Source organism: Steroidobacter flavus (assembly GCF_042651805.1).
Classification (GTDB): Bacteria; Pseudomonadota; Gammaproteobacteria; order Steroidobacterales; family Steroidobacteraceae; genus Steroidobacter; species Steroidobacter flavus.
Window position 1 is genome coordinate 1,382,595 of the sequence record NZ_JBHSDU010000003.1, and the last position, 57,671, is coordinate 1,440,265.

A 57,671-nucleotide genomic window follows, 5' to 3' on the forward strand; every position below is an offset into this window, starting at 1 on the left:
CTTGCCCGAGCCGGACGGCCCCATCAGCGCCAGGAACTCGCCGGGCTCGATCGTCAGATCGACCCCGTGCAGGACCTCGACCTTTTGCTTGCCGCGAACATAGCTCTTGGTGACATTGCGCAGGGTCACGAGTGCAGTCATGGCACGGATCCGCTCGGCTATTGAAGGCGCGGCAGTGTAACCACTCGAGCGGCGAGACGTCAGGGGTGTGCCGGCGAATTGCGGCTAGCTGCCGGCGGTGCCGTGGCTTTTCAAGCTGTGGCCGGCTGCGCCTGCAATCTCTGCTCGCGAATCGGCAAATTCGCAATTGCCGCCAACAGCGCCAGCCCGATGTCGGCGTACCACATCCATTGATATGAGTTGGTCTGCGACAGCACCACGCCGCCGAGCCACGCACCAAGGAAGCCGCCGATCTGATGCGACAACAGCGTGAGCCCGAACAGCGTCGCCAGATAGCGCGTACCAAACAACTTGCCGACCAACCCCGCGGTCGGCGGCACGGTCGCCAGCCATGTCACGCCCAACGCAGCGGCGAATATGTAGATGTTCAGGGCCGTCTTCGGCATCACCAGATAAATCGCGATCATCAAGGCGCGGCTCGCATACACCCACGCCAGCAGATATTTCATGCGGTAACGCTGACCCAGCCAGCCGATGCCGAGGCTGCCGACGACGTTGAACAAGCCGATCAAGGCGAGCGAGTTCGCCGCGACATTCGGCGTCAACCCACAGAGCTGCAAGTCGCTGGGGAAATGCGTGACCAGGAACGCGATGTGAAATCCGCAAGTGAAGAAGCCGGCGTGCAGATACAAGTAGCTCGGATTGCGCATCGCTTCGCGCAACTGATTGCTCAATGTAATGTGACCGGCGGCGACCGCATGGGTCGCGCTGCTCGCAGCGCTCGAAGCCGAGCGAACCAACGGCAGCACCAATGGAATCGTCAGCAGAGCCGCGAATGCCGTAGCAAACATCGCGCTCGCCCACCCCGCTACGCCGATGATGAATTGCACGAGCGGTGCGAACACAAACTGACCGATCGAGCCGCCGGCATTGATGATGCCCGCCGCCATCGAGCGCTTTTCCGCCGGCAGGCGTTGCGAGGCGATGCCGATCAGGATCGAAAAGCTGCCCGCCGCCGCACCCGCCGCTGCGATCACGCCCATGGAGAGCAGGAATCCCGAACTGGTCGTCATGAACGGCGTGATCGCCGCTCCGAACGCCAACAGCAATGCGCCGGCGATGATGACTTTCGGCGCGCCGTATTTATCGGCGATGGCACCGAACACCGGCTGGGCCGCGCCGAACACGAACTGACCGATGGCGAGCGCGAAGCTGAAGGCGACGATGGAAATGCCGGTGCTCTGCGTGATCGGCAACAGAAACAAACCGGTCGTTTGCCGCACGCCCATGGTGATGAGCAGAATGGCCGCTGCCGCGAGAATGAGTCCAAACGTGCCGGCGGAGACGTTGGACTGAGAGGCGGTGGATGTGCTCATAAGGCGCGGAAGTATTGCGCGTTCCGTGTGCATCTCACCAGTCGCTTTTAGACGTGATGCAGTCATCACTCTGATGATCGAATTTCCGGTAATGCTGCAATCGATGCCACGCTCCCTTATGATCGCGCGCTTTTATTTAAGGATGGCTGGCAGATCATGAAGATCTCTTCAATCATGGTGGTGCGCGTCGCGGTCGCGGCCATGTTCGTCATTCACGGCGTCATGCGAATCGTCGAGAACGCCGTGGGCCCGTTCGGCCCGTTTCTGGAATCGCAAGGCTTACCGTTCGGGCTCGCCTGGGCATGGGCGGTCACGCTCATCGAGATCGTCGGCGGCGTCATGCTCGCGTTAGGCCGCTACACCGCGCCGCTCGCGGCTTATTTTATTTTTCAGACCGCGCTCGGCATCTGGTGGGTGCACTGGAAGGCGGGCTGGTTCGTGGTCGGGCTCGGCCGCAACGGCATGGAATACAGCGTGCTGATCATCGCGTGCCTGATCGCGGTGCTGTTGGGGAAGAAATAGTTCAGGCCGTGGCCGCCACCACTCGCTTGGCTTGATTGCGCAGCTTACGACGCAGTTCGGTGGGCTTGACGATATCGGCCTCGAACACCAGGTCGAACAGGATGCGCAGCGCCGCTTCTTCACGCTCGAAATCCAGCGTCACTGGTTTGCGGCCCTTGTAGTTCTCGCCTAGCGGCTCGAGCCGCGAGCGAAACCAGTTACCGAAACTGTCGAGCAGTTGCTGCTTGCCCTTGGCCGAGATGTTCAGATCCACCGGAAACGTCACCGGTGGATTTTTCTCGAACTTCTCGCACCAGACGTTCCAGAATTTATGCAGATCGAAATCGGCATCGCGCGTGAACGTCGTGCCTGTCGTCTGCAGCGACAACATGCGCGAGATCCTGAACACGCGCGTCTCGCGCTTCACCCGGCCGATCAGGTACCAGGTGTCGACTTTGACGACCAGCGCGTAGGGCTCGACCAGATATTCTTTTTCTTCGCCGTTACTGCGGCGGTAGTTGATGTTGATGCATTCGTCCTTCCAGATCGCGGCACGCAGCGTATCCAGGTAAGGCGAAACGGAATACGAGCGGAACCAGGGCTTGGTATCGAACAGCAACCGGCCGCGAGCATGCTGAGCGCGCAGTTGATGCATCGTCGGCACGGCGGCCGCGAGCTTGTCGAGCGCGGTCCGAGTGGGAGCTGCTAGATCTTGAACGCCGATGCCGGCCGGACTCGCAATGAGCGCGAGCGCTTCAGCTTCGCCTGAGGAAAGACCGGTGAGGTCGGAGGTATAACCTTCGACGAGTCGAATCCCCCCGCCGCGCCCCTGCTCGGTATACACCGGCACGCCCATGGTCGAGAGGGCGTCGATATCACGAAAGATCGTGCGAACCGAAACGCTCAACCGTTGAGCGAGCTCACCCGCGGTGAGTGCCTGAGCCCTCTGCAGGGCCATGAGAATGGCAATGAGTCGTTCGGCGCGCATGTCGGGATTACAACCTCAAACGCTGACATAGTATGTCAACGTAGACGTCAACCAAGACGCAAAACGCTTACATCGCAACCCTCGCCCAAGGCAGGGCGACCGCGCGCGTCTTGCTCGTGCCGCCCGCGCCAGCGAGCAAATTTATTTCTTAAGCCCCCTCGCCCTTGAGGGCGAGGGGGTTGGGGGTGTGGTGTTGTTTAACGAACGCCCATGAACGCCGACGTATAGTCCGCCTGGCTGCGTCGAATCGCTTCGTACGCATCCTCGCGGCCATACACATGCGTAATCTCGACTGCATGATCCGGCGAGCCCGGGGCGTGCTTGTATGTGAGGAAGTAGTGACGAACTCGCTCGATCACCGACTTCGGACACTGGGAAATGTCGGTCAGGTGACCGTACAGCGCGTCGTCGCGCATCACCGCGATGATTTTGTCGTCAGCTTCGTTGTCATCGATCATGCGGAGGCCGCCGATCGGAATGGCCTGCACCAGCACGTCGCCGTGGCCGATCGACTTCTCGGTCAGCACGCAGATATCCATCGGGTCGCCGTCGCCCTTGATACCGGTCTTGCCAGTGCGCTCTTCGCAATAAGCAGCGACCCGCTCGGCGCACAGCGTGCGCGGCAGGAAACCGTACAGCGACGGGCAGATGTTCGAGAAGCGCTGGGGTCGGTCGACCTTGAGCAGGCCGGTGGCCTTGTCGAGCTCATACTTCACCGTGTCGGTGGGCACGATCTCGATGTACGCGGTCACGCGGGACGGGGCGTCGGCGCCGATTTCGACGCCATGCCAGGGGTGGGCACGGAAAGCGGAAGGAAACATGGTCGACATGGATTACAACTAGTGGACTGTGAAAATGAATGGGCAGACCCGCCGGGTCTGCAGCGAAAAACTGTGGGTTCGGAGACAATGGGTGGTGCGGAGTTTACCTGAAGCGTGCCCTCAACCGATCTCCACCTCATGACCGATCTGAAGCAATTCATCCGCGATGTCGCCGATTTCCCGCAGCCTGGGATCGTTTTTCGCGACATTGCCCCATTACTGCGCAGTCACTTCGAGCCCACCATCGACGCGATGAGCGGGCTGCTGACCGCCGGGGAATGGGGGCGGATCGACGCCGTCGCCGGCATCGAGTCCCGCGGCTTCATGCTGGGCGCGGCCCTGGCGCTCAAGCACGGCAAGGGGTTCGTCCCGATCCGCAAAAAGGGCAAGCTGCCCCCGCCGGTCGTCAGCATCCCTTACCAGCTCGAGTACGGCGAAGGGGTGCTGGAAATGCAGCAAGGAAGCGGCCGGCTGCTGTTGATCGACGACGTGCTCGCCACGGGTGGCACCCTGGCCGCGGCGGCCGATCTGTGCCTGGCGGCGGGCTACCAGGTCGACGCCCTCGGAGTGCTCATTGACCTCAATCTGATCAAGGACTTCCGTTGGGAAAGCCAGCCGGCGCGGACCGTGATCCGATACTGATCGGACACAAGAACTGACAATTCTTCACCCCGGGCCAGAGTGCCTGGCGCCGCGCCCTCGCTGACAATGTTGTCCATAGCAAGGGCTCGGCGGTGCCTTCAGCGAAGCACCGCTTCGCTCCGCCGAGCGGGTGTACATGGATGTACGCCCTGGGCTTGCGCGAAGCAGGATTGCACAGCGCAATGTCGTTTGGGGGTTGCCATGAAGAACTCAGCGAAGCGGACTCTGGCCGCACTGGCGGTCACGTTCGGTGTAGCCACTCATGCCCTGGCCATCGAGCCCGGCCAGGTCGTCGACAATTTCCGCCTGCTCGATCAGCAGGGCAAATCGCACGAGCTCTATTACCTCTCGGACATGAAAGCCGTGGTGCTGATGGTCCAGGGCAATGGCTGCCCCATCGTACGCCAGGCGCTGCCGGCGCTCGCCGAGGTGCGCGCGAAGTATCGGGCTCAGGGCGTCGAGTTCCTGTTGCTCAATTCGAATCTCCAGGACACGCGCGACCTGGTCGCCAAGGAAGCGACCGACTTCAAGATCGACTTCCCCATCCTGCTGGATGAATCTCAGCTCATCGGCGAAGCGCTCGGCGTGGTGCGCACTTCCGAAGTGTTCGTCATCGACCCCAAGGGCTGGAAGCTGAAGTATCGCGGCCCGATGGACGACCGGCTCTCCTACGAGCGCCAACGCCCGGCGAAGAATCATTATCTGACCGACGCGCTCGACGCCGTGCTGGCCGGCAAGCCCGTGGCGATACCGCACGCCGATGGCGTCGGCTGCCTGGTCAATTTTCCTGAAGCCGATCGCAGGACCAGTCACAACCAGATCTCTTATTCAAAAGAGATCGCGCCGCTGCTGAAAGATCGCTGCGTCGTGTGTCATCAAGTCGGCGGCGTCGGGCCGTGGGCCATGACGAGTTACGACATGGTGAAAGGCTTCGCGCCGATGATTCGCGAAGTCCTGCGCACTCAACGCATGCCGCCGTGGCACGCCGATCCTCACTACGGAACATTCGAGAACGCACGCGGCATCACCAGCGATCAGCGCAAGCTGCTGGTGCATTGGATCGAAGCAGGCGCGCCGCGCGGTACGGGTGACGATCCACTGCTCGCCATCAAGCCTGAAATCAAAGAATGGAAACATGGTAAACTGGATCTGATCGTTGAAGTGCCGGCGTACGACATTCCAGCCACAGGCGTCATCGAATATCAGTATCCGCGCGTGAAGAATCCGCTCGGCCGCGATGTATGGATCACGGCGGTGGAAATTCATCCGGGCGCGAAGCAAGCAATTCATCACATCATCGCCAACGACCCTGTCGTCGCCGGCTCCACCGGCGAGCGCAGCGGCGGCAACCTCGCGGGCTTCGCACCGGGCATGGAACCGATCGTGTATCCGCGAGACACGGGCGTGCTATTTCCGAAGGACGCGGACTTTGTGTTCCAGATGCACTACACGCCGAACGGCCAAGCCGTCACGGATCACAGCAAGGTCGGCTTCTATTTCCGTGAAGCAAACAATCCGCCGAAGTACCCGCTGCATCTCACAGCGCTGACCGATTTCAAATTCGAGATTCCGCCCGGCGCGAAGGAGCACACGACGGTGGTCACTCGCCCCGTCCAGCGCGACATGCTGATCTACAACATCATGCCGCACTCACATCTGCGCGGCCGCGCCGGCACGATGACCGCGATCTATCCGGACGGTCGCGAAGAAATCCTGCTCAACGTGCCCAAGTACGATTTCAATTGGCAGACGGTGTACGAATACCAGCAGCCCAAGACCATTCCCGCCGGCTCGAAGCTGGTGTGGACTTTCAGCTGGGACAACTCAACACAGAATCCCGCGAACCCCGATCCGACCAAGCCCGTGCACTGGGGCGATCAGACCTTCGAAGAAATGGGCATCGGCTTCGTGCGCTTCCGCTATCTCGACGAGACCACCGCGGCCGCGAAGACAGCGGCACGCGACGATTAAATTTTCGTCAGCTCCTGCGCGTCCATCGCCCGCTGCATTCGGGCGTCCTGCCCAGCATCAGCTCATCGCGCCAGCAAACCTTACAAGCGGCTCCATGAGCCGCTTTTTCATTTTGTGTGCGTGATTTTCGTGCTGTAGAAATACTTACCGCGATAGTTGTCGCCATTTTGCGAACTTGTTCATCCGGGGCCGTTATCGGCGTTAAGTTTCGCTATAGTGCGCGTCTGCCGACAGATCGGCAGCAACTAGACCTATAAGGATTCGTGCTGATGTTGAGAAAGGTGCTGCTAGCGCTGCTGCTGGTGCTAGGACCGGTGTCCGCCTTCGCCGCGACGATGTATATCTCCGATGAGCTGACTGTCCCCCTGCGTCGCGGTCCATCGAATGGACACAAAATCATCAACGCCGCGCTGCCGAGCGGGCTGGCGTTGGAAGTGCTCGGCGAAGACAACGCCGCCGGCTTCACGCAGGTGCGCACGCCCAATGGCATCGAGGGATGGTTACCCACTCAGTACCTGGTGAGTCAACCCGTCGCGAAGGACCGACTGGCCGCCGCGACCAAGCGCGTCGAGACGCTCGAAGCTCAGCTGAAATCGACACGCGAGAATTATCAGGACGTGCGCGGTGCGCGCACCGAGATCGAAGGCAAAGCGACCGAGCTCTCGAAAGAAAATCAGAAGCTGCAGAACGAGCTCGCGGAAATCCGCCGCGTCTCGGCCACGGCCATCACGCAGTTCGAAGAAAACAAACAACTCAAGACCAGCAATGCATCGTTGCAAACTCAGGTCACGCAGTTGACCGAGGAAGTGCACGACTTGAAGCGCAATGTGATGTTGCGCTGGCTGTTGTCGGGCGGCGCGTTGGTGCTGATTGGATTGATTCTCGGCGCGTGGATCAAGTCGCGACCGAAGCGCAGCACCTGGGCGTAAGGACCAGGCCTTAAGGGGCTCCGCTTAGGAGCCCTGAAGAGAAGCCTGTGAACGATCGCGGCGCCAGCATTGAGAGATCGTTGTGCCGTGGCCTGCAGGAGGACACCGATGGCCTAGACAACAACGGGCCAACTCGCAAAACCTTACTCGCCTCGACCGCTCACAGGCAGGCTCACAGATTGATATGAGACCAGCACGATCACATCGGACCCGGGAGCGGACTCGCAGTTTCGAATGAGCTGCTTGATGGTATAGATCTGGCTGCCTCCGGGAATGAACCCCCGGCACCTGAAAAAAAATCTAAGAAGTAACGGCAACTGCGCCGCGAGAGGGCAGTTGCATCAAGGGCGGGGCAACAATTCGCTGGTGCCGTCGACGCGGGCACGGAACATCTGGCCGTCCTTGCGAATGGACAGAGCTTCCATCACCGGCGCATGCGTCTGCTCATCCCGATGCGGATACACCTGCACGGCAATCACTTGGCCGCCATATAGAGAAGTCACGGTCGGCACCATCGTATGACCGACCAGAATCGCCTGGACGCCGAAACGCTCGCGAATCCGCTCGATGTCGCTTTGCTCGGCGACCTTGAAGCCACCCTTGAGTGCCGCCTCTCTGAAATAGCCCCGATACCACAGCGGACCTTCTTGTCCCATCACGAACTCGGTCTGCTCGCCGCGCGGCGCGCTTTGTTCCGTCAGCGCAGCTCGTACCGTTTGATTGACCGCCGACAAAGTCAGTCCGCGATCGATCAGCTCGCGCGAGATGCCGCCGTGCAGACATAAATACTGCCCCAGCCGAAACACCGCGGCTTTGCTACGCAGCCATTGGCCCAGTAACGCTTGCTCGCTCCACAACGATGCGTGCCGGTCGACACCGAGCAGCGACGCGACGCGTGGATACTTTGGATTGAGATATCGATCGTCGCCGGTCATCACCATCGCTTCGTGATTGCCAAGCGCGAGATGCACGCCGCCGCCCGCCCGCGCAGCTTCCGCTTCGAGCTTGTAAATCAGCCAGAGCAATTCGGTGTGATTCGGACCGCGATCGAAAACGTCGCCGAGCACGGCCAGATGTCCTTTGCCGAATGACCAGCGCAACCGCTCGTCGATCACTCCATGCCGCTGCAAGAGCTGCACGGCGATCTCGAATTCTCCGTGCGTGTCGGCCATCACGAACAACGGCGTGCGTGCGTTGAGTTGAATTTCATCGCGCGCCGGTTGAGCCGGACTGCGCAGCTTGACCTCGAATGACGGCAACGTTCCTACGGCCGCGACAGTAACGACATCGCCGATCTCGAGGGCCCGATCCCGGACTTGCGGCCCTTCACTCCGGTCCTCGATCCGCAGTGAATGCCAACTGCCATCGGCAGCACGCAGCACATACGGCCCGTCCTGCAATGTCTCGGCCCGAGTCAGGCCGCTGACGAGCAGCAGAAGGGTCGCGAGCGACAGTGCCCGCAGGCTCGAAAACTTGGCGAGATGCGACATGGATCGCATCATAGAGCAAATATTTCTTGATCCGCCGCGGCCCGGGTCACGACGCCGAAACCGCACCCCCACCTGAACGCGAACTCCGTCAGGAACCTCCAATTGAGAGCGGCGGCTGGTTTCAGCCGCGCCGGATTTGGTTACTATCGACGCCGATGAGCACGATCACCCTTGGTCCAGCGCGTATGGGCGATGCACCTGCCATTGCCCACCTGTCGCGCGATTTGATCGAAGCCGACCTGCCCTGGAGCTGGACGCCCCGACGCGTTGCCGGCCTGATGCGCCAGCGTGAAAGCGCCGCTGTGATCGCGCGCGATCAGAATCGTCTCGCCGGCTTCATCCTCGCCCAGTACGGCGACGAGTCGGCGCACATCGCATTGCTCGGCATCGCGAACGAATATCGCCGGCAAGGTATCGGCCGGCGCCTGGTGCAATGGGTGGAGGAGACGGCGATGGTGGCCGGCCTGTTCCTGGTGCGCCTGGAAGTGCGCGCCGGCAAGCGGGAAGCGCGCCATTTCTACGCCAGGCTGGGCTATCGCGAGACCGATCGCGTCGACGGCTACTACAGCGGGCTCGAAGACGCGATCAAGATGTCGAGAGACCTGCGCGCCCTGTCTACATCCAAATAGGCCACCTCAAAATAAATCGCCCGCCGGTCCCGGCATCATCTGCGAGCGCACCAGCGGAATCGGCGGGCCGCCGTACGACAGGAACTCGTCGTTGAACAGCTTCCATGCCTCGCGGCCGCCGCGACTGCTGGACCAGTCATCGCGCAGCTTGCGGATCATCAGCTTGCCCAGCGTGTAGTTCAGATAGCCGGGATCGTACGTGCCGCGCGCCGCCTGCTGTCGAGCATTGCCTGCATCCTGAAACGCCTTCTCCTTGAACATCTGCTCGCACTGAGCAACGGTCATGCCCTGCGTGTGCAGGCCGATGGCGCACATATAACGAACGTTCCGTAGTAGCGCGTTCAGCAATTGGCCGATGTGCTGTTCCGGCTCGGTAGCCGCGATGCCGTGCTCGATCATCAGCTCCTCGCCGTAGTGGGCCCAGCCTTCAGCAAAGGCATAACCGACGAACAGCTGGCCGAAGCGCCACGGCGAACGATTGGAATGCAGGAACTGCAGGAAATGGCCCGGCCACACTTCATGAACGGAAGTGAATAGCAGATCGGCCTTGCCGGGCACGTACGCGTCCTGTTCGGCCTTGGACCATTTCGGATCCGGCGGCGCGATGTAGTAGACCGACGGCAGCTCTTTTTCGAACGGCCCGGGAATATTGATGTAAGCGAAATTCTGGCGCCGATACGCGGGCGCTTCTTCCACCTTCGCTTCCTCGGTCCCGGGAATGCTGACGATGTCGTGATCCAGAATAAATTTCCTGAGCGTCTCGAGCTGGGCACGCGCCCCCGCCACCGCCCCGCCTTCGGGCTTGTCCGCATTCATGCGGGCGACGCACTCCTCGATCTTCGCGCCCGGCGCGAAGGCCTTGCATGCTTCATTGAGTGCGGACAGATTGCGCTCCAGATCGGCGCGCCCGATGGCCTCGAGCTTCTGCAGCGGCACATCGACGTTCTCCGTCATTCGCAACATGGCGGAGAAACGCTCGGCACCGATCGCGTAGTTGTCGTTGGCGGTGGCACGCTGCGACTCCAGCCACTTGCTGAAGTCCTCCATCGCCACTGCCGCCGGCTCGATCGCCGCCGTCAGCTCTTTCTTCAGATCGTCGGGAATTCCCGCGAATGCCTGCGGCACATCGTTGCGATAAAAGTCCACGAAGCCGCCGAAGCTCGCGACACCATAATCGATGAAGGTCCGCGGCAGCGGCAGTTGCAGGTTCGCTTTGATCTGACCTAACGCCGCCGGCACCTGCTTCACGTAGGTAATGAATGCGCGGGCCCGCTGATCCACCGGCGCATAGGGCGTCGTTACATACGTGCTCGGATCCAGGCCATTGTCGAAATACCAGGACGGATTGGTGAACGGCTGCCGGGCATCGCGCAGCTGGAACAGATCGTTGTCGATGCGGCTCACCACGTAGTCGCGCTGGAACCGCTCCTCCGGCATCAATCCGTCATCTTTGAAGCCGATCGCCCGGGCGCGCATCTGTTCCAGGCGCCCAATTTCTTTCTTGAGACCGTCGGCACTCCAGTCCGGCATCTGACCGTCGAACTCGTGTTTGCCGCTGGTCACTGCGAAGCCGGGATGAGTGCGGAAGTAACCGTCGATGAACTCGTCGACGTACTTCGACCACTCGACATTGACGACCGGCTCGGGCGTCGCCGTGGCACGTCCGGTTTTTTCATCGACCGGCGGCGACGAACGATCGCATCCGGCCAGGACCGCCAGCACCGCGATGACGCACAGAGTGCGACCTAAACCTGCCATTCCCAATCCTCGGCAAAAGATGAGCGGGGATGATAACCGCTCATCCTAATCTTCAGGCTGGGCAATTTTTACGCTGGGCTCAGAAATTCATCCGCAGCGACACACCATAGTTCCGTGGCAGGTTGGTGAGATAACCGACGCGGGCACGAAAACCACGCTCACGGTCCAGTGACAGGAAGGCCCGCTCGTCCCAAAGATTGTTCACGTACAAGGCCGCCTCCCACACATCGGACTTCACGCCGAAGCGCAGATTGCCCAGATCGTAGCTGGGCAGTTCCGGCTCGAACGTGAATTGCGAGATGGTGGGTGCGCCAAAGGCGAAGAAGCCCGGCGCGCCGGCGCAACCCACACAACCGGTCGGCGGTTCCTGATCGGCCAGCTGCGTGTAGGACGAGCCCACGTGTTGAAACGTGAAGTTCACAAAGCCATCCAGAGAAGTCGAGAACGGCCAGTTATAGGTGGCGCTGGCCGCGGCCTGGAACTCCGGCGAGGTCGGCAGCCGGTTGCCGTCGCGAATGCCCGCGATCGGCGCGCCGCTGGCGTTCAGCCGGGACTCGGTGATCTCCGCCTGTACATAGGTCGCCGACACTCCGAGATCCCAATGTTCGTCAGGCCGCGCGAACAGCTCCACTTCCGCACCGATGGCCTCGGCCTTCGCGTTCAGCACGATGCGCGATGAGCACGAGCCCGCGTCGGCGATCACTTGCAGATCGTCGATGTCTGAATAGAACACCGAGGCGTTCAACGTGACGCGCCGGTCGGCCAGCAAGGTCTTCGCGCCCAACTCGTAGTTCAGCACCTTCTCATCCTGGAACGTCGGTTGTCCGCCATACGTCACGCGATCCTCGGCGGTGCAGAGCGTGACGTTGAGCGGATCGTTGATGCCGCCGAGACGAAAGCCTCGCGCCACCTGCGCCGTGAGCAGCACATCGCTATCCGGCTTGAAAGACAGAATCACCCGCGGCGAAAAGCCATCCGAGTCGGTCGAGCCGGGCACATTCGTATAGCCCACGTCGGCGAACACGCCGGCGAACGTCAGGTGCCGATCCTCTTTGAAATCGTAATAGCGCAGGCCACCGGTCAAGCTCCACTGCTCGTTGAAATGCATCGTGCCTTCGCCGAAGGCCGCGTACTGCTGGAAGCTGTACGGCACCTTCGAGTAGTACGGCGTATCGGGCGGGGCGTTGAAGCCCGCGCTGGTCGGGAATCCCAAGCGCACGAGCAACGCATCGTAGCCCGGCGTCGGCAGATCCTGGCCGTAGTCGCGATCGATATCCTGATAGAACGCACCGATCAACCATTCGAACGTGCCGCCGCCGTCGGAGGCCAGGCGCAACTCCTGGCTGAATGCCTTGAGCGACGTCCGGTCGTACAGCGGCGAATTCAGACGCACATCCGCCGAGGTCGCGATTCCAGTGGTGCCACTCAATGACAATGTGACGCTGCCGGTCAGCTGGCTCGCATCGCGCAGCACGGTCAGATCGCGGTCGGTGTAGGAACTGACGGAAGTCAGCGTGACGCCGCCGAAACCGAATTCCATTTTCAGATCGGCCAGCGTGAGCTCGTCGTCGATGCCTTCGCGGAGCTGTGTGACCTGACCGCGCTCGCCCGGATTCACCGGCGGCTCGGTGGTCGTATAGGGATTACCCAGAATGTTGTAAGCATCGATGCGCGGATAGCCGTCAGTCTTCAGCTTCTGATAAACGACGCGCGGCGTGATGGAAATGCGCTCGTTGGGCTGAATGAGCAATGCCACGCGGCCGCCGGTCTTGTCACCGCCGTTGACATCTTCTTTTACGGCACGACCGGGATAATATGAATCGATGAAGCCGGCCAGCTCGTTGTAATAACCGACCACGCGTAACGCCGTGGTCTGGCCCATCGGCAAGTTGATCATGCCTTTGATATCGCCGCCCCAATCGGTGTCGGTGCCGGTGTAGCCGCCGACCTCGACCGCGCCTTCGAACTCAGTCAACTTCGGCTGCCGTGTGATGTATCGCACCGTGCCCGCCGAAGACCCTGCGCCAAACAACGTTCCCTGCGGACCCCGCAGGACTTCGAAACGTTCCAGATCGAACAAATCCAGATCGGGCGTGAACAACGCCACCGAGATCGCCGACTCGTCCAGATACACGCCCACCGACTCCTTCACGCCGGGCTGATCGCGCACCACTTGTCCGGCACTGATGCCGCGAATCGCGACCTGGCTCTGACCCGGCCCGAGGTCGGTGATAGTCAAACCGGCGAAATTGCGCGACAGCTCGACGATGTTGTCGGCCCCCGAATTGCGGATCTGGCCCTCGCTGGCAGCAGCGACCGAAAACGGCACGTCCTGCAAAGCGCTTTCGCGCTTCTGCGCGGTGACGACGATCGTTGCCAGAATGTCTTCCTGCGACGGCGGCGTCGCGGCTGCCGCGCTCCGCGGCGTAACAGCCAATCCCAGTGCTGAAGCGATCGCGACCAAGATCACATCTTTGTGCTTGCTCATTGGATCCTCCCAGATGGTGGATGACACCCCAGCGTCAGAATTTCAGCGCGGCTCGGGCATGGACATAGCGGCCGGGCACGGGATAGATCGTGCCGTCGTAGTTGTTCAGATCGCAGCTCAGACACGGCGGAGGATCTTCGTCGAGCACGTTGTTCACGCCGATCGCCACCTGCAATTTCTGATCGAAGGCCGAGGGCGTCCAGCTCACCTGCAGGTCGGTGTAAACCCGGCTGTCCATCTTGTTGGTCAGATTCACCGGATCGGAACAAAGACTGGCCTCGAGCCCGGCATCGACCACAGAGCCCGGGCAAGTCTCGGTGAGCTCGCTCAGATAACGCAGCGTCAGCGAGGTGACAAAGTCGTGCAGCAGCCAGTCCACCGCCAGCGTGGATTTGTAACGTACGTAGCCGCGCGTCGGCGAACCCACTTCGATGCCGCCGCGCTCCGTCGGCTCGAGCCCGTTCGGGCCGAGCGTGAATTCCTTATAGCCGCCGAGATAAGTGTTGGACCACTGGAAGCGCAGCCCGCCCCAGCTCTGTTCCGGCATCGATAGCGCCACCGTCCAGTCGAAGCCGTCGGTTTCGATACGACCGATGTTGGTCAGCTGATTGGCGAACGCGGTGATCGAGCCGCCCGGCCCGCGAACGATGCCGTTGCAGAACAGCGATGACAGCGTGTTCACACAATTGTTCAACTGGATCTGCGCGGACAGCGCCTGGATCGCGTCGTCGAGTTTGATGTTGTAGTAGTTGACGTCGAACGTCAGATCTTCGATCCAGGAAGCGTTCTCGGCCCACGTCGGGTTATAGGTGAAGCCAACAGTCCAGGTCTCCGACGTCTCGGGTTGCAGATTCTCGTTGCCGCCGGTCTGCACGCTGATCTGCTGATTGAGCTGTGTGAATGTCGTCGGTACGCCCAAGGCTGCGCAGTTCGCCTGCACCGTCGCCGACCCGTTCGTCACATAGTTGGAACAGGGATCGTTGATGTTGCTGTCGAAGCGCGAGCCGGTGTTGAACAGCTCGCCTATATTGGGCGCGCGGAAACCTTCGGCATAGTTGGCACGCACGGCCAGATCGTCCACGACACGCCAGTAGATACCGCCCTTCAAAACATTGTCGCTGCCGATGTTGTCGTAGTCGGAGTAGCGCACCGCCGCCGACAACTCCAGCCGTTTGATGGCCGGCAGATCGCCGAGTATCGGCGCCCGCAATTCCAGATAGGCCTCACTCACTTTCGTCTCGCCCGCCGTCGGCAACGCCGGCACGTCGGCCGTCTCGCCCGCCTGCACCACGGGGTCCGGCGTGAACGAGCCGGTCTCCTTGCGATATTCGAGGCCCAGCGCGTAAGCGAACGCGCCGCCCGGCATATCGAACAAGTCGCCGCTGAGGTTCGCGATGATGTCGTTCAGCTCCTGCGCGCTTTGGTCGCTCTGGGTGAACGTGGCCCAGTTCAGCATGTCTTGCGTGATGCTGCCCTCGCCGTTCGGCCCCTGACCGCCGAAGATGTTGAATGGCACGCAGCCAGGCACGGCGACACATGCAGCCTCAGGCCCGAGCGCCTGTGCCAGCTTGCGAGAGTTGAAGATGTTATGACCCAGTTGCGAGGCATTGTTCTGGCCCCAGTTCAAGCTCACATCCCAGAACATCGGCCGGTTGCCGAAGTGCAGGTCGCCACTGAACGTGCCTGACACCAGCCAGGTATCGACGGTCTGCTCGAAAATGCGCGGCCCGGCTTCCAACGGCCGCCGGCCGATGGTGATGAGATTGCTCCGGCCGTCCAGGTCGATGCCGAACGGGTTGTAGCGCTGATTCGCCGGAATGAAAATGTTATCCAGATAAAAACCGGCGCCGGCATCCGAGCCCATGGGCAACGGGTTCGGCGCCGCTTGATTGGTCGACTTGCGATTCGTGTACGCCGCCGTGAACTTGAACACGACGTTATCGGCAATGTCGTACTCCGCCTTGCCGAACAGATTGACGCGCCGGGACGGCGTGATCAGATAGTTGTACGGTCGATAGTTGAATCGATCCGCCGTGCCGAACGCGTGGAAGTCGCCGCTCGCCGGATTGTTTGGATTGTAATTGGGCAGAGTGACGCCATTGTTGAGCACGCCGTTGTTGAGCGTGATGTCGATCACGTCGGGCTCGCCATCGCCATCGAAGTCGCCGCGCGGATCGAGAAAGATGAAACGCCCCTGCGGCGTATTGCCGCTGGCGCCAACGCCCGGAGGGGCGCCATAAACAACTTCACGAGACAGCGCGCGATCGCTCGAGAACACGGCGTCCTGTCGCGTGTAACTTGCCGCGAAGAAAGCGCGACTGCGCTCTGCGCCGGCGCCAAACGAAAAGCTGTAATCCTGCGTGTAGCCGTCGCCCTCGTCGAACATCGCTTGATTGGTCTCGAACCCGGCGCCGCTGAAATCGGAGCGAGTGATGATATTGACGACGCCGGCGATGGCATCCGATCCGTAAATCGGCGATGCGCCATCCTGCAGCACTTCGATTCGCTCGATCGCCGCGGTCGGCACGGTGTTCAGATCGACCGCACCCGACACGCCGCTGGCCGACGAGCCGCGCACCCAACGCTTGCCGTCCACCAGTACCAGCACGCGCTTGGAGCCGAGATATCTCAAATCGATTTCGCTCGCGCCCGCGCCGATGCCACCGCCATCGGGCGGAAAGCCGAGATTGCCGCTGGCGTTATTGGAACGATTGATCGCCGAGCCCGAGATGGGCAGTCGCTGCAAATAATCCGCGACGCTGACTTCGCCGCTGCGGGCAATGTCCGCCGCCGACGCTGTTTGCAACGGGGCGACCGCATCGACGGGGTTCTGCCGGATGCGCGAGCCGGTGACGATGACTTCTTCGGGCTGGGTTTCGGCGGCCGATGCGGCCGGGCAGCAAACCATCAGTGTTGCCTGGGCAACACATATGCTCGCCGTTGCGGACAACTGACGAGCACTCCAACGATCGATCTTTGTTCTTGCCACGATCGGTGACCTCCGCTGGGAGAAGGTCGGAACGTAGCACCGATCAGGGTGTGGCCAATACGTCTATATACTGAACGTCGATGCCTGCATGCATCGCAACGGATTGCATACTTTCTGGCTGCCGCTTTTTCGCATCACTCGTTAGTGCAGCGCAGTGATTGCGCGTATACAACAAGCGAAATCGCTAAAACAAATTAGCAAACAAATAGCGGTAGGCACTGGGCTCGATCAGCGCGACGTATACCAAGCCAGTGATGGCTCCGCCCAAATGTGCGTCGTGATTGATTCGCCCATGCGGATTGCGCGCGGCGTACCACGTGTAGGCGAGATACCCGATGCCGAACAACGGCGCCGGAATCGGCACCGGAATCGGAATGATGTACAGCGACTGGTCGGGAAAGAACACGATGGCCGCGAACAGCACCGCCGAGATCGCGCCCGACGCGCCCAGGCAGGCGTACTCGGGATTGTTCTTTTGTTTGATGTAGGTGCCGAGATGACTGATCAGCAGACCGGCGATATATAACACCATGAAGTGGGTCGAGCCGATCGCCTGCTCCAGCAGAAAGCCGAAGAAGTAAAACGTCATCATGTTGAAGATCAGATGCATCAGGTCGGCGTGCACCAGGCCGCTCGACACGATGGTGTCGTACTGCCGCCGGCGCAGGAACCAGTAAGGCCGGAACAGGCAGCGATCGATGAGCTTGGGATTGCCGAACAGGCCGATCAGACTGGTGGCGATGGTGATGACGAAAACGATCAGCGCAGGGGACAGCTGCAAGCTCACGTGTTGGGTTCCTGACAGACAAGGGGAGCTGACGCGCTATTGTGCCGGAATCGTCTGACGCGAGCGCGGCTCAATCGAGCAAAAGATGCTTTATGGCGGGACCTTGGCGGGGTTACTGTAACCTTCAATGTCCGCCCCACCCGCATCCGGCGACGACCGCATCGGCATGCTCGATACGACGCGCGGTGTCGCCGTGCTCGGCATCCTGCTGATGAACATCACGGGCTTCGGGCTGCCCTATTCCTATGACAATCCCACCGTGTGGGGCGACGAATCGGCTGCCGATTTAGCCGTATGGCGCCTCATGGCGTTGTTCTTCGAAGGCACGATGCGCGGCTTGTTCACGCTCCTTTTTGGTGCCAGCGCCTTGTTATTCCTGCAGCGTCATACAGCGCACACCCACGAACTGCGGCCGGCCGATTTGTATTTTCGTCGCACTCTGTGGCTGATCGTGTTCGGCCTGCTCAACGGTTACGTGCTGCTCTGGAGCGGCGACGTGCTGTTCTATTACGGCTTCGCCGGTTTGGCGCTGTTCGTGTTCCGCCATCTCTCGCCCCGCCGCCTGCTGGCCCTCGCCGCCATCTTCATGGTTCTGCAAACCATGATCTCGGTGGGCGAATGGCTGGACTTCCGCGAGACGCAGGCACTCGCTCAAGCGGCGTCCGCCCGCCAGGCCGCGGGCGAGCCGTTGGCTGACGGCGACCAGGAAGCAATCGACGCTTACACCGCTCTGCAGGCCGAATTCCGCCCGGAACAGGAGAATCTGGAAGCCTATGTCGCCAATGTGCGCGAGAGCTACTCCTCGGCGTTCTCCGTGCTCCGAGGCGACACGTGGTTCATGCAGACCGAGTTCTTCTTTCGCCACGGCATCGTCGAATGTTTCGGCATGATGCTGCTGGGCATGGCCTTGTTGAAACTCGGCGTGCTCACCGGAGCCAGCTCGACTCACACCTATCTCATGATGATCGTCGTCGGTTATGCGATCGGGCTGACCGTGAATGTTGCCGAGATCCGCCAGTTGGAGAGTGCAAACTTTTCGCCCCAAGCCCTGATGAATGTTCTGCTCACCTATGACCTCGGTCGGATCCCCATGACGCTAGGCCACGTCGGCCTGATCGCACTCCTCTGCCGGATCCCGTGGCTGACGAATGCCTCGCGCGTGTTTGCTGCCGTCGGACAGATGGCTTTGACGAATTATCTGACACAGAGTTTGTTTGGCCTGCTCCTGTTCACCGGCGCCGGCCTCGCGCTCTACGGCCAGCTCGCCCGACATGAGCTGTATTACGTCGTGATTGCGATCTGGGTTGTACAGCTGATCTGGAGTCCCCTGTGGCTGCGCCACTTCCGCTATGGACCGGCGGAATGGTTGTGGCGATCAGCGACGTATTGGCGGTGGCAGCCGCTGCGGCGTGCCTCGGCGTCGACAACGCAGGTATCGGCGCCAACCTAGCCGCTCTGCGCTTCAAATATCTTTCGCACCGACTCCATGGTGTCGGCCTCCTCCGGCCGCTTGTCATCGCGATATCGTTTCACTCTCGCCAGCCGTAACGCCAATCCTCCGGGATAACGCGGGCTCGCCTGCAAATCGCTGAACGCAATCTCCACCACCAGTTCCGGCCGCACATACACCGTCCAATCGTCGCGATGAGTCTCGCGCGCCAGAAACTCCTTCGTCTGCCACTCGAGCATCGCGTCGGTGAGCCCTTTGAACGTCTTGCCGAGCATCACGTATTCACCGGTCGCCGGATCGAGCGCGCCCAAATGCAGATTCGATAGTTTGCCCGTGCGCCGCCCATGCCCCCACTCGGCAGCGAGCACGATCAGATCCAGCGTATGCGCACGTTTGATCTTCAGCCAACTCGCGCCACGATTGCCCGCTTCATAAGGCGCCAACAATGACTTCGCCATGATGCCTTCATGACCGGCGGAGATAGCAGCATCGTAGAACGCACTCGCTTCTTCCTCAGAGGCAGTCACGAGCCTGGGAATGATGAATTCACCCGGCACCGCCCGCGCCAGCGCCTCATAACGATCACGCGTCGGTCGATCGGCCAGACTCTCCTCGCCGAGGCGCAAGCAGTCGAAGAAGTACGCACGCATCGGCAACTCCGCCTGAAGTTTCTCCACATCGAGCTTTCGACCGAACCGACGCATCGTGATTTGAAAAGGATGCGGCCGACCCGCCGCGGTAAACGCGATCGCCTCGCCATCGAGAATCACTTCTCGCGCCGGCAATTCTTTCACCAGCTTCGCGATCTCCGGCACGGCCGCAGTCACATCGTTGAGACTGCGCGTGTAGATATGCACGGAGTCGCCATTCTTATGGACCTGGATGCGCGCCCCATCCATCTTCCATTCAAACACCGCGTCGTCGCCCAATTGTTCGAGCGCTTCGCCTACATCCGCCGCAGTTTGCGCCAGCATGGGGGCGACTGGAGAAAGCAGCTCCAACTGAAAGTTCGCCAGCGCACTCTCGCCTTCGACCAGCGCCGCATGCGCTACGGCGCCCAGGCTCTTCGCATACATCGCCGCGCGGCGGACCTTGTCGACCGAAATCTGAGCGGCCGCCGCAATCGCATCCACCATCACACCGGCCAGCGCCCCTTGCCGGAGCTCGCCAATCAGCAGGCGCATCAGAAAATGTTGCTCAGCCTCCGTCGCGCGGGAGAACAACTCACGCAGCGCTTCCGCGCGGCGCGTTGTCGAACCGCTGCCGCGAATGCCAGCGATCTCGGTCAAGCGCTGATCGACTTCCAATATAGAGAGCACGGGCTCACTCGCGGATGACTCCGCGCTGGCTGTCTTCAACACCGCATAACCGATGCCAAACTTACCCTGGGGCGTCTCGCCAGAAAGATAGGCGACGCCAATGACGATTTCGTCCGCCGCGAACTGACGCAAGCACGCCGCCAGCTCACGCACCTTCGCCAGCCGCGCCGACGTGGACGCGACTTTGGTAGAAGTCTCGACGATGACAGCCAATAACGTCATGACTCACGTTACTTTCTCACCGCCCGTGCGCGGCGGCTGAACAACTCGGCCAGCGTATCACTTTCCGCAAGCTCCGCTCGTGCAACCCCGCTATCGTGGAGTGATGCACCAGGGTGTCCGGAAACGGCGTGTAACTCTTCGCTGGCTCGCAGAGCCTTAGACGTGATCCCCAACAAAAATGACACGGCCCTTCCCTGGGCCGTGTCTAGTGCAGGATGAGGCGGGAGGCGCCCTCCTCCTGATTACTTGTACTTGTAGGCGAGACGCACGCCCACCTGGCGACGCTCGCCCCAGCTGTAGAACGTCCGCGGCGTCCCGTAGAAGGCTTCGGTCTTCACCGCTTCATCGAGCGCATTGGTGACGAACGCCTCTGCACTCCACTGATCCGTGCTCGAACGGAACGCGATGGCCGCATCCACCATCGTGTAGGAGGGCTGCAGGCCGAAGTCCTTTTCGCCCGGATCGGTCGGGCTCAAGGTCCCCGCCGGTCGATCGGTGCGGTTCTCCCAGCCGAGGAACATTTCGTCGTAATAGCTGGCGCGAATGCGCGGCACAATCGCAGCGCCGCCTGGCAGCGGGAACTCGTGCGAGTACTGCACAGTCAGCTGATATTCCGGCGCGTACGGCAGGCTGTTGCCCGCGAAGTTGAAGACGTTGCCGACGCAGGCGCCGTTCGCCTGAACACCGAGGGCACAGTTGTTCCAGATGCGGCCGCGCGCGTCGCCGAAGTTCTGTTCGTTACCGAAGAACTCATCATAGGTCGCATCCAGGTATGCGAACGTCGCAGCGAGCTGGCCCCGTCCGTCGAACAACCCCGCCGAGGCTTCCAGCTCCAGACCCTTGATGGTGGCGCCGCCCGCGTTGGTGTTGGTCAGCGTCGACTGACCCGTGACCGGATCGATGACCGCGCCGGTGACCTGCATGTCCGAGAAGTCCATGTAGAACACGTTGGCGCTCAGCCGCCAGTTCTTGAAATCGGTCTTGATACCGAGCTCGGTGCTGTTGACCTCTTCGGGCTTCTGCAGCAGCGAGTTGTTACGTGAGAAGTCGAGCGTGCCGTTACTGGTCACGAGATCGTCGTAGCCCTTGCCATCCTGCAAGACGCCTGACTTCCAGCCGGTCTCATACGACAGATACACCATGACCGAATCGGTCAGGTCATATTCGCCGCGCGCCATCCACGTCGTCTTGCTCCAGTCGCCTTTCATATCGTTGTACTGGCGGTAGTAACAACCCTGCGCCCCGTTCAGCGCCGCCGCGTTGCGTACGAGATTGGTCGGCAGATCGCCGCGCAGGGCGAAGGTGCAGTCAATCGAACGTCCGCCCTTATCCTCACGGGTGTCGTCGATGTAGCGAGCGCCCGCGGTCATCCGAAGTGAATCGGTGAACTTGAACGTGCCTTGCGCATACGCGCTCTGCGTCTCCAGCGAGCGCGCCGGCTGTACGAACGACGACAGCACGGTGGCCTGGTCCTGAGGCGTGAAGCCCCAGCTCCCGTGCAACATGTCGAAGCGGATGCTGTTCTCTTCTTCGAAGTAGTAGAGGCCAGCGGTGTAGTTGAAGCGCGCGTCGTCGGGATTGGTGAGCTGCAGCTCGTGCTGCGTGCCCTTGTAGCTCGAATCCACAGTGTTACGCGTGTCGCCCTGCGGCTCATTGCCATACATCTGAGCCTGGCTGAACTCGGCGTAGCCGCCGATGTAACTCAACGTGTAGCCCGCGCCGAGGCCGATATCGAGACGCGTGCGGAGGCTGTCGGAATCCAGGTCCAGATTGCCGGCGGCGGTCGCGTTGTTGACCCGATGTTTGAAACTCTGGCTGGCGACATCGCCGGTACCGCGATTGCGGAAATTCTCATAGACGAGGTGCCAGCTCACATCGTCGGACGGCTTGAAAAGCGAGCTCACTCGGAACGAGCTGAGATCGACCGTGCCGTACTTGCGCGAGGAAGCAAACGGATTGCCCGGCGCGTAGTCGGTCTGACCTTCCTGCTCATCTTTGGCGCCAGCGACGCGGATGGCCCAGTCTTCCGTGATCGGCACATTGGCCATGCCGCGAAGTTGCAGCAGTGAGTAACTGCCCGCGGCGATTTCGCCCGATGCATCGAAGCCTTCCAGACGGGGTTTGGCCGAACGAAGCGACACGGCGCCGCCGGTCGAGTTGCGTCCGAACAGCGTGCCCTGCGGGCCGCGCAGCACTTCGGCGCCATCGAGGTCGTACATCATCACCGTCGTGCCCTGGGAACGAGCCGAGAACACGCCGTCCGTGTAGAACGCGATGCCCTGATCGCCGGCTTCCGTCTGGTTACGCGTGCCGAGGCCGCGAATGAAAACCAGCGGCACGGCGTGATCGCCGTTCGAGAAGAATTGCAGATTGGGCACGAGGCCGCGCATGTCGAGCAGCGTCGTGACGTGATTTTCATCCAGGCTTTCCTGGCTGAACGCCGAGATCGCCAGCGGCGTTTCCTGCAGGTTCGTTTCGCGACGGGTCGCGGTCACGACAATGGTTTCGAGACCGGGTTCGGCCGTCTCGGCCGCCTGGATGCCCGTCGACATCGACAGGCACATGCCTACCCCACCCAGGACCAAAGGCACCTTTCGCATGATTCATCCCCCAATTTGTTTGCTCGTTCCGTGGTTGCCGGCAGCGTTGCCAGAGCCAACGCCCAACCTGTGCGATCGAGGCGTCCGGCTGTTGGCAAATATCCTAAGGGGATAATGACAGCGCTGTCCAAACAATTTTGAGTATCAGATCTTGCGCGCCCGGGAATTTGCCGGAAATGTCGATAAATCTGCGGTCTCAAGTCCTTGTTCGGCTTGACCATCGCTGGACAATGTCAGCCATGTGCACGTACGCTTCAGGGGCCGATTGTGTGGTCCATTTGATACAGCAGCGCGGACGTTGCGCGCCCGATAATGCGCAATGCAGCCCAACAAAACTCAGGGGAAGCTCGTGTCCGACATGCGAATTCGCAGCGTGCTTATTGTGGGCGGCGGCACGGCCGGCTGGATGACGGCCGCCGCGCTGTCAAAGGTCCTGCCGAACGATTACTGCGCGATTCGTGTGGTCGAATCCGAAGAAATCGGCAGCGTCGGCGTGGGCGAAGCGACCATTCCCATGATTTCTGTCTTCAACCGGTTGCTCGGCCTGGATGAAAACGATTTCGTGCGCCAGACCCAGGGCACGTTCAAGCTCGGCATCCAGTTCGTGGACTGGGCCGCCCTCGGCCACAGTTATCTGCATCCCTTCGGACCTTTCGGCACCGACCTCAAGGGCGTCTCCTTCCATGCCTGGTGGCTGAAACTGCGCTCGCTCGGCGAGCCTACCGATCTCGACGATTATTCACTGCCCGCCGTCGCGGCCCGCAACGGCCGATTTATGCGACCGGTTCAGACAGGCAACACGCCGCTCGCCACGCTCGCATACGCATTTCATTTCGATGCCGCGCTGTATGCGCGCTATCTGCGCAACTACGCCGAGCAGCGCGGCGTCGTGCGCACCGAAGGCAAGGTGGTGGACGTTCAGCTCCACGGCGAGAGCGGCTTCATCCAATCGGTGCAGCTCGCGAGCGGAGAGCGCATCGAGGCGGACCTCTTCATCGACTGCTCGGGATTCCGCGGCCTGCTCATCGAGCAAGCGCTCAAGAGCGGCTATGAAGACTGGACTCACTGGCTGCCCTGCGACCGCGCCGTGGCCGTGCCCTGTGAAAACGCAGGCGATCCCCTGCCCTACACACGCTCCACCGCGCGCAGCGCCGGCTGGCAGTGGCGCATTCCGTTACAGCATCGCATCGGCAATGGCTATGTGTACTCGAGCAATCACCTGAGCGATGACGAAGCGGCGCAGACGGTGCTCGCCAATCTTGATGGACGGCCGCTCGCTGAGCCGAGGCTGCTCAAGTTCGTGACTGGGCGGCGTAAGCGGTTTTGGAGCAAGAATTGTGTGGCCATCGGTCTTGCGTCCGGCTTCATGGAGCCGCTCGAATCGACCAGCATTCATCTGATCCAGAGCGGCATTGCGCGGCTCCTCTCGCTCTTTCCCGATCGCCACTTCGAGCCCGCGGACATCGAGGAATACAACCGCGCCTGCACTTTCGAGTTCGAGCGCATTCGCGACTTCCTTATCCTTCACTATCACGCGACTACGCGCGATGACTCGCCGTTCTGGAACCAGTGCCGGACTATGAGTATCCCGGAGAGTCTGAGGCAACGGATCGAGCTGTTCCGCAGCCGCGGGCGCATCTTCCGTCAGGATACGGAGCTCTTCACTGATACCAGTTGGTTCGCGGTGTTTATCGGGCAGGGCATCGTGCCGCGGGGGTACGATCCGGTTTGCGATACGTTGTCTGCTGAGGACTCTCGGCGGCGGGTGCTTCAGGTGCGGTCTGTCATTGCTAACTGTGCTGGGGCTATGCCGAAGCATATGGATTTTATTCGGCAGCACTGTGCGGCGGTCGGCGCTTCGCGCCTGTAGAGATCCCCACCCACCCGCCCACCGATCTCTCGAGTTGGCGCTGCGCGCCGCTTGCGAAGACCCACGCGCCGCGTATCTCTTTGTTTGGCGCTTCGCGCCCGCCCTTCCATTGGCGCTAACGCGCACCTGTAAATTCCCGCCCACCCGCCCATGTATCTAGTGTTAGCGCTGCGCGCAGCTCGCGAAGACCCACCCGCTCGCGCTGTTGGCGCTTCGCGGGCACCCGGCTTTGCTGGGCCGTGCGCAGCACGGCAGGCCGGCGCGCCAGCGCCGATTAAATGGGGCGGGTGGGAGGGCATCTTTGAGCAGGGCGCGACAGCGCCCCAGCCGCGTTAGCGCCGAAATAAAAGCCAGGTGGGCGAGCTTTTAAAGGCCCAGCGCGGAACGCGCGTCACCCTGAACGAATTGCATCCGGCCACCCCCCGCCGCGCGAAGCGCCCAATTTGAGATGATCGACCGCGAAATGAAGAAGTGGGCCCCATTCCTCTGGATCCCGATGCTGGCCCTGGCCGCCTGGGTCCTGGTCGACCGGCTCGAAAGCATCGACTTCCACGACGTGAAGCAGCAGGTGCTGGCGCAGCCGCTCGGCACCATGCTGCTCGGCCTGCTATTCAGTGCCGGCGTGTACGCATTGGTGGGACTCTACGAAGGCATCGCCGTGCGCATGGCGAGCGGTCGAAAGATAGCCGGCGTCGCATTCCGGACCGCCATCATTTCCAACCCGATCGGGCGCGCGATCGGTCTCGCCCTGGTGAGTGGCGGCGCGCTGCGTTATCGAATGTATGCGACGGTCGGCCTATCGGCGCGAGAAGTCGCCGCCGTCGTCATCATCGCGGCCATGCCTTATTTCTTCAGTGTCGGCTGGCTGATCGACTTGTCACTGCTACTCAACGCCGACACCGCCGCGCAGGCGTTGCGGATCTCGACGAGCACCGTGCTGTTACTAGGCGCGATCGGTCTCGCGAAAGACATCGGCTGGCTGACCTTCGTCATCCGTCGCAAGACGCCGCTGACGATAGGCGGGCAAACATTGCCGGTGCCGACGTTTCGTGACACGTCGGTGCAGCTGATCGTCGGGCTGGTGCAGATCTCGTTGATGACGGGCATTCTGTATCTGTTCATGCCCGACGAGCTGAACATGAGCTGGCCCGCGTTCATCGCGATCTACTGCATTGCCTTCGTCGCCGGACAGCTCAGCAATGTGCCGGCCGGACTGGGCGTATTGGAAGCGGCATTGTTATTGATGTTGCCCCAGGTCCCGCCGGCAAAACTGCTGGGCGCCGTGCTCGCGTATCGCGCGGTGTTTGAGATTCTGCCGCTGCTGGTCGCGCTGGGCTTGTTGCTGACGTTCGAATCGACCAGCGCCAGCGGCTTTTTACGCCGCCGGCTACTGCGTCGCTGATCGTCTATTTTTCGCTCCGGCTAAGGGCGCCTGAGCGGGGTTAGAGCCGCCCCATCGCTTCCTGCGCCCACGCCTTGCCGTTGCCGGCTTGCGCGACGGGCACGCAAGCTTGGAAACCGCCCGGCACGGCGACGTATTGCAGAACTTCCGTGGCGCCGACCTTCGAACAGAAGAAGCCCAACAACGTCAGCTCCCGCGTCATGAGAATGAAGGGCCGCTTCAAATCTTTCGGCCGAGGATCGTAGGCAAGCTCGGTCGCGATGGCATCGTCATTGAACTTCTGCACCTGTTCGGTCTGCTGAGCCTTGCTCAGCTCGACGAACGGCTTGTTATGCGCCTTGCGGGCCGCATCGTCGAATTCCTTCAAGCCGGCCAGATAACGATCGCGATCCGCCTGCTCGTAGACATCCTTGAGCATGGTGTCGATGAAGCCAGGCACACCCACATCCTTCGAGCCAGGGGTATTGGTGCGCGGGATGATGATCTCCGCGACCTCAGCCACGATCGCGCCTTGTTCCTTGCTGAAGAACACCGGCTGCCAGAGCGACTCTTCCTTCTTCGGCGCGCAGCCATTGAGCATGCCGAGAATCGCAGGCGCCGAGACCGCGCCGCCCATCAAGTAGGCGACCCGCTGCAACACCTGACGACGATTCATATTCATATGGTCGAGACTCATGAGCGGCACCTCAGACGTTCATGCGCTTCAGTTCTTCGACCGCGTGATTGCAGGCACGCGCGGTCAAAGCCATGTAGGTCAGCGACGGGTTCTGGCACGCCGCGGACGTCATGCACGAGCCGTCCGTGACATAGACGTTCTTACAAGCGTGCACCTGGTTGTGAGCATTGAGTACGGAAGTCTTGGGATCGCGGCCCATGCGCGCCGTGCCCATCTCGTGAATGCCCAGACCGATGCCCATCTCGCGGTCATAAGAACGCACATTGCGATAGCCCGCGGCCTCGAGCATTTCGGCCGCGTCGTTCGCCATATCTTTACGCATCGCCAGCTCGTTCTGCCTCAACACGGCGTCGAACGAGAGCACCGGCATGCCGTACTTGTCCTTCTTGGAATGATCCATGGTCACGCGATTCTCGTGATACGGCAGGATCTCGCCGAAACCGCCGAGCCCCATGTACCAGGGACCGGGCTCGGCCGCACTTTCCTTCAGCTTCTCGCCGAGCTTGGTATCGAGCATCAGCCCGGTCCAGCCGCCGCGCGACGCGCCGCCTTGATAGCCGAAGCCGCGCAGGTAATCGCGCTTGTCCTTGCCGACGTTCCGATATCTCGGAATGTAAATGCCGTTCGGCCGGCGACCCGTGTAGTACTTGTCATCGAAGCCGTCGACCATCGCGCGGGCGCCGATCTCGAGCTGATGATCCATGATGTTACAGCCGAGCTCGCCGCTGTCGTTGCCGAAGCCGTTCGGGAAGCGCTTGGAGATCGAGTTCATCATGATGTACGTCGAGCCGAAGGTCGACGCGCACAGGAAAATCACTTTGGCGAAGAACTCGGTCTGCTGCCGCGTCTCCGCGTCGAGCACGCGCACGCCGGTGGCGCGCTCCTTCTTCTCGTCGTAAATGATTTCGTAAACGATGGAATTCGGCCGCAGCGTCATGTTGCCGGTCTTCTCGGCGGCCGGCAGCGTGCTCGATTGGCTGCTGAAGTACGCACCGAACGGGCAGCCCCGAATACACATGTTTCGATATTGGCAGGTGCCCCGTTGCGGGCTGTGCGCCAGCGGCGCCGTCAGATGCGCGACGCGGCCGATCGTCAGCTGGCGGCCCAGCTTCTCGGCCACCGCCTGCTTGAAGTGTTTCTCGACGCAGTTCATTTCCATCGGCGGCAGGAACTTGCCGTCGGGTAGCTGCGCGAAACCTTCGTTCTGGCCGCTGACGCCGATGAACTGTTCGACGTGGTCGTACCAGGGCGCGAGGTCGTCGTAACGGATCGGCCAGTCCACCGCGATTCCGTCCTTGGCGTTGGCCTCGAAGTCCATCGGGCTCCAGCGATAGCTCTGCCGGCCCCACATGATGGAGCGGCCGCCGACGTGATAGCCGCGGATCCAGTCGAAGCGCTGCTTCTCGGTGTACGGGAAGTCGTTGTCGTCCACCCACCAGTGCTTGGACGCCTGCGTGACCGCGTAGCCAGTGCGGGCCGCGGTTTCATGGCGCCTCAACTCCTCGGCGGTCGCGCGCCCGGCATATGGGAAGTCCCAGATATCGGTGGTGGCCGTGGGATAGTCCTGGACGTGCCGGACCATGCGCCCGCGATCCAGCACCAGCGTCTTCAAACCCTTTTCGGTCAGCTCCTTGGCCGCCCAGCCGCCACTGATGCCGGTGCCGACGACAATGGCGTCGTAGGTGTTCTCGTTCATCCAACCCCCTCTCACGCCGCCCTCTTAGCGGTCGAATCTATGGCTAGTTTCCGGAGTGTAACCGGTTGCATTCGGCGCCAGTATGCATCGCCTGCCGGCCGGCTGGCGAGTGAATTTGTCAGTCAATAACTCGGGGTACTGGGTCGCGCCTCGGTTCCGGGCCGCTGCATTAACCAGTAGACCGGCAATCCGGCCGCGAACAGCGCCATGCTCCACCAGAACTCTTCGGCGCCGGCGCCGAACAGCGTCCACAGCGAATACACGGACGCCAGCATCGCGATTAGCAAGAACGGCGACAGCCGCCGCCCGGCCGCGCCCAGCAACCCGTCCCAGCAAAGCTTGAGCGCGGCCACGGCACAGCACAGATACATGACCAGATACGTCGAGGTCGCGATCAGGATGATGAAGGTGAACACCTGCACCATCGAGCGGCTGTAATTCATCAGCACCAGCGTGGTGAGCAGCAGGCTCGTGATCACCAACGACGCGCCCGGCGTCCCGTGTTTCGATTCGCGAGCGAACACTCGCGGAAATACGCCTTCGTTGGCCAGCACGCGTGGCATTTCCCCTTGTAACAAGATCCAGCCATTGAGCGCGCCGAAGCCACTGATGAAAGCAAACAAGGCCAGCGTGCTCGCGACGCCATCGCCCCAGAACATTCGAATGACCTCGGCGAGCGGCGCACTCGAATCCGCGAGTTGCGAGCCCGGCAGCAACAGCACGACGATGGAGCACGTAAGAATGTAGATAACCGCGGTGCCGAGCGTGCCCCAGAAGGTCGCCAACGGGATGTTTCGTTCTGGATTTTCTACATTGCTCGAGGGCACCGTGGCCGACTCCAGCCCGAGAAACGCCCATAGCGTCAGGATGGCGGCCGCGTTGATCGCAGGCCAGGAGTAGGTGGTGGGTTCAGCTTTGATGACGGAAGCGTCGCCCTTCATCAGCAACCAGACGCCCAGCGCGACGATGGCGACGAGCGGCAACAACTTCAGCACCGTCGTGACGATCTGCACGCTGCCTGCCTCGCGGGCACCCCGCCAGTTCACATAGGTCAGCACCCAGATGATCACGCACGATGCGATCGCAGGCCCGCCGGTCGTGTGCTTGATCCAGGGAATCAACTCGGCGAGATACGCGACCGTCGCGATGGCGATGGCGGCATTGCCGACCCAGGCGCCGATCCAATAGCCCCAGGCGGTGAGAAATCCGATCCGGTCGCCGAAGGCTACCCGCGCATACACATAGGGTCCGCCGGCCTTTGGAAACAGCTTCGCCAACCGGGCGAACACCGCCGCCAAGGCGACCGCGCCGGCGGAAGTGATCAGCCAGCCGAAGATGCTATTGAGTCCGTACGGCGCCAGCGACGCCGGCAATAAATAAACCCCCGAGCCGACGACGTTGCCGATCACCAGCGCCAGGCACATCCAGAAACCCATCTGACGGCGTGGCGGTGGGGTGCTCATGGCTCAGTCCAATCGGATCTGACGGCCGGCTTTGACGACGCCGCGGATCTGACGAAGCTTGTCTATATCCGCCAGTGGGTCGCCTTCCACTGCAATCAGATCGGCGAACTTGCCTGTCGCGATGGAGCCCAGGTCTTTTTCTTGGGCCAGCAGTTGAGCCGAGTTCAACGTCGCGGCGCGGATCGCCTGCATCGGCGTCAGTCCATAACGCACCATGTATGCAAACTGACGGGCATTGTCGCCGTGAGGATAGACGCCGCTGTCCGTGCCGAACGCGATTCGCACGCCCGCCTTGACCGCTTTCGCAAAGCCGTCGCGTTGAGTCTGCGTGGTCTCGTCGTTCTTGCGCAGGATCTCTTCGCTCCAGTGATCGCGCCGGCCGGTCTCGGCGATGTAGTCGCCGTTATAGATGTCGGCCACCAGCCAGGTGCCCTGCTTCTTCATGAGCGCGATGCCTTCGTCGTCGAGATACGACGCATGCTCGATGGAGCGCACGCCCGCGCGCACCGCTCGTTTGATTCCTTCGGCCCCGTGCGCATGAGCGGCGACAAAGATTCCATATTGGGCGGCTTCATCCACGGCCGCGTGGATTTCAGATTCAGAATACTCGGCTGCGCCGGGCGTTGTGCCGGCCGTCAACACCGCGCCGGTCGCGATGACCTTGATGAACGTCGCGCCACCGCTGATCAGCTCGCGCACGCGCTGCCGGATTTCAAGCTCCGAGTTCGCGACGCCCCGGCGCATTTCCACTGGCACCACGACATCAGGCGCGAAACCGGTCACCTCGCCACCGCCGCCGCTGACAGTAATGTATGCACCCACCACAAACATCCGCGGCCCGTCGATGATGCCGCGATTGATGGCATTGCGAAGCGCCACATCGGTGAAGGCGCGATAACAGCCCACATCGCGCACCGTCGTGAATCCCGCTCGCAGCGTTCGACGTGCATTGTCGACGCCTTGAAGCGCGGCGTCGGCCGCTGATGTATACAGAGGAGCCGCGACCTCGGCGGACGTGATGAAGTCCGCGAGGTGAGTGTGCATGTCCATCAAACCGGGCAGCACGGTGTAACGCGACCAATCCAGCCATTGGCCGCCGGCATTCGCATCGGCCTTGTAGTCGCCGACCGAGACGATGCGCTCGCCGTCGATGCGGATCATTTGATCGCTGAGCACGCGACCGCGCTCCACATCGATCACTTTGCCGGCGCGAATCCACAGCGGGTTAGCGTGGGTGGCCCAGCTGATGGCAAGGCCCAACAGAGTCAGGCATCGCAGCGATGATTTGAGCAGGCGGTGGAGCGACATCGATTGGGTCATATCTCTCCGGCCGGGCGGCGGGCTATAGCAACGCCGCGTATTGCGACAGTTTGCCGACGAAGTGAGCCTGATGGTCGGGCAAGTCGGTGGTGAATTTGAATCCCGAGAACTCGAAGCCCGGGCTGACTGTGCAGCCGACCAACGAATACTCGCCCTGGCTGCGCGCCGCTTGCCACACGCCAGAAGGAATTACTCCCACCGGTCGCTCGGGAGCCAGGAGATGGCGTTGCAGTTGCCGGGAATTCGGATCGTAGGCCAGCAACTCGAGCGGCGCGCCCCCGTAGAAATGCCAGATCTCGTCGGCGTCGACGACGTGCCAACGACTCAGCTGCTGGTGTTCGAGCAGGTAATAGATCGCGGTGGTCGCGCTACGCACCTCGGCGCCGCGCTGAACTCGATCCGCGGAACGATAAATTTCGCGATACCACCCGCCCTCGGGATGAGGAGCGAGCTGCAGCGCCTGAATCACGTCCTTGGCGGTCATGAGCGCAACATACTGCGCGCTGCCATCAGCAGCAACATGGAGCTGACTCCAGCGCCCGGGCGCCCGCAGGTAGCGGTATGCGGCGCACGGAGCGACAACATCCGCGTGCGGGTGCTGGATCGCGACGGCAAGCAGTTCGAGCTCGATGCCGACGGGCTGCTTAGAGATTCCTGGCCTCGAATCGCGCGATTGGCATCTGCTGAGCGTTCAGCAGTTCCAGCTGCGAGCCCTTGATACGCCAGCCCGCCGTCGCCTTCACCGCTTCCAGCAGCGCGGTCTCGGTCGGCATGTCCGGGCAGAACATGCGCGTCGCGACCACCTCGCCAAAGCTGAGCTGCGCGCCGGTTTGTTTATATTTCGTCGAGATCCGATTGCAGCCAGCATGCCCGACGACGCTGCCATCGGCGGCGTTGAGCGCGATGTATGCCTCACGGCCACCTTCGCTGATCGTCACCGGCTTATCGCCGAGCTGCATCAACGCCCAGCGCGTTCCTGCCAATTCGTACGTCACTTCGTCGCTACTCGACGCGGGAGGTTGCGGCTCGTTGCTATTGCATGCCGCCATCGTCAGCAGTGCGACGATCACGGCAACGTATCTGACTCGGCCCATCACGGTGCGACGCCTCGCGGAGAGGAATACACGGCGAAGCAAAATACAACCTCGCCCGCCCGGCGTCGAGCCGCACGCTCCCGTACGGACTCAGCCGCGGCCGATGTATGGCATGGCGGTCGCCATCACGGTCATGAACTGGACGTTGGTCTCGAGCGGCAGACCGGCCATGTAGGCGATGGCTTCACCCACATGATCGACCGGCATGGTCGGCTCGGCCAGCAACGAACCGTTGGCCTGAACGGCGCCGGTGGAAATCTTACTCACCATCGTTGTCGCCGCGTTACCGATGTCGATCTGCCCGCACGCAATGTTGTACTTGCGACCGTCCAGCGACAGCGACTTGGTCAGCCCCGTGATGGCGTGCTTGGTCGCGGTGTAAGGCGCCGAGTTCGGTCTCGGCACGTGCGCGGAGATGGAGCCATTGTTGATGATGCGACCGCCTTGCGGCGACTGATCTTTCATCACTCGGTAAGCAGCCTGAGCAACCAAGAATGCGCCCGTCAAATTCACCGCGACCACCGCATTCCATTGCTCAGCCGTGAGCTCTTCGAACGGCACGGGCGGCGCGCTCGTGCCCGCATTGTTGAACACTACATCGACGCGCCCGAACGCCGTCTTGATCTTCTCGAACAGCTGCGCCACCGAGTCGGGTTGCGTCACATTTGTCGCTATCGCGAGCGTCTGCGCACCGCCGGCCAGCGCGGCCGTTTCTTTCAATGTTTGCTCGTTGCGGCCGGCAAGCACGACCACAAACTCCTTCTTGGCCAGCGCCAGCGCCGCGTTGCGCCCAATGCCACTGCCGGCGCCGGTGACTACCGCAATCTTTCTCTGGCTCATGCGTCGTGTCTCACTTGAGATAGTCGTTGATGTATTCGCGAATGATGCTGTCGACACTCTCATCCAGCGGGAACCCAAGCGCCGCCGCTCGCGTGGCCAGCATCTGCTCGGGCCACGCCGATATTACCTTCATCACGAACGGATCCGGCTGCTCGCTGATCGCGCCGAGCTTACGGTTGCTCGCAACTCGGCGCAGGCTTTCGATCATGTCAGCGACGGATACTGTGCGCGTACGCAGATTGATCGCACGATCCGCACCCAGCGTGCTGCCGTCGACGGCATGCAGCGCAATCAATCCTTCGATGACGGTGCGGTAGCCGGTCACGGCTACCTTTGTTGTGAAAGGAACCGGGCACACGTAATCCTCACCGTTCAGCGGCTCACGCAACACGCCACTCGCGAACCCCGAAGCCGCGCGATTTGGTGCGCCGGGTCGCACGATCACCATGCCCAGGCGCGCACTGCGTCCATCAATGAATCCCTTTCGCGTGTAGTCGTTGATCAACAGCTCCCCGATGGCCTTGGTCATTCCATACGTCGTCTGCGGAACGTGCCGCGTCGGGTCGTCCACCTCACGCGGCGCCGGGTCGCCGCCGTAGACAGCCAGTGAGCTTGTGAATACATATCTCGGCCGGGAGCCGAGTGCAGCCATTGCGTCCAGCACATGTCTGTGTCCGTCCAGATTGACACGCATCGCCAGCTGGAAGTCCTGCTCCGCGCCCGCGCTGACTACCGATGCGAGATGAAAGACGGCGATGTCGGGACGATCGATCAGGCGCGCTGCGATGGAGGGATTCGCGATGTCGCCCTCGACCAGTTGGATGCGCTTGTCGGTGACGACCAGGTCGGGAGGGATACGACTGTCGAACAGCACCAGCTCGCTGATGTCCTTCCTCTCGCCGGAGGGAGCGAATACCCATCCCTGCTCAAGAATGCGCGCGGCCAAACGCTGGCCGAGGAATCCTGTGCCGCCTGTGATTACCACTTTCATGGATCTCGCCCCTTCGGATCGACTTCGGGGGTGAGTGTAGTGACGGCGGGTTGGGAATTCTTGCTAAATCGCTTTCTTCTTCAGCCGCGTCCAGATCACGTAGTACACGGAGCCGATGACGGCCCAAACGAGCAACGCGAGATAAGGTCGCGTGTCGGCACCCAACCCAAGGGTGATAACGAACAGTGCGCAGGCGGCGCCGAAGTAGCCCCAGAAGTGCATCAACCGGGGGCTGAATTTAAAACGCGCGCTCTCGTACAGGTCCGGGTGCGACTTCACCACCTTCGCCGCACACAAACTCGTAGTCACATACTTGAGCAGCGTGGGAATGCTCACCGAGAGAAACAGAAAGGTCAGGCTCATCGGCAACAACAGGCAAGCAACGCAGAGCCCGAACGTCGCGATACACGCAACGTGCGGCGTGCCCCACTTCGGATGAACTCGAGCGAACGCCTCAGGCAGCACGCCGGCGCGGCCCATGGCAAACAAGCTGCGACTGAACACGATGAAAATCGCATTCAACGACTTGCCGATCGCCAGCACAGCCGCCAGCACAATGACCGGCGTCGCCAACGGCCCCATGAACTGCTTGGCCGCATCGAGAATCGGCGCCTCGCTGTCGGCCAACGCATCGCCGCCAAGCACGCCGATCGCAACAACCGCCACGAGCAAATAGAGCACCACCGCCGACGTAATAGACAGTGCGATTCCCAGCGGAATCATCCGCCGTCCGTTCCTCACTTCATCGCCGACTTCCGTCGCCGCCTCGATGCCGAAGAACAAGCTCACCAACAACGGCACGGCCGCCAGCACACCCGCCCAATTCATCCCCGACGGCATCGAGAAATTGACCGCCTCAACCGCCGGCGCACCCCACGCAGCGAAGATCAAGAACATTACGACCAGCCCAGCCATCAACGTCTTCTGCACGCGAGCCGCGATGCCGACACCGAACAGATTGGTCAGCAACACCAGCGCGAACATCACAAACATCGTGGGCTTCGTCGGAATCGGTGTCAGCATGGACACGTAACGCACCAGCACCAACGCCAGCACGATCATGGCGCTGCTGTTGCCGACGATTCTCAGCCACACGACGATGAAGCCCACCGCCGGATGGATGAAACGCCGGGGCCATTCATAAGAAGCGCCGGACGTCGGCAGGGCCGACCCCATGAACGCATAGTTCACAGCGATCACGAACATGGGCACGGCCGCGATCAACACGGACAGCAGCATGCCCGGCCCGGCCAGAGCCGTCGCCGGGGCGATCACGGAAAAGATCGCCACACCGACTGCCGTGCCTAATCCCAAGGCGACGACGGCCGCAAGGTCGACGCCCTGCTTCAGTTGTGACTGCAAATCTGTAGTTCCGATGGAGGCCTGAGAATGCTCGTTCGACCGGTGGTCGTTATAAGCCTTAGCTGGTCGGGCCGCTCAGCACCGCCGCTTCGGCGAACGGCTTGATGCCCAGCGCTTCATAGATCTCGCTCGGGAAATATAACAGGCCATCCTTCATGACCAGACGGATCTGGCGCACGGCGGACACGTCTTTGGTCGGATCGCCAGGCAGAAGAATGAAGTCAGCCAGCTTGCCCGCCGCGATGCTGCCCAGGCTCTGTTCGAAGCCGAGATATTTCTCGCAATCATAAGTGGCCATACGCAGCACGCGAGCCGCCGGAATGCCGGCCTTCTGATACAGCTCCAGCTCACGATGCACAGTGAAGCCGGTAGTGTCGTCGGTGCCCGGCAGCATCTGAATGCCTTCCGAGTACAGCTTCTTCATCAGCTCCAGCTGCTTCTCCACCGAAATCAGATAAGCCTCGTCCTCTTCATGGTTCTTGAAGTCGACGAACGAGCGCTTGCGATAACGCTGATAGCCGATGGGCATGTGATCCAGATACGGCGCATCGCCCGCCTGCACCTTGCCAGCGCGGCTCGCCAGCAGGCGCTCGAGAATGACCATCGTCGTGTCGAGCGCGGTCTTGTGCTCTTTCATCAGCGCAATCGTGTTACGCACTTTCTCGCTGTTCAGATCCAAGGTCGCCGCGCGCTCGCCCATCGCCGTCAATCGAAGCGTCGTGCGCGTGTCTTCCTGCGGTCCGATCAGCCAACCGAGCACCAGCTGGTTGATGTGATTGATCTCATCGTAGCCATCGCGAATCGCACGATCCGGCGACATGAACGCCGGCACATGACCGCTCACGCGCATGCCCAACCGATGCGCTTCCGTTGCGACGGGCGCGACCCAATCGGGATTGAAGGAGTTATAGATCTTCATCTGCCGGTAACCGTGATCGGAATACCAGCGCACGATGTCGATCGCTTCGGGCAGCGTCTCCGGAATGCGGCCAATGCGAGCCGAGTACGAGCTGCGGCCTTCAATCAAGCCTGCGCGCACGATGCGCGGCCCGGGCAGCTCGCCCTGGTCGATGCGCTGAGTCAGATCGAGCAACAACGCGTTGTCGTTGCCGAGATCGCGGACCGTCGTCACGCCGGCCGCGAGATAAAACAATCCCGACTCGTCCGAGTTGTGAGAATGCATGTCGTGCAAGCCGGCGAGCAGCGTGCCGCCGTTGCCGTCGATCACCACTTCATCGGCAGGCGGTTTGAATCCAGCAGGCTCGACCGAAACGCTCGAGATCCGATTGCGATACACCACAACGGAAACGACATCGCTCAGCTTCTCAGTTTGCGGGTCATAGACGCGCACGTTGCGGATACGAATCGGCGTATCGAAGCGATGCGCGAGCCGCTGCTGCATTTCCTTCAGCCGAGTGACGCGCAGGTTTCGCTCGAGCGTCTGCAACTGCTCGACCTTCGACTCAAAGCCCTTGCGCACCAGCACTTCGCGCGAATCCAGCTTTGCAAACAAGCTGCCATCCGCGGCGAGCAGCAGAATTTCCGGAGAGAGATTCGCGCCCGTGATTGCGTAGGCGGTGACCGGCACATCGCCCACATGAGTCTTCTGCAACTCTTCCAGCCGCAGCGAACCGGACGGCGCCACGTCGAGCGTCCGATCCTTCGCCTTCAGCAACATCCGGGCGTAGAGCCCGTAGCTCCACGGGCTGCCGTCGTTGGTGATGTAGAGCTTCGGCTGCGACATGCGCGCACTGCCCTTACCATCTTGAGCGCGCCATTGAGCCGAGCCGCGTTGCCAGGTGAATTGCTCGTCGACGGCGCCGCCGAACAGCGATTTACCTTTGATGGTCCACTGCGTCGGAATGCCAGCGTCGTTCAACGTCAGCTGCTCGCGCACCTTCGGGCCGCGACCGTTGTTGCTGACTTCATAAGTGATCTCGACTTTGGTGCTGTCGACGTTCGCGATCAGCGAGCCGACTTTCTCTTTGGCGGAAATGACCGAATATTCATCGGTCGCCGCGCCGGCCCAGGCGTGCATACACAATGCGCCGATGAGCACGCCGAGGCGCGTAATCTTGCGACTCAAAACCATTGCTGAGGAACCCTGCTGACACCCACGGAAACCCGTGGGCTGAGGGTCTTATACTGCCAGCAAGGCGCCGCATAACTTATGCGTCCAGGCCCCGGCCCGGCGCGGCCGGAGCATGGCGAATTCCCGACTACTGGAGCTTCGCGAACTCGTTATTCCGGGCGCGGCTGGTGGTCACGGCGAAGCCACTGATGCGTCCGCCGGCATCGCGCACGAACATCACGCTGCCGAGGTCGTCGTTGGTGAACACGTCCTTGGTCACGGGCAGCAACGGCATCGGGTTGCGCGTCAGGGTCGCGACGTGCAGCTTGCCGTCCGTCAGCTGAATTCGATAGCGCGCATCGAGCTCTTCGCTCGCGAACAAGCCGGTGTAGTCATTCAACTCGGCCGTCGACGGCGTGAATGCCGGTACGAGCTGGAACACGCCGGGCTTCTCATCGCCCGACTTGCTGGTGATGATGCGCTGATCGCCCGTGCCGCTGAACTCGAAAGCAAACGTCGAGGACGGCCCAGCGCTGAAGCGATTCTCGCTCACCGCGAACATCGGCTGCGTCGTGCCGTCGTCGGCGACCCGTTGTAACTTGCCATCCTTCTCGACCAACCGCATCACACGACCGGTGACGCGATTCAAATACAGGCCCGCCTTGGCACGCACCGACTTCACGTTAGGTTTGAATTCCTTGGGCTCTTTGTCTTTCGGCTTCAGCTCGGCGGCGAGAAACACATCGGACAACTGATTCGCCAACTCGTCCGGACGCGCTTCGGCGATATTACAAGTGATGGCGATGCCGACGTGCTGCTGAGGATAACGTCGCACGGTCGAGCGATAGCCCGCGTCCGAGCCGCCGTGACTCACCGTCGCCAGCCCTCGATATTCGCCGTGCCCGATCGCGGATGCATAGGTGATGGTCTCACCGCTGTTCAACTTGCCACGCTCCAGCATTTGATCGACGAACGCCTTGCCGCCGACCTTGCCGGTGTAGAAGTTCTCATCCCACCGCAGCAGATCTTCAGGCGTGGTGATGAGACTCGTGGCACCGGTCGTGTCGAAGTTGGTGACGTTGGTCTTGAAGGAATCGCCGGCCCGGTCGTAACCATTGGCAAAGCCGGTGATGATCTCCGCATGGTCATCGCGGAAGTGCGAGTTGTTCATGCCGAGCGGCTGGAAGATCCGCGCCGTCGTGAATTCGCGCAGCGACTGGCCGCTGACCTTCTTCACGACCAGCGCGAGCAACGTATAGCCCATGTTGGAATATAGAAACTGCGAGCCCGGCTCGAAGTTGAGCTTGCGCTGGCGCGCCACCAGGCGCAGCGCGTCGTCGTCGCTGATCCGATCTTTGGAATAACGCCAGCCCGCCAGCTCCAGCAGATCCCATTGATCGCGCAGCCCGCTGGTGTGATGGATCATCTGCCGCAACGTGATGGTCGTGCCGAAGTCCGGCACCTCCGGCAGATACTTGCGAACATCGTCGTCCAGCGACAGCTTGCCGTCCTGCGCGAGCAGGATGATCGACGCCGCCGTAAATTGCTTCGAGACCGACGCGACGTGGAATGGCGTCTGCGTCGTGATCGGCACGTTGTGATCGAGATTCGCCATGCCGTAGCCGCGGGAGTAAATCAACTTGCCATCTTTGGCGACCGCGGCGGCGCAGCCAGGAGAAGTCGTGCTATCGAACTTGGCGAACGCCGCGTCGGCTTCCGCATTCGGCTTGAACTTATAGGTCGCCGGGAGATTCGGCGTGGGGGCGATAGGCGCAGAGGCCGCGGCAACGCTCGACAACAACAGGGCGACGATGCCGGCAAGGCAACGGGAATTTTTCATAGGAATATTGGAACCCCACGGCGACGGTATCGGGATACTAAGTCGTTTCAACGCCGCGGGACCATCAATACATCTGAAGCGTGGCTTCAAGGCCCGTTCGAGACGAAAAAAAGCCCTCCCGCGCTACTGCGAGGGAGGGCCAAAGGGAGAGCGGTTGTCTCAGAGCGCCTTGTAGGTCAGCACCACGAAACTGTTTGGGTGATAAACCTGCTTTTCCTTACCGTTCGCGTCCGGCGTGGTGGTGGAATCGGCGGTAACGAAGTACAGGTTGCCGTTGCGCTCATCCATGTAACTCATGCGAGCCTCGGGACGAGTCGTCACGCGGCCAAGCAGTTCATACTGATCCGCACCCTTCTGCTGAATCACCGTGATGAAGCCATCGTTGCTGGAGGTCACGATGCGCTTGCGCTTCTCGTCGATGCCGATGCCGTCGATGCTCTTGCCGATCGGCAGCGTCGCCGTCACCTTGCCGTTCGACGGGTCGACGACGAAGAACTGCGGATTCTCGCCGACGCACGCCGCGATGATGCGCTTGGTGCTCGCCTGCCAGCGGGTCTTGGACACGTTGCACGGCGCCTGCCAGCGCGCACTTTCCTTCAGCGTCTTGGAGTCGAGCTTGAGAATCAGATTGTCTTTGCGTGCCGGGGCGTAGATGTTGCCGGCGCCGTCGACGGCCGGATCGTCCATCTTCCGGAACGGGAAGCTGGTGGTCTTGAGCAGCTTGCCGGTCGCCGCATCCAGCGTGTACCAGGTCGACTGCTCCTTACGGGTGCCGGTGATGAAGTGAACCTGCTTGGTGGCCGGATCGTGCACGCCGCTGTTGAGGCCGCCGTCTTTATCGAGCGCCAGGCGTTCGATGGGCTTCAGCGTCTGCAGATCGATGCTCAACAACGAGCCATCGGTGTTCGCGATGTAGCCGCGGTTGTACTGGGGCAGCAGCAACGGGCCATTCGCGCCTTTGGAGTTCTCAACCGTGGAGAGCGCCTTGTTCTGGTCCACATCGAACACGGTCAATCCGTCGACATCGCGCGCCAGGAACAGTCGGCTGGTGCCGGGCTGCATCTTGATGTAGTCCCAGCCGCTGTCGGTGCTGGGCAGAGTGGCCGTCGCTTCGAGCTTGTAGAGCAAGCCGGCATCGCCGGCCTGGGCCGCAGCCGTTGCGCCGAAGGCAACAGCCCCGGCGAGGACCAGGGAACGTAAACGCATCGTATCCTCCGCGTGAGAAATGCGTCGGAGTATGCGTACGCCCGCCTGATAATTAACTGACGAGCAGGGTGCCCGACTGTGCCGCGAGGACCGGTCCATGGCCAAGTCAACGCCGACCGGCCCGGAGAAAAATGAATAAGGCGTTCCCCTAAAATGCCGGGGCTGCGGACTGGTCGCCTCTTTCCGGAAACCTGTTCTTCTTATACTGCCGGCCCATGACATCCCTCGATGCGTCGGTCGAGTCTCGTTTCACCCTGCTGGCGAAGGCGATGCGCACGCTGGTCGATCTACTCCATACCGAGCATGGATACGCCCGGATTTTTTACGACCAGGACGGTTTCAGCTACGAGTTACACAGCTATCAGCACACGCCGATGGTTGACCTGTTCACTCGGATGCTGGGCTATGCGTCCGCAACGGATGCAACGGAAGCGGCTCGTGAGACCCTGTCGGCCATGAATGCTGCGCCTCGTGGCCGGAGCAACAAGGGCCGGGCCCGCCGCCGCGCCTCGCAGCCCGAAGGCACCCAACTGATCCTGCCCGTCAGCGTCTGCTAAACGTCAGACATTCGGCGCATGCCGATCATCGAACACTACGCGACCGCGCTCAATAACGAGCGGTACCACAGCGCGCTCCGCTTCAAAGTCCGCCGCAACGTCGCGTAGTCGACGTGCACGATGCCGAATCGCTTCCGATAGCCTTCGGCCCACTCGAAGTTGTCCATCAAGCTCCAGACGAAATAGCCCCGCACATCGACGCCGCGATCGATCGCCTCGGCCACGGCGACCAGATGCGACTCGATATACTGCCGCCGCTGCTCGTCATCGACTTGGCCATTCACCAACTGATCGCGATACGCCGCGCCGTTCTCGGTGATGTAGATCGGCGGGAGCTGGTAGTCGCGCTTCAATCGGAGCAACAGGCCGGAGAGCGCGCTGGGCGCCACTTCCCATCCCATATCGGTGACAGCAGCGCCGGTCGACGCCGGCGATGCCGGGTTGGAACTGCTCGACACCGTCGGGTGGTAGTAGTTGATGCCCACGAAGTCGCATGGCTGAGCGATCAACGCCGCATCGCCAGCCTGAACCGCGGGCGCGTCGGCACCGAGATGCTCAATGATGTCGGCTGGATACTGCGCTTTGAACAAGGCGTCGGTGTACCAGCGAACCAGTCGCCCATCTTCGAGCCGCGCATGGTGCGCATCGAGCTCAGAATCGGTGGCCGGCCGCACCGGCGACATGTTCAGCACGATGCCCACTTCCGCCTTGATCGCGGCGGCGCGAATCGCCTGCATCGCCAGTCCATGACTCAGTAACAAGTGATGGCTGGCCTGATAAGCGACGCGACGATCCTTCACGCCCGGCGCGAACACGCCACGCTCATACCCCAGCACCGCCGACACCCACGGCTCATTGTGAGTCGCGATAGAAACGACGCGATCGCCCAAGCGACGCGACACGACCTCGGCGTACTCGGCAAACCGATATGCCGTATCTCGAGCCAGCCAGCCGCCGCTGAGCCGTTGCAGCTCCGCCGGCAGGTCCCAGTGATACAGCGTCGCGTAGGGTTGAATATTCCTTTCCAGCAAGCCGTCGACCAGGCGCTCGTAGAAGGCCATGCCGCGATCGTTGTAGAGCCCCGAGCCGGAGGGCTGCACTCGCGGCCAGGAAACGGAAAAGCGATACGCTGTCACGCCCAGGTCGGCGATCAGATCCAGGTCGGCTTCGAGCCGATGATAATGATCGCAGGCCACGTCGCCGGTGCCGCCGTCCGCGATTGCGCCAGGCACGCGACAGAACTCATCCCAAATCGACGGCCCCTTGCCGTCGGCGTGCGCCGCGCCCTCGATCTGAAACGCGCTGGTGGCCACACCCCAGACAAACTTGCTGGGAAAGCGCCGACGCAGCTCGGCTAACGGTATTTGCTGGGTCATCGGGTCAACTGCCAATCATTCTTTCTTGGGCGCCGCCGTGCTTTCGCGCACGATGAGCTCGACCTGCGGCAACGAAATGTCCGGCCGCTCACCTTGCAGCATCTGGAGCATGGCCGCGCCTGAGCTTTCGCCCAGCACGCGGATCGACTGACGCACCGAGGTGAGCGGCGGCACGCGATAGGAGGAGGAATGCAGGTCGTCGAAGCCGACGACGGACACGTCGCGCGGACAATTCAAGCCGCTGCGATACAAAGCGAGGCACGCGCCGTAGGCGGTCTGATCGTTCACGCAGAACAATGCGGTGAACTTGTTTCCAGACTTCAGCAACCGCATCGTCGCTTCGACACCGCCTTCTTCATGGAAGTCGCCGGGCACGACCAGCTTTGGATCGTGCGGAATGCCGGCATCGGCCAGCGCGCGTCGGTAACCTTTGAAACGCAGCGACGCGTCCGGGTGATCGAGAATGCCGGCGATGAACGCGATGCGCTTGTGGCCGAGCTCGATCAGATGCCGGGTCGCCAGCAGCGCGCCCTGCTCGTCGTCCACCGGCAAGCTGAAAATGTTCGTGGCCTTCAGACTGCGACCGCTGACCACCAACGGCACCTGCTTCGCGTAAGTCGCCAGCTGACGATCCTGCAAGCGGCCCGAGAAAATGATGATCCCGTCGACGCGACGGGACAGCAGCTCGGACATGCAGCGCTCTTCGTCCGCTTCATTCCAATTGCCGCTCATGAACAGCGCCGTGTAACCGCGCTGCTGCAGATAATCCTCGATGCCTCGCAAGCCTTCGGCGTAGAACGGGCTGTCGATGGCCTGCGTGATCACACCGATGGTGTTGGACTTGCCCAGCGCCAGTCCGCGCGCAGCGGCGTTCGGCCGGAAGTTCAGCTTCGCGATGGCCGCTTCGACCGCGTCCTTGCGATCGGCGCTCACCTTCGCCGTGCCATTGATGATGCGCGACACGGTCGCGATCGACACGCCGGCCTCCTTCGCCACCATTTCCAGCGTCGGCGGAGAATCCGGCAAAGCGGTCGTAGCGCGCTTCTTGGAATTGATATCGGCAGCTCGCTTGCTCATCGTCGTGCAGGCTCAGGCCTTGGCGGTCATCAGATCGTTTTCCAGCTGCTCGAGCGTCCGGCCTTTGGTTTCCGGCACGAGCAGCACCACGAACAGCAACGCTGCCGTAGCGAACAACCCGAAGGCCAGAAAGGTGCCGCCCGAGCCCAGCGTGGAAAGCGCCCAGGGAAAGATCATTGTGACAGAGGCGCTGGTCAGCGCGTTCCAGAATCCCGCCACCGAGATGGCCGCGGCCCGCTGTTCGTTCGGAAATATTTCCGAGAGCAACACCCACATCACCGGCCCGAGCGAGATCGCGAATGAGGCGACAAAGCCGATGATGGCGATCAGCACCAGCCGCGCATTGTAACTTTCCTGACTGAACGCCCAGCTGATCGCGAACAGGGACAGCGCCATGCCAGCAATGCCCATGATGAGTAGCGGCTTGCGCCCCAGCTTGTCGATCAGCCAGATCGCCACGAACGTCATCAGCACGTTCACGACGCCGACCATCACCGCCTGTCGGTATGCGTCGTCCAGACCACCGCCGGCCTGCGCGAAAATCGTCGGCAAGTAATAAAAGATGGCGTTGATGCCGGTGATCTGCTGAAAGAACGCCAGGCCGAGCGCGATGACCATGATCAGCCGCACGCGCGAATTGAGCAGACCACGAAAGCCGCGGGACACCGCTTTCGTCGTCAAGCTGCGCTGGATCTGCTGCAGATTCTCGCGTGCCAGCTGCTCGCCCGCGACTCTCCGTAGCACCTGCAGTGCCGCCTCGTCTCTGCCCTTCAGCAACAACCAGCGCGGACTCTCGGGAACAAAACATAGCAACGTGAAATACAGCAGCGCCGGCACCATCTGGACGCCAAGCATGTAGCGCCAGTTGTGATCGCCGAGATCCCGCAAGAAATAGTTCGAGAAGAACGAGGCCGAGATGCCGATGACGATCATCAATTGATTCAACGACACCAGGCTGCCGCGCTTCTCGGCCGGCGCGATCTCCGCGATATACACCGGCGCAATCAAAATCGCGCCGCCGACCGCGAGGCCACCGACGATACGAGCGGCGACGAAGCTCGGGAACGAAGTTGCGGACGCGGCTAATAACGACGACATGACGAATAACAACGCGGTGCCGAGCAAAACCCGCCGCCGTCCGAAACGATCGCTCAACGGACCTGCGATCGCGTTACCCGCCATCGCGCCCCAACCGAGGCTGCTGACGGCGAAGCCCAGTTTCAAATCGCCGCTCGCGCCGGTGAGCGAGAAATATTCCTTGATGAATGGCACCACGCCCGAGATCACGGTGGCGTCGAAGCCGAGCAGGAATCCCCCGAGCGCGACCGTGAGCGCCACGAATGCGATGTTCAATTGGCCTTGCAGCATATGACTCGCTGATGTTTTTAAACGTGATTTGTCATCATGCGCTCATTGTTAACGGTAACTATGACCGCTTCCCCCAAACTGTGCCAGCAGCGCGTGCAAGTGCCCGCTTGCCGGAACGCTCGGGAGCATGCTACCGTAATTTGTAAGCGCTTACATCCGGTGTTTATCGGTCTGTCGGCCGGACGCCGGGCGCAACAATAAATTGGCAACGAATGGACATCGGGGGGTACGAGTCGTGAGCGATCGCGCATTCAGAGGCAATAAAGTAGCGCGTGCTATCTCTTTGATTCTCGGAACGGCGGTGACACTACCCGCCTTCTCGGCGGAAAACACCACCACCGAGCTGGAAGAGGTCGTCGTCACCGGCATCCGCGGCAGTCTCAACTCCTCGATGGAGTTGAAGCGCGATTCGCAAGGCGTGATGGACGGTATCGTTGCCGAAGACATCGGCAAGTTTCCGGACACCAATCTGGCCGAATCCATGCAACGAGTCAGCGGCGTTTCCATCGACCGCTCGCTCGGCGAAGGCTCGAAAGTCACAGTCCGCGGCGTCGGCCCGGATTTCAATCTGGTGCTGTTGAACGGGCGACAGATGCCCGCGGCCCAGCTGGAAGAAACCGGCGCCTCCTCTTCGCGCGCTTTCGATTTTGCAAACCTTGCATCCGAGTCGATCTCGGCCCTCGAGGTATACAAAACCAGCCGGGCATCGACACCGACCGGCGGCATCGGCGCGACCATCAACATCAAAACCGCGCGCCCGCTCGACAATCCAGGGCTGCACACCAGCTTCGGCGCGAAGGGCGTGATGGATACATCGGTGGACAACCTGCCCAAGAGCTTGCAGGGCGACTCCATCACGCCGGAAGTTTCGGGCATTTACAGCCAGACGTTCGGCGACGACCGCTTCGGTATTTCGTTGAGCGCGAGCTATCAGGAGCGCGATTTCGGTTTCAACCAGGCTTCGGTGGGCAACGGTTGGAAAACGTTTGCCGGCGATGAGAACAACTGGGGCTCGATTCCCCAGGCTGGCACACCGGCCGCAGCTAACATCGTCAATCGTCCTGACGCGACCGACACTTACTCGGTCCCGCAAAACCTCGGTTACAGCGTCAATGGCGTGGAGCGTAAGCGCACCAACGGTCAGCTCACGTTGCAATATGCGCCGACCGACACGATCACGACCACGCTCGACTACACCTACTCCGAGAACAAGATCGCGCAACAGCGCAACGAGTTGTCGGTGTGGTTCAACTTCGGGCCGTCGGCCAGCACCTGGACCGACGGCCCGGTGTCTTCGCCGCTGGTTTATTCCGAATTCATCGACGCCAACACCGCGCCCTCCGACCTCGCCATGGGCGGCGCCAAGTTCGCGACCAAGAACGAAAACAAGTCGGTCGGCTTCAACACCGAATGGAAGCCCACCGATTCGTTCGGTCTGCAGTTCGACTTCCACAATTCGACCGCCGAGTCCGGTGCCGACAGCCCGTACGGCTCGAATGCGGTGCTGGGTGTTGCCGGCTTCTTCCGTGGCACGACGACAGCCGACTTCTCACGCGATTTCCCGGTCATCAGCGTGCAGTTGCCGAACGGCATGACCGCGATCGATCCATCGCGCACCGAAGTGACCGGCTCGAGCTTCCGCAACAGCTACATGAAGACCGAGATCCAGCAGGCGCAGCTGACCGGCAATCTCGAGTTCTTCGAAGACTCGCGCCTCGACTTCGGCGTGGGCCTGACCGACCTGAAGAACCGCTCCGCCTATTCGAACGTGCAACTGGACACCTGGAGCAGCAACGCCGACGCGGGTGCTTATCCCGACAACGTGTGGCGCGCCGATACGGTCCGTCACTACTTCGACAACATCGGCGGCAGCGGCAATCCGTCGCTGTTCAATCAGTTCTTCACGTTCGACTTCGAGACGGTGCGGGCCATTGCCGCTTCGATCGGCGGCGAGCAGAACTATCGCGCATCGCCGATCTTTCAAGTGGACCGTCGCGTCGAAGAAGAGTCCCAGAGCGCTTTCGTGCAATACAGCCAGCGATGGGAATGGGGCTTGCCCATGCAGGGCGCGGTCGGACTGCGCTATGAGAAGACGGATGTGACTTCACGCGCGCTCGTGCCCACCGCCACCGGCATCGTGTGGGTCGCGAACAATGAGTTCTCCTTGCAACTGGGCGACGCGACGTTCGAAAAGCTCGAAGGCGATTACAACTATGTGCTGCCGAGCCTCGATTTCGCGGTCGACCTGACCGACAGCATCAAATTCCGTGCAAGCTACGGCGAGAGCATCGGTCGTCCGCTGTGGGATCAAATCCAGGGCGGTCGCACGTTGGATCAACTGGTTCGTATCAACGGCGGCACCGGCACGCAGGGCAATCCGAAGCTGAAGCCGCTGGAGTCGGAAAACATCGACTTCTCGGTCGAGTGGTACTACGGCAACTCGAGTTATATGTCGGTGGGCTATTTCCGCAAGAACATCGACAACTACATCGGCACCACCGTGGTCACCCAGACTCCGTACGATCTGGCGCACCCGGGCCAGGGCGCGTACTTCCAGGAAGCCGTTGCCAGCGGCTGCTCGGACCGCGATCTCACCTGTATCCGCAATTTCATTTTCAACAATCACAACGGCGATCCCGGCGTGGTGGCGGATCCGATCAATCCGGCCGATCCGACCGCGGCCCGCACCGGCCGAATCGCCGGTTTGCCCGGCGATCCAATCGCGACGTTCAACATCACGGTGCCGGCGAACCAGCGCTCCGCGGAGCTGGACGGTTGGGAGTTCAACATTCAGCACATGTTCTGGGACACCGGCTTCGGCTTGTCCGCGAACTACACGCTGGTCGACTCCGGCCTCACCTATGACAACTACAACCGCGGTCAGCAGTTCGCGTTGGAAGGTTTGAGCGACGCGGCCAACCTGGTGGCGTTCTACGAGAACGAGAAATTCCAGGTCCGCGCGGCGTACAACTGGCGTGACGAATTCCTCGCCAGACGTTTCGACGGCGGCGGCGGGCCGAATCCGATCTACACGGAGGCGTACGGTCAGCTCGACGTGAGCGCCAGCTATAACTGGAACGAGAACCTGACTTTGATGGCCGAGGCGATCAACCTCACCGACGAGATCTATCGTCAGCACAGCCGCACCAGCCATCAGGTGATCATGGTTCAGCAGACCGGCCCGCGCTTCATGATCGGTGCGCGCTACAAATTCGGCAACTGATACTCGGGATCGGGCATCCTGCCACGACCCGAGTGCGAGTCGGCAAAAGGCGTGACTTTTGCCTCTCGCCGCCGCCTGCGGCGGCGGGGTACATCCTTGTACCCGGGCAGCCAATTGATACATCGGCTGTTCGGGTGGGGAAAAGCCGCTGTTCCCCCAGCGGCTTTTTCTTTTTAGAGGCATTATTGGGCGATGTCGAAGCTCCAGCATATCGTGATCGTCGGCGGCGGCTCGGCCGGGTGGCTGACCGCCGGCGTGCTCGCGGCCGAGCATCGCACGCGTCTCGGGCCGACGCGGCGGATCACCTTGCTGGAGTCGCCGAACATCGGGCCCATCGGTGTGGGCGAAGGCACCTGGCCGACGATGCGCGACACGCTGAGAAACATCGGCGTGACCGAGACCGACTTCATTCGCGAGTGCGACGCCTCGTTCAAGCAAGGCTCGAAATTTCAGCAATGGGTCAGCAAGCGAGAGGACGATCAGTACTTCCATCCTTTCGTCCTGCCCCACGGTTACACCGAGACCAACCTGGTCGCCGGCTGGCTGGAGCGGCATGCCGACGTGCCGTTCGCCGATCTGGTGAGCTTTCAGCCGCACCTATGCGCGAATGGCAAAGCTCCCAAACAAGTCGCGACGCCTGAATACGCGGCCGTCGCCAACTACGCCTATCACCTCGATGCCGGCAAGTTCGGCTTGTTCCTCCGCAAGCACTGTATCGAGCGGCTCGGCGTGCAGCACATTCTCGATCACGTCGTCAGCATCAACTCGCATGACAACGGCGATATCGCGTCCGTGCAAACGCAAGACAATGGCGCGATCGCCGGCGATCTATTCGTCGATTGCAGCGGCATGCACTCATTGTTGCTGGGCCAGCATTACCAAGTGCCGTTCAAGTCGCAGAAGCACGTGCTGTTCAACGATTCGGCGCTGGCGATGCAAGTGCCCTATCACGACGACGACAGCCCGATCGCGTCCCACACCATTTCGACGGCGCAAAGCAACGGCTGGATCTGGGATATCGGTCTGCCGACGCGTCGTGGCATCGGCCATGTTTATTCGAGCGCGCACACGTCAGATGACGCTGCTGAACGCGAGCTGCGTGCATACATCGAGCGCACGGGCGGACCGAAAGGCATGCCGTCGCCGCGCAAGCTCACTTTCAATCCGGGGTACCGCGAGAAGTTCTGGCATCGTAACTGCGTGGCGATCGGCCTCTCGGCGGGATTCATCGAGCCGCTGGAGGCGTCGGCGCTCGCGCTGGTCGAGCTGTCGGCCGCGATGTTGAGGGATCAGATGCCCGCAACGCGCGACACGATGGACATCGTCGCGCGTCGCTTCAACGACTCGTTCACGTACCGTTGGGAGCGAGTCATCGACTTCCTCAAGCTGCACTACGTGCTGACGCGGCGGACCGATTCGGATTTCTGGCGCGATCACTGCCGACCGGCTTCCATTCCGGATCGCTTGCAGGAACAGCTGGCGCTCTGGCGCCATCAGCCGCCGTCCCGCTACGATTTCCATCGCATCGAGGAAGTATTTCCGTCGGCAAGTTATCAGTACGTGCTGTACGGAATGGGCTTTCGTCCCGAGCGTTGGGAAGCGACGCGATGGACCGATGACGCCGATCGCGCCGACGGTTACTTTCGCGAAGCAGCCGCACTGACCGGCAAGATGCTGGCGGCCTTACCCACGCATCGAGCGTTGATCGGTCACATCAAGCGTCACGGCCTGTCGAAGATTTAACGCGCTATGAGCAAACATGCCCTGCTGAATAACGTCGAGCACAAAGACCTGCGCGTGATCACGACGCGCAGCGCCGAGTACGGCGACAACGTCATGCTGGCGGCCGCGTTTCCCGCGGAGTTCCGCAATCTGCAGGCGCACTACCCCATCGTGTTCCGCAAGAACGCGCAAGGTCAGTTCGAACCTGTCGCATTGCTGGGCTTCAAGGAGGGCCAGAATCTGTTTCTGACCCCGCAAGGCTGGGACGCGACATATATTCCGATGACCATCGAGCGCCTGCCGTTCCTCATCGGCTTCTCACAGGATCGCGAGCCGATGATGCACATCGACCTGGCTCATCCGCGGGTCAGTCGCACACAGGGTGAACCGATCTTTCGCGAGCACGGCGGCAACACCGAGTTTCTGGAACGGATGAACTCGCTGCTGCTCGCCATCCATCAAAACCTGGGTGCCACCGAGCACTTCATCGGCGCGCTGCTACAACACGACCTGCTCGAATCGTTTGTGCTCGACATCCAGTTGAACGATGGCTCGCAGAACCGGCTCGCCGGCTTCTACACCATCAAGGAAGAGCGGCTGCTCGATCTGAACGGCGCGGTGCTGGAACGGTTGAATCGTGCCGGCCACTTGCAGGCCATTTACATGGCGATTGCATCGCTATCCCACTTCCGTGCGCTGATCGAGCGCGTGAACAAGCTCAATGCTGGCGACCGCTAAGAAAATTCCCGAGATCGCCGGCGTCGATCCGCGCGCCCTGCCGGATGACGTGCTGTTATCGACGCAGCCCGTGGTGCTCAAGGGCCTGGTCGCGGATTGGCCCATGGTGCGCGCCGGGCTCGAATCGAATCAGTCCGCGGTCGCATACATTCGAAAGTTCTATCGGGACGCGACGGTGGGCGCCCTGCTTGGTGCGCCGGACATCGAAGGTCGGTTCTTTTATAACGACGATCTGAGCGGCTTCAACTTCAAAGCGGTCAAGCTGAAGCTGGATGTCATGCTCGATGAAGTCGAGCGACACAAGGATGCGCTGAAGCCGCCGGCCATCTATGTCGGCTCAACGACAGTCGACACCTGCCTGCCCGGATTTCGGGGCGAGAACGACTTGGGCTTCGGCAATCGTCAGCCGCTGGTGAGCATCTGGCTCGGCAATCGCACGCGCATCGCGGCCCATCACGACCTGCCCGATAACATCGCCTGTGTCGTCGTCGGGCACCGGCGCTTCACGCTGTTCCCGCCCGAGCAGCTGGCGAATTTGTATATCGGGCCGCTGGACTTCACGCCCGCCGGTCAAGCCATCAGTCTGGTGGATCTCACCAAGCCCGACCTGCAACGCTTTCCAAAGTTCGCCGAGGCCGCGCGGCATGCGCAGGTGGCCGAGCTCAGTCCGGGCGACGCGATTTTCATTCCCAGCATGTGGTGGCATCACATCGAGGCGCTCGACAGCCTCAACGTGCTGGTGAACTACTGGTGGCGCGAGTCGCCCGCCTTCATGGACTCGCCGATTGGCGCGTTGATGTACGCCATCATGACCGTGCGCGATCTGCCGAAAGAGCAGCGTGACGCATGGTTCAATCTGTTTCGTCACTACGTGTTCGAGGCGGACGGTCAAACCGCCGCTCATATTCCAGAAGGCGCCCGCCGCGCCTTGTCGCCGATGGACGAGGACATCGCACGCGACATCCGTGCAAGGCTGCTACAAAGATTGAATCGATAGGGGAATTCGCATGACCAGCAATCGGGTCCAGAAGATCGTCATCGCCGGCGGCGGCACCGCGGGCTGGATGGTGGCTGCCGGTCTGTCGCGAACCTTGGGCAAGGCGCTCGATATCAAGCTGGTCGAGTCCGACGAGATCGGCACCGTCGGCGTCGGCGAAGCAACCATCCCGACGCTGGTGACATTCCATCGCCTGCTGGACATCAACGAGCAGGAGTTCATGGCGGCCACGCAAGGCACCTTCAAGCTGGGCATCGGCTTCGAGAACTGGCGCAACGTGGGCCAGCACTACATTCACTCGTTTGGCACCACTGGCAAAGATCACTGGACCGCCGGGTTCCAGCATTTCTGGCTCAAAGGTCGTCAACGCAATCTCGCGGGCGACTACGGCGACTACTGCGTCGAGCTCAAAGCCGCGCTCGAGAACAAGTTCGCGCACTTGCCACGCGGTGGAATGAACTACGCGTTTCACATCGACGCTGGCCTTTACGCGAAATTCCTGCGCAAGTTCAGCGAGGGCTACGGCGTCCAACGTATCGAGGGCAAGATCACCAACGTCCTCACGCATGACGACAGCGGCTTCATCAAAGCGATTCGTCTGGACTCGGGCGCGGAGATCGAAGGCGACCTGTTCATCGATTGCACCGGCTTCCGCGCATTGCTGATCGGTCAGACGCTGCACGAGCCCTACGAGGATTGGTCACACTGGTTGCCGTGTGACAGTGCAGTCGCGGTCCAAACAGAATCCGTGGGCGAAGCGGTTCCCTATACGCGCTCCATCGCGCGAGAAGCCGGATGGCAATGGCGCATTCCGCTGCAGTCTCGAGTCGGCAACGGGATGGTCTATTGCAGCCGTTATCTCAGCGACGAGCAAGCCAAGCAGTCATTGCTGGCCAATGTCGAAGGCAAGGTGCGCACCGAACCGCGTGTCATCAAGTTCAAGCCGGGACAGCGTCGGCAGACCTGGGTGAAGAACTGCGTCGCGGTGGGATTGGCGAGCGGCTTCATCGAGCCGCTGGAATCGACCAGCATTCATTTGATCGGCCGGAGCATCATCCGTTTACTACAGATGTTCCCGGGCACGGGCATCAATCCCACCGACATCGAAGAGTTCAATCGGCAAACGGTGGCGGAGCTGGAGCACATCCGCGACTTCATCGTCCTGCATTATCATGTGACGGATCGCCAGGACACGCCGTTCTGGAACGCGTGCCGGACCATGAAAATTCCCGCGTCCCTACAGCACCGCATCGACTTGTTCCGCGAGACCGGACGTGTTTTCCGCTTCCAGAACGAATTGTTCGCTGAGAACTCGTGGATTCAAGTGATGCTGGGCCAGGGCATCGTGCCCAAGCAATATCATCAGGTCGCGGACTTGATGGGCGACGCGGAGCTGTCACGATTCCTGGATCAGATCAAATCGCACGTCGACAGCACGGTACTACAGCTGCCGAAGCATCAAGCGTACGTCGAGCAGTACTGCAAGGCCTCGGTCAGCTACTAAACAGCGCCTGAAGCATCTTCTTGCCGTGCCAGGCAAAGCGGGCGCGGCGGCTCATCTTGTTCAGGCTGAAATAAACCCGCTGCTGTCCGCCGAAGGCACGGAAGAACCGCTCGATGCTCTCGACCATGGAGCCGGTCATGTCGAACTCCACACTGCGCGCCTTCGAGCGCACGATGGCTTCCCACACGAGCAAACTGTGTGCGCCGCTGGTGCGAAGCTCCGGGTCGGCGCCGCCGGCCAGGTAATACGTGGTCTTGTTATCCCAGATGAGATACAGCGTGGCGTGCAGCGCGCCGCTCTCGTCGCGCGCCACGAGAATTTCCCGTCGACCGCGCTGAGCACACGCCGCGTCGAGCCGACGCATGGCCGGACAATCGAACGGATTCGGATTGCCCTGGCGCCCGTAGGTTTTGCCGATGAGCTTGATGCACGCTTCGACGTCGGTCGTCGTTTCGATGGTCAGTTGCTTGCGAGCCTTGCGACTCTCGCGACGAATGTTTTCTCGCAACGCGCCCCACAGCTCTTCCTCGCTCTGCGCGAGATCGATCACGTAGGTGTAACGCGCCATCTCCTCGAAGCCATTCCATACGAACGGCAGCATGTTGGTGATGCCGCTATGACAATTGATCTGCAGGATGTCGTAGCGCGGCAGCTGTTCGAGCAGCGCGTTGGTGAGATCCTTCTCGATCTCATAACGACGCGAGCTCTTGGTGGCATCGCCCAGATCGAGCCACGGCCCCAGCCGATGTGTCAGCGGCGGCAGCGTGATCACATCGAACAAGCCGCGCTTCTCTTGGTAAATCGGCCAGCGGGCGCGCAACACGCCACCCGAAGACACAGTGATCTCACGCCACGCGCCCGGCGCCACCGCATCGAGCCACCACGGCTCTTGAAAAATGCAATAGCTGGTCGGCCGCTCCACCGCGGCAGACACAGACTCCGACTCAGAAACTGACATTACCGCTGTAGTAATCGACTGCTCGACGCTGAAATTCAAGTTGGTTGCGACCGTGGACGCCAGGGTTCTCGCAGGCGTGCCACGGGGCGACTTTCGAGGCTCGACGGCTACTTTGACGATACCGATGCAATCCGGGGCGGCTTCTTCACATAAGCCGTAACCAGATTGTCATGCCCCCGGGCGGGGGTTACAAGCGGGGGATGTCGCGAGCGCAACGAATGCCATCTTTCGAGGGCCGTCGCTGTGTCGGATTCATTTACGTTCTACTAACCAGACTGTGCGATCTCGGCCTCCGAGCAGCCCGCTTCTTCAAGAACGGCGCGGGTGTGCTCGCCAAAACTGGGGGCCGCGAAGGGCGCCGGGCCCGGCGTACGATCAAATTTGATGGGTCGAGTCAGGCCGCGATATTTGCCGACAAGTGAGTGATTCAAGGTCGTGACCATGTCCTCGGCCAGCACCTGCTCGTTGTCGAAAACATCCTCGATGGCTCGCGCCGCCGCGCACGGCACTTGATCGCCAAAGTGAGCTTCCCATTCCAGCGCGGTGCGCTCATGCAGGGCTTCGTGCAGCTTGGGCACGATCTCGGCCGCATATTGAGCGCGTTTGCGAACGCTATCGTAACGTTCGTTGGCCGCGAGCTCGGGCAGATTCACTTTCTCGCACAGCGCTCGCCAGAAGTGGGGCGTGTTCGCGGAGATGTACAGATATCCCTCACGCGTCGGATGCAAACCCGTGATGCCGCCGGAGCGGAAGTCACGACCGATGTCACGAGGCTCGCCATCGACCCACACCAGGCGAGCGGACTGCATGGTCAGCGCACTTCGCAACAGCGACACGCCCACAAATTGCCCGCGCCCGCTGCGCTCACGCTCGTACAGCGCAGAGGAAACACCGCCGGCGAGCAACGCCGCCGCGTAGTAATCGACGACGGAGCCAAAGATGATTTCCGGCGCCCCACCGCGCTTGCCTTGCAACGTGCACATGCCGGTCATGGTCTGCAGCACCTGGTCGTAGCCGGCCTTGTCCTTGAGCGGACCTTTTTCGCCATAGCCGGTCACGGCGCAATAAATCAGCCGCGGGTTGATTTGTGACAACTGATCGAAGTCGATGCCCAGACGCTTCGGCACGCCAGGGCGAAAGTTATGTACGAGCACGTCGGCCTTGCGTACCAGGCGCAACAGCGCGGCCAGTCCTTCCGCCTTCTTCAGATCGAGCGAGACGCCGAGCTTGCTACGATTGATGCCGATGAACGCGCGGCTCTCATCCTCCAGCGTCGAAGGATACTTGCGCAGATTGTCACCATCGGGCGGCTCGATCTTGATGACGTGCGCGCCTTGATCGGCCAGCAATGTGCAGCCGTACGGGCCCGCGATGTATGCACTCAAATCGAGCACGGTGACGCCGCTCAGGGGCCCGGCCGGGCCAGCGCGCTTGGGCAGCGTCGATTGAGTTGAGGTCGTCATTGCCGGTTCAGTCTCGCCGAGAGCAACCGAAACTGGAAGCCACTCGCTCTATCCTCAAACATCACAAATTCTGCGGTCATGTCCATGACACTTGCATCCACGTCAGCCGCCACGCGCCATCCTGTCGTCCACCGGTCGCAAAGTAAGGGGTGAACGTCAGCGGCTCACGTCCCTGCGAGCGCAGCCGAAGCTCCGGCCCCCACTGCGAGTTCACAACTTCGACCGATTCATCGAGCGAGTCTCGACGCATGAGCAACGTTTCCGCGCTCTTGTAGCCATCGATCAGCGTTGTAGCAAAAACCAGCGGCCCGCGCGTCAGCGCGAGATAGTCATAGTGCATGACTTCCTGAGCGATGGGCGAGCCATCCGGCGCTCTCGATTCCTGCACACTCTGACTGGCCCGCTGATGTATCTGAGACGGCATGGCAATGCTCAACGTCAACTCGTCACCCGCGCGCCACTCACGATTCAACGTCAGCAATTCGCCGGCGCCGACGCCGGGAATACACGCCCCGTTGAGCGAGGCCTCGATACGGCCCGCCCAGGACGGAATGCGAATTCGCACGCCGAAGCTCGCCGGATGCTCCGGATCGACCCGCAGCCGTAACTGGCCATCGAACGGATAGTTCGTGATCTGCTCGAGTCTGACTCGGCCCGCGGATTCGAGCGTGAGACTCGCATGTCCTGGGCCCAACAGATTCACGCAAAGATCATTGCCACTGCGCGCATAGGCGATTGCCGATAATTCTTCCAACGCCATGGCGCCGCTCGACTTGCAACAGCGCCAATACGTCGTATGCACTCGCTTGCCATTGGGGAACGAGTAGTAACACCAGTCTTCGCCGTTGGGAGCGAACGCGCCGAGCAAATCATTGTAGGCGGTCCGCTCGATCTCTTCGGCATAGCGAGCCTCGCCGGTGAGAGCCAACAGCTCTCGATTCAATTGCAGCCACGCGAGGACGGAGCACGTCTCGACGTACGCGTTGGGACTGAAGACGCTGGGATGATTGAAGACTTCGCGCGAACGATGCGCGACACCGCCCCACGGACCACCGCCCAACGACAGATGATGCTCACGAATCGACTGCCACAGCCGGGTCACGACCGTACCATAGCGCTCATCGCCCGTCGCTCGATGTAACTTCGCGAGCCCGACCAGATTCCAGCACAGCTGATACGCCTTGCCCGTCGCGATCTCCGCCGCGTCAGCTCCGGCCAGCGCTTGCGAGATCAGCTGCAACTCCGGTCGCGCCTCCATCTGTTCGACGATGCGGACCGCCAGCTGCAAATACACCTTCTCGCCGGTCGCGAAATACAACTCGACGGCGGGATCGAGCAACACCGTCGCCGACATGCCGAAGTGATTGCCCAACTCAGTGATATCGATTTCGCCGAGCGTCAGCGCCCGCCAGCACAGATCGCCGATCCGGCGCGCAGCGTCGACGTACTTCGCCTCGGGAAAGTATTTGTTGACTTCAAGCAGGCCCAGAATGAGATAGCTGTGCGTCCAGATATCCCAAGTGCGAAGGCTCGGCGCGCCGTCCCACGTTCGTAGCGGCGGCGCTTGTTTGCGAGTGAAGCGACGGTCGGGCGCGTACGTGCCCAGATAACCTTCCGGCGTCTGAACGCCCACCAAGAAGTCCGCGACGCGCAGTACGTGCTCGCGAACATCGCGATCGCCACTGCGATGTGCAGCTCGTGCCGCCGCGTACAACCATTTACCCGCGTGCTCGCCGTACCAATCGCCCTCGTAGTTCTGTTCGCGATACTTGGGATG

Annotated in this window: 43 protein-coding genes (2 of these 43 cut by a window edge); 14 read left to right on the forward strand and 29 right to left on the reverse strand. The window is 61.4% G+C overall.

All coding sequences use genetic code 11. The features are described 5' to 3' along the window. Together ACFPN2_RS11575 and ACFPN2_RS11580 are read right to left on the reverse strand one after the other, a co-directional pair. On the reverse strand, positions 1 to 141 hold the start of the coding sequence (locus ACFPN2_RS11575) for an ABC transporter ATP-binding protein (protein WP_380596758.1). 552 nt of this gene lie to the left of the window's left edge; only the first 141 of its 693 coding nucleotides appear in the window; it begins with the start codon at positions 139 to 141; its stop codon lies off the left edge, out of view. Between the two features lie 110 nt (positions 142 to 251). Next, positions 252 to 1,496: an MFS transporter gene (locus tag ACFPN2_RS11580; RefSeq protein ID WP_380596759.1), complete on the reverse strand. Its 1,245-nt coding sequence runs from the start codon at positions 1,494 to 1,496 to the stop codon at positions 252 to 254. Between the two features lie 156 nt (positions 1,497 to 1,652). Here ACFPN2_RS11580 and ACFPN2_RS11585 point away from each other — a divergent pair, with 156 nt between their 5' ends. Continuing rightward, positions 1,653 to 2,018: a DoxX family protein gene (locus ACFPN2_RS11585; protein WP_380596760.1), complete on the forward strand. Its 366-nt coding sequence runs from the start codon at positions 1,653 to 1,655 to the stop codon at positions 2,016 to 2,018. 1 nt (position 2,019) lies between these two features. Here ACFPN2_RS11585 and ACFPN2_RS11590 read toward each other — a convergent pair whose 3' ends face one another. Both ACFPN2_RS11590 and ACFPN2_RS11595 read right to left on the reverse strand, forming a co-directional pair. Continuing rightward, positions 2,020 to 2,985 carry a helix-turn-helix transcriptional regulator gene (locus ACFPN2_RS11590; RefSeq protein ID WP_380596761.1) on the reverse strand — a complete coding sequence of 322 codons (966 nt, stop codon included), beginning with the start codon at positions 2,983 to 2,985 and terminating at the stop codon, positions 2,020 to 2,022. Between the two features lie 197 nt (positions 2,986 to 3,182). Further along, positions 3,183 to 3,806 (reverse strand): inorganic pyrophosphatase, encoded by a 624-nt coding sequence (locus tag ACFPN2_RS11595; RefSeq protein ID WP_380596762.1) that lies wholly within the window; start codon positions 3,804 to 3,806, stop codon positions 3,183 to 3,185. Between the two features lie 138 nt (positions 3,807 to 3,944). Here ACFPN2_RS11595 and ACFPN2_RS11600 point away from each other — a divergent pair, with 138 nt between their 5' ends. The 3 genes from ACFPN2_RS11600 to ACFPN2_RS11610 all read left to right on the forward strand — a co-directional run bounded on the left by ACFPN2_RS11600 (position 3,945) and on the right by ACFPN2_RS11610 (position 7,348). Beyond that, on the forward strand, positions 3,945 to 4,448 hold the full coding sequence (locus ACFPN2_RS11600) for an adenine phosphoribosyltransferase (protein ID WP_380596763.1): 504 nt from the start codon (positions 3,945 to 3,947) through the stop codon (positions 4,446 to 4,448). Between the two features lie 201 nt (positions 4,449 to 4,649). Continuing rightward, complete coding sequence (locus tag ACFPN2_RS11605) at positions 4,650 to 6,419, forward strand: redoxin domain-containing protein (protein ID WP_380596764.1); 1,770 nt, start codon at positions 4,650 to 4,652, stop codon at positions 6,417 to 6,419. 269 nt (positions 6,420 to 6,688) lie between these two features. Beyond that, on the forward strand, positions 6,689 to 7,348 hold the full coding sequence (locus ACFPN2_RS11610) for a TIGR04211 family SH3 domain-containing protein (RefSeq protein WP_380596765.1): 660 nt from the start codon (positions 6,689 to 6,691) through the stop codon (positions 7,346 to 7,348). A 341-nt stretch (positions 7,349 to 7,689) separates the two neighbouring features. Here the strand turns inward: ACFPN2_RS11610 and ACFPN2_RS11615 are convergent, their stop codons facing one another. Then, positions 7,690 to 8,838 carry a metallophosphoesterase gene (locus ACFPN2_RS11615; RefSeq protein ID WP_380596766.1) on the reverse strand — a complete coding sequence of 383 codons (1,149 nt, stop codon included), beginning with the start codon at positions 8,836 to 8,838 and terminating at the stop codon, positions 7,690 to 7,692. A gap of 26 nt (positions 8,839 to 8,864) precedes the next feature. On the opposite strand from ACFPN2_RS11615, the gene ACFPN2_RS11620 reads away from it, so the two are divergent. Further along, on the forward strand, positions 8,865 to 9,467 hold the full coding sequence (locus ACFPN2_RS11620; protein ID WP_380596767.1) for a GNAT family N-acetyltransferase: 603 nt from the start codon (positions 8,865 to 8,867) through the stop codon (positions 9,465 to 9,467). 6 nt (positions 9,468 to 9,473) lie between these two features. On the opposite strand, the gene ACFPN2_RS11625 is transcribed toward ACFPN2_RS11620, so the two are convergent. The 4 genes from ACFPN2_RS11625 to ACFPN2_RS11640 form a co-directional block, all read right to left on the reverse strand. Continuing rightward, complete coding sequence (locus ACFPN2_RS11625; protein ID WP_380596768.1) at positions 9,474 to 11,225, reverse strand: DUF885 domain-containing protein; 1,752 nt, start codon at positions 11,223 to 11,225, stop codon at positions 9,474 to 9,476. Positions 11,226 to 11,304: 79 nt separating this feature from the next. Next, a complete protein-coding gene (locus ACFPN2_RS11630) occupies positions 11,305 to 13,713 on the reverse strand; it encodes a TonB-dependent receptor (protein ID WP_380596769.1) in 2,409 nt (802 codons plus the stop codon). A 34-nt stretch (positions 13,714 to 13,747) separates the two neighbouring features. Further along, positions 13,748 to 16,621 carry a TonB-dependent receptor domain-containing protein gene (locus tag ACFPN2_RS11635; RefSeq protein ID WP_380596770.1) on the reverse strand — a complete coding sequence of 958 codons (2,874 nt, stop codon included), beginning with the start codon at positions 16,619 to 16,621 and terminating at the stop codon, positions 13,748 to 13,750. A 265-nt stretch (positions 16,622 to 16,886) separates the two neighbouring features. Continuing rightward, positions 16,887 to 17,489 carry a rhomboid family intramembrane serine protease gene (locus ACFPN2_RS11640; protein WP_380596771.1) on the reverse strand — a complete coding sequence of 201 codons (603 nt, stop codon included), beginning with the start codon at positions 17,487 to 17,489 and terminating at the stop codon, positions 16,887 to 16,889. A 127-nt stretch (positions 17,490 to 17,616) separates the two neighbouring features. On the opposite strand from ACFPN2_RS11640, the gene ACFPN2_RS11645 reads away from it, so the two are divergent. Beyond that, complete coding sequence (locus ACFPN2_RS11645; RefSeq protein ID WP_380596772.1) at positions 17,617 to 18,939, forward strand: DUF418 domain-containing protein; 1,323 nt, start codon at positions 17,617 to 17,619, stop codon at positions 18,937 to 18,939. Here the strand turns inward: ACFPN2_RS11645 and ACFPN2_RS11650 are convergent. Further along, complete coding sequence (locus tag ACFPN2_RS11650; protein ID WP_380596773.1) at positions 18,936 to 20,480, reverse strand: ATP-dependent DNA ligase; 1,545 nt, start codon at positions 20,478 to 20,480, stop codon at positions 18,936 to 18,938. The two genes, ACFPN2_RS11645 and ACFPN2_RS11650, sit on opposite strands and share 4 nt — an antisense overlap. 242 nt (positions 20,481 to 20,722) lie before the next feature. Further along, on the reverse strand, positions 20,723 to 23,080 hold the full coding sequence (locus tag ACFPN2_RS11655) for a TonB-dependent receptor (RefSeq protein WP_380596774.1): 2,358 nt from the start codon (positions 23,078 to 23,080) through the stop codon (positions 20,723 to 20,725). A gap of 319 nt (positions 23,081 to 23,399) precedes the next feature. Between ACFPN2_RS11655 and ACFPN2_RS11660 the strand changes: the two genes are divergently transcribed. Both ACFPN2_RS11660 and ACFPN2_RS11665 read left to right on the forward strand, forming a co-directional pair. After that, positions 23,400 to 24,950: a tryptophan halogenase family protein gene (locus ACFPN2_RS11660; protein ID WP_380596775.1), complete on the forward strand. Its 1,551-nt coding sequence runs from the start codon at positions 23,400 to 23,402 to the stop codon at positions 24,948 to 24,950. Positions 24,951 to 25,413: 463 nt separating this feature from the next. Next, the gene (locus ACFPN2_RS11665) at positions 25,414 to 26,352 is read left to right on the forward strand and encodes a lysylphosphatidylglycerol synthase transmembrane domain-containing protein (RefSeq protein WP_380596776.1); all 939 of its coding nucleotides are present in this window, start codon (positions 25,414 to 25,416) and stop codon (positions 26,350 to 26,352) included. A gap of 40 nt (positions 26,353 to 26,392) precedes the next feature. Here ACFPN2_RS11665 and ACFPN2_RS11670 read toward each other — a convergent pair whose 3' ends face one another. The 12 genes from ACFPN2_RS11670 to ACFPN2_RS11725 form a co-directional block, all read right to left on the reverse strand. After that, complete coding sequence (locus ACFPN2_RS11670) at positions 26,393 to 27,028, reverse strand: gluconate 2-dehydrogenase subunit 3 family protein (protein WP_380596777.1); 636 nt, start codon at positions 27,026 to 27,028, stop codon at positions 26,393 to 26,395. 10 nt (positions 27,029 to 27,038) lie between these two features. Further along, positions 27,039 to 28,724: a GMC oxidoreductase gene (locus ACFPN2_RS11675; RefSeq protein WP_380596778.1), complete on the reverse strand. Its 1,686-nt coding sequence runs from the start codon at positions 28,722 to 28,724 to the stop codon at positions 27,039 to 27,041. Positions 28,725 to 28,846: 122 nt separating this feature from the next. Further along, complete coding sequence (locus ACFPN2_RS11680; protein ID WP_380596779.1) at positions 28,847 to 30,187, reverse strand: amino acid permease; 1,341 nt, start codon at positions 30,185 to 30,187, stop codon at positions 28,847 to 28,849. 3 nt (positions 30,188 to 30,190) lie between these two features. After that, on the reverse strand, positions 30,191 to 31,507 hold the full coding sequence (locus ACFPN2_RS11685) for a Xaa-Pro dipeptidase (RefSeq protein WP_380596780.1): 1,317 nt from the start codon (positions 31,505 to 31,507) through the stop codon (positions 30,191 to 30,193). Positions 31,508 to 31,529: 22 nt separating this feature from the next. Then, the gene (locus ACFPN2_RS11690) at positions 31,530 to 31,991 is read right to left on the reverse strand and encodes a cupin domain-containing protein (RefSeq protein ID WP_380596781.1); all 462 of its coding nucleotides are present in this window, start codon (positions 31,989 to 31,991) and stop codon (positions 31,530 to 31,532) included. A gap of 160 nt (positions 31,992 to 32,151) precedes the next feature. Next, positions 32,152 to 32,601, reverse strand: a complete 450-nt coding sequence (locus tag ACFPN2_RS11695; RefSeq protein ID WP_380600110.1) for an META domain-containing protein — start codon at positions 32,599 to 32,601, stop codon at positions 32,152 to 32,154. 90 nt (positions 32,602 to 32,691) lie between these two features. After that, positions 32,692 to 33,441 carry an SDR family oxidoreductase gene (locus ACFPN2_RS11700; RefSeq protein WP_380596782.1) on the reverse strand — a complete coding sequence of 250 codons (750 nt, stop codon included), beginning with the start codon at positions 33,439 to 33,441 and terminating at the stop codon, positions 32,692 to 32,694. A gap of 10 nt (positions 33,442 to 33,451) precedes the next feature. After that, on the reverse strand, positions 33,452 to 34,432 hold the full coding sequence (denD, locus tag ACFPN2_RS11705) for a D-erythronate dehydrogenase (protein WP_380596783.1): 981 nt from the start codon (positions 34,430 to 34,432) through the stop codon (positions 33,452 to 33,454). A 63-nt stretch (positions 34,433 to 34,495) separates the two neighbouring features. After that, a complete protein-coding gene (locus ACFPN2_RS11710; RefSeq protein WP_380596784.1) occupies positions 34,496 to 35,794 on the reverse strand; it encodes an APC family permease in 1,299 nt (432 codons plus the stop codon). 58 nt (positions 35,795 to 35,852) lie between these two features. Continuing rightward, positions 35,853 to 37,880, reverse strand: coding sequence for an amidohydrolase family protein (locus tag ACFPN2_RS11715; RefSeq protein WP_380596785.1), 2,028 nt, complete (start codon positions 37,878 to 37,880; stop codon positions 35,853 to 35,855). A gap of 133 nt (positions 37,881 to 38,013) precedes the next feature. Then, the gene (locus ACFPN2_RS11720) at positions 38,014 to 39,705 is read right to left on the reverse strand and encodes a serine hydrolase domain-containing protein (RefSeq protein ID WP_380596786.1); all 1,692 of its coding nucleotides are present in this window, start codon (positions 39,703 to 39,705) and stop codon (positions 38,014 to 38,016) included. 159 nt (positions 39,706 to 39,864) lie between these two features. After that, a complete protein-coding gene (locus ACFPN2_RS11725; RefSeq protein WP_380596787.1) occupies positions 39,865 to 40,911 on the reverse strand; it encodes a YncE family protein in 1,047 nt (348 codons plus the stop codon). 215 nt (positions 40,912 to 41,126) lie between these two features. On the opposite strand from ACFPN2_RS11725, the gene ACFPN2_RS11730 reads away from it, so the two are divergent. Beyond that, positions 41,127 to 41,468 (forward strand): hypothetical protein, encoded by a 342-nt coding sequence (locus ACFPN2_RS11730; RefSeq protein WP_380596788.1) that lies wholly within the window; start codon positions 41,127 to 41,129, stop codon positions 41,466 to 41,468. Between the two features lie 35 nt (positions 41,469 to 41,503). Here ACFPN2_RS11730 and ACFPN2_RS11735 read toward each other — a convergent pair whose 3' ends face one another. The 3 genes from ACFPN2_RS11735 to ACFPN2_RS11745 are packed head-to-tail and all read right to left on the reverse strand — an operon-like array spanning position 41,504 to position 45,289. After that, the gene (locus ACFPN2_RS11735; protein WP_380596789.1) at positions 41,504 to 42,844 is read right to left on the reverse strand and encodes a GH1 family beta-glucosidase; all 1,341 of its coding nucleotides are present in this window, start codon (positions 42,842 to 42,844) and stop codon (positions 41,504 to 41,506) included. A 15-nt stretch (positions 42,845 to 42,859) separates the two neighbouring features. Beyond that, positions 42,860 to 43,921 (reverse strand): LacI family DNA-binding transcriptional regulator, encoded by a 1,062-nt coding sequence (locus ACFPN2_RS11740; protein ID WP_380596790.1) that lies wholly within the window; start codon positions 43,919 to 43,921, stop codon positions 42,860 to 42,862. Between the two features lie 12 nt (positions 43,922 to 43,933). Further along, on the reverse strand, positions 43,934 to 45,289 hold the full coding sequence (locus tag ACFPN2_RS11745) for a sugar porter family MFS transporter (RefSeq protein ID WP_380596791.1): 1,356 nt from the start codon (positions 45,287 to 45,289) through the stop codon (positions 43,934 to 43,936). Between the two features lie 277 nt (positions 45,290 to 45,566). On the opposite strand from ACFPN2_RS11745, the gene ACFPN2_RS11750 reads away from it, so the two are divergent. The 5 genes from ACFPN2_RS11750 to ACFPN2_RS11770 all read left to right on the forward strand — a co-directional run bounded on the left by ACFPN2_RS11750 (position 45,567) and on the right by ACFPN2_RS11770 (position 53,473). After that, on the forward strand, positions 45,567 to 48,512 hold the full coding sequence (locus ACFPN2_RS11750; RefSeq protein WP_380600112.1) for a TonB-dependent receptor: 2,946 nt from the start codon (positions 45,567 to 45,569) through the stop codon (positions 48,510 to 48,512). 192 nt (positions 48,513 to 48,704) lie between these two features. Then, entirely contained in the window at positions 48,705 to 50,255 is a 1,551-nt protein-coding gene (locus ACFPN2_RS11755; protein ID WP_380596792.1) for a tryptophan halogenase family protein, read from the forward strand. A gap of 6 nt (positions 50,256 to 50,261) precedes the next feature. Continuing rightward, complete coding sequence (locus ACFPN2_RS11760; protein WP_380596793.1) at positions 50,262 to 50,972, forward strand: SapC family protein; 711 nt, start codon at positions 50,262 to 50,264, stop codon at positions 50,970 to 50,972. Continuing rightward, entirely contained in the window at positions 50,956 to 51,969 is a 1,014-nt protein-coding gene (locus ACFPN2_RS11765) for a cupin-like domain-containing protein (protein WP_380596794.1), read from the forward strand. The genes ACFPN2_RS11760 and ACFPN2_RS11765 overlap by 17 nt, the downstream gene beginning before the upstream one ends. A gap of 10 nt (positions 51,970 to 51,979) precedes the next feature. Further along, positions 51,980 to 53,473: a tryptophan halogenase family protein gene (locus ACFPN2_RS11770; RefSeq protein ID WP_380596795.1), complete on the forward strand. Its 1,494-nt coding sequence runs from the start codon at positions 51,980 to 51,982 to the stop codon at positions 53,471 to 53,473. Here the strand turns inward: ACFPN2_RS11770 and ACFPN2_RS11775 are convergent. From ACFPN2_RS11775 to ACFPN2_RS11785, 3 genes are all read right to left on the reverse strand, one after another. Next, a complete protein-coding gene (locus ACFPN2_RS11775; protein ID WP_380596796.1) occupies positions 53,463 to 54,407 on the reverse strand; it encodes a GNAT family N-acetyltransferase in 945 nt (314 codons plus the stop codon). The two genes, ACFPN2_RS11770 and ACFPN2_RS11775, sit on opposite strands and share 11 nt — an antisense overlap. Before the next feature lie 290 nt (positions 54,408 to 54,697). Continuing rightward, complete coding sequence (locus tag ACFPN2_RS11780; protein WP_380596797.1) at positions 54,698 to 55,894, reverse strand: CaiB/BaiF CoA transferase family protein; 1,197 nt, start codon at positions 55,892 to 55,894, stop codon at positions 54,698 to 54,700. A gap of 76 nt (positions 55,895 to 55,970) precedes the next feature. After that, positions 55,971 to 57,671 carry the 3' portion of a glycoside hydrolase family 127 protein gene (locus tag ACFPN2_RS11785; protein WP_380596798.1) on the reverse strand. The gene runs 141 nt beyond the window's last position, so 1,701 of the gene's 1,842 nt are visible here — the last part of the coding sequence; the start codon falls outside the window, past its right edge; the stop codon is at positions 55,971 to 55,973.

Bases quoted from the DNA above. Each gene is read 5' to 3' on its own strand.
- ACFPN2_RS11630 (WP_380596769.1), bottom strand. From the start codon at position 13,713: ATGAGCAAGCACAAAGATGTGATCTTGGTCGCGATCGCTTCAGCACTG.
- ACFPN2_RS11670 (WP_380596777.1), bottom strand. From the start codon at position 27,028: ATGAGTCTCGACCATATGAATATGAATCGTCGTCAGGTGTTGCAGCGG.
- ACFPN2_RS11580 (WP_380596759.1), bottom strand. From the start codon at position 1,496: ATGAGCACATCCACCGCCTCTCAGTCCAACGTCTCCGCCGGCACGTTT.
- ACFPN2_RS11680 (WP_380596779.1), bottom strand. From the start codon at position 30,187: ATGAGCACCCCACCGCCACGCCGTCAGATGGGTTTCTGGATGTGCCTG.
- denD (WP_380596783.1), bottom strand. From the start codon at position 34,432: ATGAAAGTGGTAATCACAGGCGGCACAGGATTCCTCGGCCAGCGTTTG.
- ACFPN2_RS11730 (WP_380596788.1), top strand. From the start codon at position 41,127: ATGACATCCCTCGATGCGTCGGTCGAGTCTCGTTTCACCCTGCTGGCG.
- ACFPN2_RS11610 (WP_380596765.1), top strand. From the start codon at position 6,689: ATGTTGAGAAAGGTGCTGCTAGCGCTGCTGCTGGTGCTAGGACCGGTG.
- ACFPN2_RS11660 (WP_380596775.1), top strand. From the start codon at position 23,400: ATGCAGCCCAACAAAACTCAGGGGAAGCTCGTGTCCGACATGCGAATT.
- ACFPN2_RS11685 (WP_380596780.1), bottom strand. From the start codon at position 31,507: ATGACCCAATCGATGTCGCTCCACCGCCTGCTCAAATCATCGCTGCGA.
- ACFPN2_RS11760 (WP_380596793.1), top strand. From the start codon at position 50,262: ATGAGCAAACATGCCCTGCTGAATAACGTCGAGCACAAAGACCTGCGC.
- ACFPN2_RS11645 (WP_380596772.1), top strand. From the start codon at position 17,617: ATGTCCGCCCCACCCGCATCCGGCGACGACCGCATCGGCATGCTCGAT.
- ACFPN2_RS11725 (WP_380596787.1), bottom strand. From the start codon at position 40,911: ATGCGTTTACGTTCCCTGGTCCTCGCCGGGGCTGTTGCCTTCGGCGCA.
- ACFPN2_RS11695 (WP_380600110.1), bottom strand. From the start codon at position 32,601: ATGGGCCGAGTCAGATACGTTGCCGTGATCGTCGCACTGCTGACGATG.
- ACFPN2_RS11765 (WP_380596794.1), top strand. From the start codon at position 50,956: ATGCTGGCGACCGCTAAGAAAATTCCCGAGATCGCCGGCGTCGATCCG.
- ACFPN2_RS11740 (WP_380596790.1), bottom strand. From the start codon at position 43,921: ATGAGCAAGCGAGCTGCCGATATCAATTCCAAGAAGCGCGCTACGACC.
- ACFPN2_RS11650 (WP_380596773.1), bottom strand. From the start codon at position 20,480: ATGACGTTATTGGCTGTCATCGTCGAGACTTCTACCAAAGTCGCGTCC.
- ACFPN2_RS11755 (WP_380596792.1), top strand. From the start codon at position 48,705: ATGTCGAAGCTCCAGCATATCGTGATCGTCGGCGGCGGCTCGGCCGGG.
- ACFPN2_RS11770 (WP_380596795.1), top strand. From the start codon at position 51,980: ATGACCAGCAATCGGGTCCAGAAGATCGTCATCGCCGGCGGCGGCACC.
- ACFPN2_RS11745 (WP_380596791.1), bottom strand. From the start codon at position 45,289: ATGCTGCAAGGCCAATTGAACATCGCATTCGTGGCGCTCACGGTCGCG.
- ACFPN2_RS11655 (WP_380596774.1), bottom strand. From the start codon at position 23,080: ATGCGAAAGGTGCCTTTGGTCCTGGGTGGGGTAGGCATGTGCCTGTCG.
- ACFPN2_RS11590 (WP_380596761.1), bottom strand. From the start codon at position 2,985: ATGCGCGCCGAACGACTCATTGCCATTCTCATGGCCCTGCAGAGGGCT.
- ACFPN2_RS11615 (WP_380596766.1), bottom strand. From the start codon at position 8,838: ATGTCGCATCTCGCCAAGTTTTCGAGCCTGCGGGCACTGTCGCTCGCG.
- ACFPN2_RS11625 (WP_380596768.1), bottom strand. From the start codon at position 11,225: ATGGCAGGTTTAGGTCGCACTCTGTGCGTCATCGCGGTGCTGGCGGTC.
- ACFPN2_RS11735 (WP_380596789.1), bottom strand. From the start codon at position 42,844: ATGACCCAGCAAATACCGTTAGCCGAGCTGCGTCGGCGCTTTCCCAGC.
- ACFPN2_RS11690 (WP_380596781.1), bottom strand. From the start codon at position 31,991: ATGACCGCCAAGGACGTGATTCAGGCGCTGCAGCTCGCTCCTCATCCC.
- ACFPN2_RS11780 (WP_380596797.1), bottom strand. From the start codon at position 55,894: ATGACGACCTCAACTCAATCGACGCTGCCCAAGCGCGCTGGCCCGGCC.
- ACFPN2_RS11605 (WP_380596764.1), top strand. From the start codon at position 4,650: ATGAAGAACTCAGCGAAGCGGACTCTGGCCGCACTGGCGGTCACGTTC.
- ACFPN2_RS11635 (WP_380596770.1), bottom strand. From the start codon at position 16,621: ATGGTTTGCTGCCCGGCCGCATCGGCCGCCGAAACCCAGCCCGAAGAA.
- ACFPN2_RS11595 (WP_380596762.1), bottom strand. From the start codon at position 3,806: ATGTTTCCTTCCGCTTTCCGTGCCCACCCCTGGCATGGCGTCGAAATC.
- ACFPN2_RS11700 (WP_380596782.1), bottom strand. From the start codon at position 33,441: ATGAGCCAGAGAAAGATTGCGGTAGTCACCGGCGCCGGCAGTGGCATT.
- ACFPN2_RS11720 (WP_380596786.1), bottom strand. From the start codon at position 39,705: ATGAAAAATTCCCGTTGCCTTGCCGGCATCGTCGCCCTGTTGTTGTCG.
- ACFPN2_RS11600 (WP_380596763.1), top strand. From the start codon at position 3,945: ATGACCGATCTGAAGCAATTCATCCGCGATGTCGCCGATTTCCCGCAG.
- ACFPN2_RS11585 (WP_380596760.1), top strand. From the start codon at position 1,653: ATGAAGATCTCTTCAATCATGGTGGTGCGCGTCGCGGTCGCGGCCATG.
- ACFPN2_RS11665 (WP_380596776.1), top strand. From the start codon at position 25,414: ATGAAGAAGTGGGCCCCATTCCTCTGGATCCCGATGCTGGCCCTGGCC.
- ACFPN2_RS11675 (WP_380596778.1), bottom strand. From the start codon at position 28,724: ATGAACGAGAACACCTACGACGCCATTGTCGTCGGCACCGGCATCAGT.